The 45,686-nt window shown below is 72.1% G+C and carries 40 protein-coding genes; 23 read left to right on the forward strand and 17 right to left on the reverse strand.

Annotated features, from left to right (window positions below):
* Nucleotides 1-69 precede the first annotated feature (69 nt).
* Entirely contained in the window at nt 70-555 is a 486-nt protein-coding gene (locus tag ACWGR4_RS27875) for a hypothetical protein (protein WP_380011982.1), read from the reverse strand.
* 277 nt (nt 556-832) lie between these two features.
* On the opposite strand from ACWGR4_RS27875, the gene ACWGR4_RS27880 reads away from it, so the two are divergent.
* The gene (locus tag ACWGR4_RS27880) at nt 833-1,921 is read left to right on the forward strand and encodes a M4 family metallopeptidase (protein WP_452132404.1); all 1,089 of its coding nucleotides are present in this window, start codon (nt 833-835) and stop codon (nt 1,919-1,921) included.
* Between the two features lie 40 nt (nt 1,922-1,961).
* Here the strand turns inward: ACWGR4_RS27880 and ACWGR4_RS27885 are convergent, their stop codons facing one another.
* The 3 genes from ACWGR4_RS27885 to ACWGR4_RS27895 all read right to left on the reverse strand — a co-directional run bounded on the left by ACWGR4_RS27885 (nt 1,962) and on the right by ACWGR4_RS27895 (nt 4,999).
* The gene (locus ACWGR4_RS27885; RefSeq protein ID WP_452132403.1) at nt 1,962-2,564 is read right to left on the reverse strand and encodes a hypothetical protein; all 603 of its coding nucleotides are present in this window, start codon (nt 2,562-2,564) and stop codon (nt 1,962-1,964) included.
* 233 nt (nt 2,565-2,797) lie between these two features.
* Entirely contained in the window at nt 2,798-3,121 is a 324-nt protein-coding gene (locus ACWGR4_RS27890; protein WP_452132402.1) for a hypothetical protein, read from the reverse strand.
* Nucleotides 3,122-3,286: 165 nt separating this feature from the next.
* Nucleotides 3,287-4,999, reverse strand: coding sequence for an ATP-binding SpoIIE family protein phosphatase (locus ACWGR4_RS27895; RefSeq protein ID WP_380012453.1), 1,713 nt, complete (start codon nt 4,997-4,999; stop codon nt 3,287-3,289).
* A gap of 328 nt (nt 5,000-5,327) precedes the next feature.
* Here ACWGR4_RS27895 and ACWGR4_RS27900 point away from each other — a divergent pair, with 328 nt between their 5' ends.
* Nucleotides 5,328-6,146, forward strand: a complete 819-nt coding sequence (locus ACWGR4_RS27900) for a class I SAM-dependent methyltransferase (protein WP_380011994.1) — start codon at nt 5,328-5,330, stop codon at nt 6,144-6,146.
* A 76-nt stretch (nt 6,147-6,222) separates the two neighbouring features.
* Here ACWGR4_RS27900 and ACWGR4_RS27905 read toward each other — a convergent pair whose 3' ends face one another.
* Complete coding sequence (locus ACWGR4_RS27905) at nt 6,223-6,918, reverse strand: response regulator (protein WP_380011997.1); 696 nt, start codon at nt 6,916-6,918, stop codon at nt 6,223-6,225.
* Complete coding sequence (locus ACWGR4_RS27910; RefSeq protein WP_452132401.1) at nt 6,903-8,198, reverse strand: sensor histidine kinase; 1,296 nt, start codon at nt 8,196-8,198, stop codon at nt 6,903-6,905. Before ACWGR4_RS27910 ends, ACWGR4_RS27905 begins: the two co-directional genes overlap by 16 nt.
* Before the next feature lie 222 nt (nt 8,199-8,420).
* Between ACWGR4_RS27910 and ACWGR4_RS27915 the strand changes: the two genes are divergently transcribed.
* From ACWGR4_RS27915 to ACWGR4_RS27935, 5 genes are all read left to right on the forward strand, one after another.
* Nucleotides 8,421-9,113 (forward strand): ABC transporter ATP-binding protein, encoded by a 693-nt coding sequence (locus ACWGR4_RS27915; RefSeq protein WP_380012003.1) that lies wholly within the window; start codon nt 8,421-8,423, stop codon nt 9,111-9,113.
* A complete protein-coding gene (locus tag ACWGR4_RS27920; protein WP_452132400.1) occupies nt 9,110-11,560 on the forward strand; it encodes an FtsX-like permease family protein in 2,451 nt (816 codons plus the stop codon). Before ACWGR4_RS27915 ends, ACWGR4_RS27920 begins: the two co-directional genes overlap by 4 nt.
* Nucleotides 11,561-11,702: 142 nt before the next feature.
* Complete coding sequence (locus tag ACWGR4_RS27925) at nt 11,703-12,644, forward strand: hypothetical protein (protein ID WP_452132399.1); 942 nt, start codon at nt 11,703-11,705, stop codon at nt 12,642-12,644.
* Nucleotides 12,645-12,764: 120 nt separating this feature from the next.
* Nucleotides 12,765-13,160 (forward strand): hypothetical protein, encoded by a 396-nt coding sequence (locus ACWGR4_RS27930; protein WP_452132398.1) that lies wholly within the window; start codon nt 12,765-12,767, stop codon nt 13,158-13,160.
* Between the two features lie 506 nt (nt 13,161-13,666).
* Nucleotides 13,667-14,479, forward strand: a complete 813-nt coding sequence (locus ACWGR4_RS27935) for a tryptophan 2,3-dioxygenase (RefSeq protein ID WP_380012015.1) — start codon at nt 13,667-13,669, stop codon at nt 14,477-14,479.
* A 12-nt stretch (nt 14,480-14,491) separates the two neighbouring features.
* On the opposite strand, the gene ACWGR4_RS27940 is transcribed toward ACWGR4_RS27935, so the two are convergent.
* Nucleotides 14,492-15,559: a KR domain-containing protein gene (locus tag ACWGR4_RS27940; protein WP_452132397.1), complete on the reverse strand. Its 1,068-nt coding sequence runs from the start codon at nt 15,557-15,559 to the stop codon at nt 14,492-14,494.
* A 253-nt stretch (nt 15,560-15,812) separates the two neighbouring features.
* On the opposite strand from ACWGR4_RS27940, the gene ACWGR4_RS27945 reads away from it, so the two are divergent.
* Both ACWGR4_RS27945 and ACWGR4_RS27950 read left to right on the forward strand, forming a co-directional pair.
* Nucleotides 15,813-17,021 carry a cytochrome P450 gene (locus ACWGR4_RS27945; RefSeq protein ID WP_380012021.1) on the forward strand — a complete coding sequence of 403 codons (1,209 nt, stop codon included), beginning with the start codon at nt 15,813-15,815 and terminating at the stop codon, nt 17,019-17,021.
* A 395-nt stretch (nt 17,022-17,416) separates the two neighbouring features.
* Complete coding sequence (locus ACWGR4_RS27950; RefSeq protein ID WP_380012024.1) at nt 17,417-17,920, forward strand: GNAT family N-acetyltransferase; 504 nt, start codon at nt 17,417-17,419, stop codon at nt 17,918-17,920.
* Nucleotides 17,921-17,933: 13 nt separating this feature from the next.
* Here the strand turns inward: ACWGR4_RS27950 and ACWGR4_RS27955 are convergent, their stop codons facing one another.
* On the reverse strand, nt 17,934-18,767 hold the full coding sequence (locus ACWGR4_RS27955; protein ID WP_380012027.1) for a helix-turn-helix transcriptional regulator: 834 nt from the start codon (nt 18,765-18,767) through the stop codon (nt 17,934-17,936).
* Nucleotides 18,768-18,869: 102 nt separating this feature from the next.
* On the opposite strand from ACWGR4_RS27955, the gene ACWGR4_RS27960 reads away from it, so the two are divergent.
* The 6 genes from ACWGR4_RS27960 to ACWGR4_RS27985 all read left to right on the forward strand — a co-directional run bounded on the left by ACWGR4_RS27960 (nt 18,870) and on the right by ACWGR4_RS27985 (nt 23,359).
* A complete protein-coding gene (locus tag ACWGR4_RS27960; RefSeq protein WP_380012030.1) occupies nt 18,870-19,580 on the forward strand; it encodes an SDR family NAD(P)-dependent oxidoreductase in 711 nt (236 codons plus the stop codon).
* Between the two features lie 227 nt (nt 19,581-19,807).
* Nucleotides 19,808-19,990, forward strand: a complete 183-nt coding sequence (locus ACWGR4_RS27965) for a hypothetical protein (RefSeq protein ID WP_380012033.1) — start codon at nt 19,808-19,810, stop codon at nt 19,988-19,990.
* Nucleotides 19,987-20,892: a sigma factor gene (locus tag ACWGR4_RS27970; RefSeq protein WP_452132396.1), complete on the forward strand. Its 906-nt coding sequence runs from the start codon at nt 19,987-19,989 to the stop codon at nt 20,890-20,892. Before ACWGR4_RS27965 ends, ACWGR4_RS27970 begins: the two co-directional genes overlap by 4 nt.
* Complete coding sequence (locus ACWGR4_RS27975) at nt 20,889-21,539, forward strand: hypothetical protein (RefSeq protein WP_452132395.1); 651 nt, start codon at nt 20,889-20,891, stop codon at nt 21,537-21,539. The genes ACWGR4_RS27970 and ACWGR4_RS27975 overlap by 4 nt, the downstream gene beginning before the upstream one ends.
* A 143-nt stretch (nt 21,540-21,682) precedes the next feature.
* Nucleotides 21,683-22,666: a GlxA family transcriptional regulator gene (locus ACWGR4_RS27980; RefSeq protein ID WP_452132394.1), complete on the forward strand. Its 984-nt coding sequence runs from the start codon at nt 21,683-21,685 to the stop codon at nt 22,664-22,666.
* An 87-nt stretch (nt 22,667-22,753) separates the two neighbouring features.
* Entirely contained in the window at nt 22,754-23,359 is a 606-nt protein-coding gene (locus ACWGR4_RS27985; RefSeq protein ID WP_452132393.1) for an isochorismatase family protein, read from the forward strand.
* A 27-nt stretch (nt 23,360-23,386) separates the two neighbouring features.
* Here ACWGR4_RS27985 and ACWGR4_RS27990 read toward each other — a convergent pair whose 3' ends face one another.
* Both ACWGR4_RS27990 and ACWGR4_RS27995 read right to left on the reverse strand, forming a co-directional pair.
* The gene (locus tag ACWGR4_RS27990) at nt 23,387-24,091 is read right to left on the reverse strand and encodes a hypothetical protein (protein ID WP_452132392.1); all 705 of its coding nucleotides are present in this window, start codon (nt 24,089-24,091) and stop codon (nt 23,387-23,389) included.
* Nucleotides 24,092-24,250: 159 nt separating this feature from the next.
* Entirely contained in the window at nt 24,251-24,757 is a 507-nt protein-coding gene (locus ACWGR4_RS27995) for an Lrp/AsnC family transcriptional regulator (protein ID WP_452132391.1), read from the reverse strand.
* A gap of 90 nt (nt 24,758-24,847) precedes the next feature.
* On the opposite strand from ACWGR4_RS27995, the gene ACWGR4_RS28000 reads away from it, so the two are divergent.
* On the forward strand, nt 24,848-25,828 hold the full coding sequence (locus ACWGR4_RS28000) for an EamA family transporter (RefSeq protein WP_452132390.1): 981 nt from the start codon (nt 24,848-24,850) through the stop codon (nt 25,826-25,828).
* A gap of 156 nt (nt 25,829-25,984) precedes the next feature.
* A complete protein-coding gene (locus ACWGR4_RS28005) occupies nt 25,985-26,542 on the forward strand; it encodes a TetR/AcrR family transcriptional regulator (RefSeq protein ID WP_380012057.1) in 558 nt (185 codons plus the stop codon).
* A gap of 24 nt (nt 26,543-26,566) precedes the next feature.
* Here ACWGR4_RS28005 and ACWGR4_RS28010 read toward each other — a convergent pair whose 3' ends face one another.
* Complete coding sequence (locus ACWGR4_RS28010) at nt 26,567-27,592, reverse strand: hypothetical protein (RefSeq protein WP_452132389.1); 1,026 nt, start codon at nt 27,590-27,592, stop codon at nt 26,567-26,569.
* Nucleotides 27,593-28,124: 532 nt separating this feature from the next.
* Between ACWGR4_RS28010 and ACWGR4_RS28015 the strand changes: the two genes are divergently transcribed.
* Nucleotides 28,125-28,250: a hypothetical protein gene (locus ACWGR4_RS28015; protein WP_452133376.1), complete on the forward strand. Its 126-nt coding sequence runs from the start codon at nt 28,125-28,127 to the stop codon at nt 28,248-28,250.
* 174 nt (nt 28,251-28,424) lie between these two features.
* Nucleotides 28,425-29,231: a hypothetical protein gene (locus tag ACWGR4_RS28020; protein ID WP_452133377.1), complete on the forward strand. Its 807-nt coding sequence runs from the start codon at nt 28,425-28,427 to the stop codon at nt 29,229-29,231.
* Nucleotides 29,232-29,261: 30 nt separating this feature from the next.
* Here ACWGR4_RS28020 and ACWGR4_RS28025 read toward each other — a convergent pair whose 3' ends face one another.
* From ACWGR4_RS28025 to ACWGR4_RS28045, 5 genes are all read right to left on the reverse strand, one after another.
* Nucleotides 29,262-29,756 carry a hypothetical protein gene (locus ACWGR4_RS28025; protein WP_452133378.1) on the reverse strand — a complete coding sequence of 165 codons (495 nt, stop codon included), beginning with the start codon at nt 29,754-29,756 and terminating at the stop codon, nt 29,262-29,264.
* Nucleotides 29,757-29,871: 115 nt separating this feature from the next.
* Complete coding sequence (locus ACWGR4_RS28030) at nt 29,872-31,137, reverse strand: aspartate kinase (RefSeq protein ID WP_452133379.1); 1,266 nt, start codon at nt 31,135-31,137, stop codon at nt 29,872-29,874.
* A 79-nt stretch (nt 31,138-31,216) separates the two neighbouring features.
* Entirely contained in the window at nt 31,217-32,575 is a 1,359-nt protein-coding gene (locus ACWGR4_RS28035) for an aspartate aminotransferase family protein (RefSeq protein ID WP_380012072.1), read from the reverse strand.
* A 72-nt stretch (nt 32,576-32,647) separates the two neighbouring features.
* Nucleotides 32,648-36,715 (reverse strand): Pls/PosA family non-ribosomal peptide synthetase, encoded by a 4,068-nt coding sequence (locus ACWGR4_RS28040; RefSeq protein ID WP_452133380.1) that lies wholly within the window; start codon nt 36,713-36,715, stop codon nt 32,648-32,650.
* An 854-nt stretch (nt 36,716-37,569) separates the two neighbouring features.
* Nucleotides 37,570-37,788, reverse strand: a complete 219-nt coding sequence (locus ACWGR4_RS28045) for a hypothetical protein (protein WP_395795991.1) — start codon at nt 37,786-37,788, stop codon at nt 37,570-37,572.
* Nucleotides 37,789-37,926: 138 nt separating this feature from the next.
* Here ACWGR4_RS28045 and ACWGR4_RS28050 point away from each other — a divergent pair, with 138 nt between their 5' ends.
* The 3 genes from ACWGR4_RS28050 (at nt 37,927) to ACWGR4_RS28060 (ending at nt 42,708) form a co-directional block, all read left to right on the forward strand.
* A complete protein-coding gene (locus tag ACWGR4_RS28050; RefSeq protein ID WP_452133385.1) occupies nt 37,927-40,068 on the forward strand; it encodes an MMPL family transporter in 2,142 nt (713 codons plus the stop codon).
* A 104-nt stretch (nt 40,069-40,172) separates the two neighbouring features.
* Nucleotides 40,173-41,099, forward strand: a complete 927-nt coding sequence (locus ACWGR4_RS28055) for a slipin family protein (protein WP_452133381.1) — start codon at nt 40,173-40,175, stop codon at nt 41,097-41,099.
* 349 nt (nt 41,100-41,448) lie between these two features.
* Nucleotides 41,449-42,708: an aminotransferase-like domain-containing protein gene (locus tag ACWGR4_RS28060; protein ID WP_452133382.1), complete on the forward strand. Its 1,260-nt coding sequence runs from the start codon at nt 41,449-41,451 to the stop codon at nt 42,706-42,708.
* Here ACWGR4_RS28060 and ACWGR4_RS28065 read toward each other — a convergent pair.
* Nucleotides 42,660-43,178 (reverse strand): tetratricopeptide repeat protein, encoded by a 519-nt coding sequence (locus ACWGR4_RS28065; RefSeq protein WP_452133383.1) that lies wholly within the window; start codon nt 43,176-43,178, stop codon nt 42,660-42,662. The genes ACWGR4_RS28060 and ACWGR4_RS28065 overlap by 49 nt on opposite strands.
* Before the next feature lie 393 nt (nt 43,179-43,571).
* On the opposite strand from ACWGR4_RS28065, the gene gyrB reads away from it, so the two are divergent.
* Nucleotides 43,572-45,578 carry a DNA topoisomerase (ATP-hydrolyzing) subunit B gene (gene gyrB, locus ACWGR4_RS28070; protein WP_452133384.1) on the forward strand — a complete coding sequence of 669 codons (2,007 nt, stop codon included), beginning with the start codon at nt 43,572-43,574 and terminating at the stop codon, nt 45,576-45,578.
* The last annotated feature ends 108 nt before the right edge of the window (nt 45,579-45,686 follow it).

The raw sequence follows: 45,686 nt of genomic DNA on the forward strand, positions 1-45,686 counted from the left end.
GAAAACACGAATCCGGGGCCGGCACCCGCCTTTTCCGGTGATTGCGGCGCTACTCGGCCGGCCCGGGCGCTACTCGTCCGCTTCGATCCGCCCGGCCCACGTGCGCCGCAGGTCCGCGAGCGCGGCCTGCTCGGCGGGCGGGGCGCCGACGGCGCACAGGGTCCGTGCGTGCGCGTCGGCCAGGGCCAGATGCGCGGCGGTCGTGCGCCCGTTGGCCGCGGCGTCCTCCCGGGCCTGACGCAGCGCGGACGTGCCCAGGTCCAGCGCGACGGCGACGTCGTACTCCCGCGCGGCCTCCAGGATCGTCGCCCATCTCGCGAACACCGCGGGGAAGCCCGGCGGGATCCGCCCGGCGAAGTGCACGGCCTGCGCCACGAGTTCCCGGCGCCCCCGCTCCACGGCCTCGTCCCGCGGCTGCCCGGCGAGCCGCTCCCGGACGTTCGCCAATTCGAGGAGCATCAGGTCGAGCAACCGTTCGTGCTGCTCACGCAGGAGGTACGCGGACCGCGGATAGGCCGCCGTCCCGCGTCTCCGGCCCCGCCCGAACACCGCCACACACCCCACGTTGCCCCCTGTGACCGGTCGGCGACAAGCCGAATCGGAAGGGAGGTCCGAATCGGTCCGCGGACCCCGGCGGCATGATCCGAAATATGGTCGAACCGTGCCGTATCGAACCGCAATGGTCGGATCCGAAGCGCATGACCGGTACCGCGCGGCCCGCCACTCGCCGGAATGTGCCGATGCCCGCCGCCGGCGTTGACCACGCCCCGGCGGGGTGTGAGCGTGTCGTTCGCCCGCGTGACGAACCCGCCTTCCATCCCGGGGAGTTCGGATGCATCGCAGCACGCTGACCTTCGGCTCGTGCCTGGCCCTGCTGATCGCCCTGCTGCTCGGCACCGCGCAGACCTCGAACGCGGCCGGCCCCCGACCCGCCGTCGCCGGCGCATTGTCGGCCGGGACGGGACACGGCGCGTGGAACGGGCCCGACCCGCTCGCCATCGACACCACGCGTATCGGCTCCGCGTACACGCTGCGCGACCCGATCCGGACCAACCTGGCCTGTACGAAGTACAACGGCGGCGGCACTTTCACCAAGCCGGTCGACGACTGGGGCAACGGCGATCCGACCAACCTGGAGACCGCCTGTGTCGACGCCCTGTGGGCGGCGCAGCGGCAATTCGACATGTTCCGCGCCTGGCTGGGCCGCAACGGGCAGAACGGCCAGGGCGGCGCGTGGCCGCTGCGCGTGGGCCTGAACGACGTGGGCCTGCGCTGGAACCCGACCGCCGGCGCCATCGACATCGGGCACACCCCGAGCGGCAAGTGGGTGACCGAAATGGACCTGGTCGGGCGCGAGTACGGCCACGCCGTCGACCAGACCGCCCCCGGTTGGCCGTTCCGGGAACCGGGATTGGCCGAGGGCTTCGCCGACATCATGGGCACCCTGACCGAGGCGTACGCCAACGAGCCGCTGCCGTACGACGAGCCGGACTACGTGATCGGCGAGAAGATCGACCTGACCGGCAACGGACCGCTGCGCTACATGTACAACCCGTCGCTGGTAGGGGACCCGAACTGCTACAGCTCTGCCATCCCGAACACGGAGGAGCACGCGGCGGCCGGACCGCTCAACCACTGGTTCTATCTGCTCGCCGAGGGCAGCAACCCCGGCGGCGGCAAGCCGAAGAGCCCGACGTGCGACAACTCGACGGTCACCGGGGTCGGTATCCGGACGGCCGGCCAAATCGTCTACCAGGCCCTGCTCGGGCGTACGTCCAACACGAAGTACGCGCAGGAGCGCCGGCTCACCCTGAACGCGGCCTTGCGGTTGGACCCCACGTGCGCCCTCTTCGGCGCAACGCGGGCCGCGTGGAACGCGGTCGGCGTGCGCCCCACGACCGGCGAACCGGCATGTCCCTGAGCTGGGGCGGTCGCCGGCGCTCGGGTCGGAGCGGTCGGCCTCAGCCGGCGAGGTCCCAGACGGTGACCTCCATGCGTACCGGGGTCTCGCCGGCGGGTACGGAGGTCAGCTTGAAGTACGCGGTGCGGCCCTCGTCGGTCACGGCGCAGAAGCGGGAGCCCAGAGCCAGTTCGCCGCCCAGGTAGGAGCCGCGCTTGCGCACCGCCTCGGCGCAGTCGGCCGCCGTCGGGTCGGGGCTGCCGTCGGGGAGCGGGGCCAGGGTGGGGCTGGACCCCTCGGTGACCAGGTCGGGCTTGCCGAAGAGGAAACCGAAGACGAGGTCGGCGGCCTTGCCCGACGGGGTGACCAGCGGCGGGCTGGTGTCCAGGTCCACATAGCGGGACGAGGCGGTGGCGGTGACCGTGCCGGGGCCGAACAGCACCTTGGCCGGCCGGCTGGTCGGGCCGGGGGTGCCGGCCGGCGACTGCCCGGTCTGCCCACTCGGCGACGCCGCCGATCCGGATGTCCCGTTGCCCGGCGGCGTGTTCTGCCGCTCCGGCGCGGGGGCGGTGTTCGCGGACGGCGCCTTGGAGTCCCCGTCGGAGCCGGATCGGCTGACGGCGACGGTGACGACGATGCCGATCAACGGGATGGCGATGCCCACGACCCACCACGCCCACCTGGGCTGGGTCGGGTGCGGCGGCGGAGCGGGAGGGTAGGGCGGTGGGTATCCCGGATCCTGGTGCAAGTCGCCTCCGTGGAACGGTGTGGCCGTCGGGCGGGCGGTACTCTATCCAAGAGCCACCGCGCGCTCCAAGGATTTCAGCATGCCCCGGGACACCGACGGTATCCGGGTGCCGCCGGTGTCCCGGCGCGGATTCGGGTCGTCCTGGCGAACTATCGGTCGACCAGGGCGACATCGGCCTCCACGCAGGCCAACGCGTCGCGCAGCTCCGGCGACACGGTGCGGCAGTGCGAGCGCAGGCCGAGGAGGAAGGCGTGTCGGCACGCCGAGCCGATCGCCGCCGCACCCGCCGCGTCGAAGACCTCGGTGCCCGACAGATCGAACGCCAGCTCGACCACGTGGTCGGGCAGGGCGTTGATCTGCGACACGAGGTCCTTGCGCAGATGGTGGGCGACGGAAACATCGAGCACCCTGGGCGCGGTCACCCGCGCGTAGCCCTGGCGCACGTGACAGACGCAGTCCCGATCGTCGGTCATTCGGTTTTCCCCGATCACACGTCGACGGCCAACGCTCCCGCAGCGCGCCGGCCCTGTTCGTACGATCCCGCATGCCGGCGTTCCGCGTATGCACCGAAACGCAACCGAGACATGCGCGCCGCCGCCGGATCGGCGGCGGCGGTCCCGATCAGGGCCGACGGGCCGCTACGGGATGTCCTGTTCGGCCCAGACGATCTTGCCGGTGGGGGTGCGGCAGGAACCCCAGCCCCGGCACAACATGTTGATCAGTTGCAGGCCGCGCCCGCCCTCGTCGCTGAGCGACGAGTGCTGGATCTGCGGCAGGTCCGGGCCGGTGTCGGAGACCTCCACCACCAGGCGATCGTGCCGGAGCAGCCGCAGCCGGCCCGGGGCGTGGCCGTAGCGCAGCGCGTTGCCGACGAGTTCGCTGACCACGAGTTCGGTGACGTCGGAGAGGTCGCCGAGTTGCCACTCGTCGAGTCGGCCGCGCACCAACCGGCGGGCCAGGCCCGCCGCCGACCCGTCCGGGGGCAGGTCCCAGACGAACAAGTCGCCGCCCAGGAGCGGCGGTTGGGTCGCCGCGACCATCATCACGGCCTCGTCGAAGCGGGCTCCCGCGCCGGGCGTGGGATCGCCGAGCGCGCCGGCGTCCAACTCGTCGGGACCGAGCCGGGCGGCCCGGTTGCGCAGCCGGGCCAGCTGTACGTCGATGTCCTCGGTTCGCGACTTGACCAGCCCGTCGGTGTAGAGCACGAGTCGGCTGCCCGGCGGAACGGTCAGGCGCAGCGGGTCGTACGGGATGACGCCGGCGCCGATGGGCGCGCCGATCGGCACGTCCACGAACGACGCCTTGCCGTCGGCATCGACCAGCAGCGGCGGCGGATGCCCGGCGCTGACCAGGGTGTACGCGCCCTCGGCCGGGTCGTAGACGGCGCACAGACACGTCGCGACCTGGTCGTCCTCCAGGTCGCGGGCGGCGAGGTCGAGGCGGGCGAGCATCCGTTCCGGGGTCAGGTCCAGCGCCATCAACGTGCGGGCGACCGCGCGCAGTACGCCGGTGGTGGCCGCCGCCGCCATGCCGTGGCTCATCACGTCGCCCACCACCAGGGCGGTCCGGCCGCCCGGCAGCGGGGCCACGTCGTACCAGTCGCCGCCGACGCCGAGCGGGTCGGCGGTCGGGATGTAGCGGGAGTTCACCCCGAGGCCCGGGGTGCGGGGGGTGACTCGGGGGAGCAGGTTGCGCTGGAGCCTGGCCACGTGTTCGCGTTCGCGGTCGTACAGCCGGGCGTTGTCCATGTCGATGGCGGCCTTGGAGGCGAGCTGCATCGCCAGCGCGAGGTCCGCCTGGGAGAAGCCGGGCCGATCGCCCGCGCGGATGAAGTCGGCCGAACCCAACTGCACGCCGCGTGCGATCAGCGGCACCATCATGTAGCTGTGCACGCCCGCCTGCCGGAGCTTGGCCGCGGCGCTGGGGGTGGGCGCGATCTCGTCGAAGTCCTCCGGCCCGAAGGCGCTGATCAGTAACGGCCGACCGTCGGCCAGTGCCCGGGTGAAGCGTGAGTCCCGCTCGGGGGGAGAGGTGGAGAGTTCGCCGATCTCGTCCGGCTCCAGGTCGGCGAGTCGGTCGATGTGCGCCACCGACATCGCCCGCCGGGCCGGTCTGCCGAGGCCGCTGGGGCGTCGACCCTCGTCGCCCTGGAGTACGGACTCCAGCAGATCGACGGCGGCGGCGTCGGCCAAACGGGGGACGGTGAAGTCGGCCAGTTCCTGTGCGGTGGTCTTCAGGTCGAGCGTGGTGCCGATCCGTAGGCCCGCCTCGTTGAGCCAACTGAGCTGATCGCGGGTGGCGCGGGTGCGGGAGGCGAGGCTCCGTGCCTTCGCCGCTCCGCGTCGCCGCACGTGCTTCCGGCCGTGACCGCCATCCACTCTCCCGCTCACCCGCACCTCTTTCCCTCGGCACCGGACCGTCGCACGCGACTCGGCCGCCCGTCGTGTCCCGACACCCACTCTTCGAGCGGGCCGGCGGGCCGACATGTGGGATGCGACTGTACCGGCGCGGGGTTGCGATTGCATCGAATCGATCGAGGTCGACAGAACCGAGCGAGACGGCGCGATCTGCCCTTGTCCTACCCGCCCGAACCGCTCCCGATGCGAGGCGTGTGGGGGCCGGCGGCGGGCGGGTGTATATCGGTTGAGGGGGTGGGAGGGGGCCGGCTAGTTTGACCGGATGAGTGAAGATTCGGTGGTCGAGGACTGGCGGGCGGTCAATCGGGCCAGCTGGGATGAGCGGGTCCCGATCCATACGGCCAGTCGGTTCTACGACGTGGAGGGGTTCGTCGCGGGCAAGGACCCGCTGCGGGACTTCGAGACGGCCGAGGTCGGGGACGTGGCCGGCAAGAGCCTGCTCCACCTGCAATGCCACTTCGGGCTCGACACGCTGTCGTGGGCCCGGCGCGGGGCGACCGTCACCGGGCTCGACTTCTCCGCGCCGGCGGTGGCCGCGGCCGGCGAGATCGCCGCGCGGATCGGCGCCGACACGGCCCGGTTCGTCACCTCCGACGTCTACGACGCGCCGACCGCGCTCGGCGGACGCACCTTCGACATCGTCTACACCGGGCTCGGCGCGCTGTGCTGGCTGCCGGATCTGGAGCGCTGGGCCCGCACTGCGGCGGCGCTGGTCGCCCCGGGCGGCTTTCTCTACCTGGCCGAGTTCCACCCGTTCGCCGATGTGCTGGCCGAGGACGGCCGCACGGTCGAATTGGACTACTTCCGGCGCGACGGCACCGTCTGGGAAGAGCCGGGCACCTACGCCGACATGAGCGCCGAGACCAGCGCCAACGTCACGGTCGAGTGGCAACACGGCATCGGCGAGGTGGTCAGCGCGCTGACCGCGACGGGCCTGCGCCTGGAATTCCTGCACGAACACGACCACACCCTGTTCGCCCGCTTCCCCGACCTCGAGGAACGATCCGGCATCTACCGCTACCCGGCGGACCGGCCGAGGGTCCCGCTGATGTACTCCCTGCGCGCCGGCAAACCGGCTTAGGGTCTGTCGGAACCGCCTTTCCCCACAGGCGATTTCCGGCCGGAAGCGGCTGCGATGGTCGCGCCGGCGGGGCGGGTCAAGGGCTCGATCCCGGGGAGATCAGGCCGGATTCGTAGGCCAGGACGACCGCCTGGACGCGGTCGCGAAGGTCCAGTTTATTGAGGATTCGGCCGATGTGGGTTTTGACCGTGGTCGGGCTCAGGGTGAGGCGGTCGGCCAGTTCGGCGTTGCTGAGGCCGGTGGCGAGCAGGCGCAGGACTTCGAGTTCGCGCGGAGTGAGGTCGGACAGGTCGCGATGCAGCCCGGCGGGGGGTTCGTCGCGGTGGGCGAAACGTTCGATCAGCCGGCGGGTGATGGTGGGGGCGAGCAGGGCGTCGCCGGAGCGCACCAGGCGCACCGCCGCGACCAGGTGTTCGGGGGTGACGTCCTTGAGCAGGAAGCCGCTCGCGCCGGCGGTGAGCGCGGCGTAGACGTAGTGGTCGAGGTCGTACGTGGTCAGGATGATCACCCGGGTGCCGTCGGAGCCGTCCGGGCGCTCGGCGAGGATGCGGCGGGTGGCCTCGATGCCGTCCATGCGCGGCATGCGGATGTCCATCAGCACCACGTCGGGGCGGGTACGTCGGACCGCGGCCACCGCGTCGGCGCCGTCGGCCACCTCGGCCGCGACCTCGATGCCGTCCGCGCTCAGGATCATCCCGAACCCGGTGCGCACCAGGGCCTGATCGTCGGCGATCACCGCGCGCAGCGGCGCCCCGCTCACGCCGTTCGCCACGGGATGTGCGCCCGGATCCGGTAGCCGCCGGTCAGCGTCGGCCCGGCGGTCAACTCGCCGGCGTAGACCGCCAGCCGTTCGCGCAGCCCGAGCAGACCCCGCCCGCTGCCGCCGCCGACCGGTGTCGGCCCGGCGGGCGCGACGCCGGTGTCGGTGACCTCGATCTCCAGCCGCTCACCGGTGTAGCCGATCGTCACGTGCGCGTCGGCGCCGGGCGCGTGCTTGATCGTGTTGGTCAGTGCCTCCTGGACCACGCGGTAGGCGGTCAGGTCGACCCCCGCCGGCAGCGGCTGGGGCGGCAGCGACACGGCCAGGCGTACGGGTGTCCCGGCCGCGCGGACCCGTTCGATCAGCGCGTCGAGCCGGTCCAGGCCGGGCTGTGGTTCGAGTTCGTCGGGGCGTTCGGTGTCGGGGGCGGCGAGCAGCCCCATCACGTGGCGCAGTTCGGCCATCGCGGCGCGCCCGCCGGCCTCGACCGCCAACAGCGCCGCCTTCGATCGTTCCGGCGCCGCGTCCATCACCGTGCGGGCCGCCCCCGCCTGGATCACCATCACGCTCACATTGTGGGTCACCACGTCGTGCAACTCGGCGGCGATCCGGGATCGTTCCTCCTCGACCGCCCGGCGGGTGGCCTCGGCCTGGGCACGTTCGAGGTCGGCGTATCGTTGCCGACCGGCCGCCAGTTGCCGCTGCCAGAACAACACCAGACCGGCCAGGCCGCCCGCGATCAGGATCACCACCCCCGGGCTGGACCAGCCGGGCAACATCGGCGGGGTGTCCCGGAAGGCGGCGCCGGCCAGCACGGCGGCCAGGCCCAGGCCGACCACCGCGCGACCCCGGTAGCGGCTGTGCACCACCGCGCTGTAGGCGCCCAGCACGCAGGTGGTCACGTTGATCCAGGACGCGTGGTCCTCGCCGATGCCCACCGTCGCGCCGAGGATCACGCCGAAGGCGACCAGCGGATACCGGCGGCGAACCGCCAGCGGCAACGCGGACAACACGACCAACGGCCAGGCCCCCGAGTCGAGTCCGTCCTCCTTCGGCGGCGGGAGCCAGAGCTCGGGCGGCCTCGGTGGCATCGGCTGGTCGCCCATCGGACCGACCGGCCCCGGCCCGGCGTCCGGATAGCGCACCGCGACCACCAGCGCGACGAAGGTCAGTACCACCGCGAGCAGCACATCCGCGTACCGCGCCCGCCGCGACAGCGGCGCCGGCTCGGCGTCCGGGCGCAGCACGACCCCCAGTTGCCCGCGCCATCGGCGCCAATCGTCCCTGAACACCGGCCCATTGTGCGACCCGCCCGCCGGCCGCCGCATCCCCCCGCACGACCGGTGCCCCGGGCCGAGCGGCGTACGTCGCAGGGATGACCCCGCCCGCGGGTCCTTCCCGGGAAGGGCCGGATGTCGGCGCGGCGGCCGACGCGCCGCGAGCACCCGCGCGCCTAGCGTCGCCGAGGCCGGCAGACACGCAACCCCTCACAACGCCAAGGATGGACGAATCCCATGACCCCTGTGATCGAACTCGCGGGCGTGGCCAAGCGCTACGACAGCGGCGGAGCGCCCGCGCTCGGCCCGCTCGACCTCGGCGTGGCCCGCGGCGAGGCGCTTGCGGTGACCGGCCCCTCCGGCAGCGGCAAGTCCACGCTGCTCAACCTGATCGCCGGCCTCGACCGACCGAGCGAGGGCACGGTCACCGTGGCCGGGCAGCGCATCGACGGGCTGAGCGAGCACGCGCTGGCCCGCTTCCGCCGTGAGCACATCGGCATGGTCTTCCAGTTCTTCAACCTGCTCGACGACCTCACCGTCGCCGACAACATCCAGCTCCCCGCGCAGTTGACCGGAACCGGCCGACGCAAGGCGGCGGAGCGGGCCGGAGAGTTGATGGAGGTGCTGGGCATCGGGAAACACGCCCGCGCCTACCCGGGTCGGCTCTCCGGCGGAGAGCGGCAGCGGGTCGCGGTGGCCCGGGCGCTGATCAACCGCCCCGCACTGCTCCTGGCCGACGAGCCGACCGGCGCGCTGGACAGCGCCTCCGGCGCGGACGTCCGGGAATTGCTCACCGAGTTGCACCGCGACGGGCAGACCATCGTGCTCGTCACCCACGATCCGGCGCTGGCGCGGGCCTGCGCGAGCCGGTCGATCCACCTCGTCGACGGGCACCTGGCGCTCGACCCGCGCGCGGAGGCGGTCCGATGATCGGGCTCGGCGGCGCGCTCGGCCGGGTGGTCCGCTCCGGGGTGTCCAGGCGTCGGGTACAGACCGTGGTGATCGCGTTGGCCACGATGATGGCCGTGGCCTCGGCGGTGGTCGCCGGATCGCTCGTGGTCGCCGCGAACGCGCCCTTCGACCACGCCTTCGCCCACCAGCACGGGGCGCACCTGAGCGCCCAGTTCGACCCGGACAAGGTCGGCGCGGCGGACCTGGCGGCCACCGGGCACCTGGCCGGCGTCACCGCGAGCGCGGGACCGTACCCGACCGCGACCATGCACCCCACCGACGGTCGCGGCGGACACTTCCCGGCGCTCACCGTGGCCGGTCGCGCCGGCCCGCACGCGGCCGTGGACGACCTCGACCTCACCTCGGGCCGCTGGGCGGAGAAACCGGGCGAGATCGTGCTGTCCACCGAGTTCGCCGGCCCCGAGATGCCGCCCGGCTTCACGCTGGCCGGCTCCGACGTCCCCGGCGCGCCAGTGCTGACCGTGGTGGGCATCGCCCGATCGGTGAGTCGTACCGCCGGCGCCTGGGTCGTTCCGGACCAGGTCGGCGCGCTCGCATCCACGAACGAGCCGGCGGGGCTGCAGATGCTCTACCGCTTCGCCGCCGCCGGGACGGACGGCAAGGTCGCCGACCGCCGGGCCGAGATCGTGTCGGCCGTACCGGCGGGGGCGTTCCTCGGCGCCCGGTCCCACCTGGACACCAAGCGCGCCGCCGACCGCAACGCCGCGCCGACCATCCCGTTCCTGACCGCCTTCGGCGTGCTCGGCATCGCCATGTCGGTGATCATCGTCGGGAGTGTGGTCAGCGGCGCGGTCGGCACCGGGCTGCGCCGGATCGGCATCCTCAAGGCGATCGGCTTCACCCCGCGCGAGGTGGTGCGGGCCTATGTGGCCCAGGCGTTGGTGCCGGCCGCCGTCGGCATCGGGCTCGGCGTGGTGCTCGGGAACCTGATGGCGCTGCCGCTTCTGGCGGACACCGAACAGGTCTACGGCGACGCCTCGTTGTCGGTGGCCTGGTGGGTGGACGTGCTGGTCGCGGTCGGCGCGCTCGTCGTGGTCGGGGTCGCCGCGCTGGTGCCGGCGCTGCGGGCGGGTCGACTGCGTACGGTCGAGGCCATCGCGGTCGGTCGGGCGCCACGCACGGGGCGGGGGCGGTGGGCGTACCGGGCGACGGGGCGGCTGCCGCTGCCCCGGGCGGTGACGTACGGTCTCGCGAGCCCGTTCGCGCATCCCGTGCGGACCCTCGCGATGGTGCTCGCGGTGGTGTTCGGCACCGTCGCGGCGACATTCGCCGTGGGTCTGACCGCGTCGCTGAACGCGGTCGGGGACGCGCACGACCCGGAGAGCCGGGCGGCGGTCACGGTGCTCGTCGGCGCTGCGGGCGGACCGGCGATGAGCGCGGGCCCGGCGGGTGGAAACGCCCCCGCCGGCGGCGCGGGACCGGGCGGCGGCAACGCTCCGGCCCCGGGCGGGAGCGCCGGCAACGCCCCCGCCGGAGGCGGTCCTTCCACCCCCGCCGACGCGGCCCGGATCCGGGCCGCCGTGGCGGCGGCGCCCGGCACCGCCACGAGCTACGGCGTGGGACACGCCGACGTCACCGTGACCGGCATCCCCGGCTCGGTCCGGGCCGCGCTGTACCAGGGCGACTCGCGGCCCGGCGGCTACCCGATGATCGCCGGGCACTGGCTCGACGGCCCGGGGCAGGTCGTGGTGCCCACCCGGTTCCTGGCCCGCACCGGCACCCGGATCGGCGACACGATCCGGGTCACCCACGAGGGCGACGTCCAGGCCCTGCGGATCGTCGGCGAGGCCTTCGACACCTCGGACGACGGCACCCGGATCCACGCCGACATGGCCTCCTTCGCCTCGGCGCGCCCCGACGTATACCTCGTCGGCCTGAAGCCCGGTGTGGACCGCGACCGCTACGCCGGCGATCTCGCCCGCGTGGTGGAGCCGTTGGGCGGCGCGGTGCTCGGCGACGCGTCCTCGGGCGGGGACGGCCTGATCCTGGTCCTGGACGCGATGGCCGCGCTGCTCACCCTGATGCTGGTCGCCGTGGCGGGGCTGGGTGTGCTCAACTCGGTCGTGCTCGACACCCGGGAGCGGGTGCACGACCTCGGCGTGTGCAAGGCGCTCGGGATGACCCCCCGACAGACGGTGGGCCTCGTGCTTGCCTCGGTGGTCGGAATCGGGGTGGCCGGCGGCCTGATCGGTGTCCCGGTCGGCTACGCGCTGCACGGCTACGTGGTGCCCAGGATGGGCCACGCCGCCGGCACGAACCTGCCGCCGAGCGTGCTCGACGTGTACGACCTCCCCGAGTTGGCCCTCCTGGGCCTGGCGGGCGTCGCCATCGCGGCCCTCGGCGCGCTCCTTCCGGCGACCTGGGCGGCCCGAACCCGCACGGCCACGGCGCTGCGCACCGAGTAGGGCGGCGACACGTATCGGCGCGGCGGACCGCCCGCCCGATCCGCCCTGCCCCGGTGCCGAGTTCGGGGCCGGGCGGGCCGGTCTCGCGGGCGGGCGGGTCGGTAGGCTGCGTGTGGGGGGTTTGCGAACTTGGGGGCGGGTCATGACGGGGCGGAACGAGCCGGACTGGGATGCGTTTCTCGCGCGCGAGGTCGCGCGGGCGAACGACGCGGCCGGCCGAGCGGGTGGGGACTTTCCCGGCGCGGGAGCGAGCGCGGGTGCGGGCGGAGGCGGTGACCGCGGCGGGACCGGCGCGCGCCGGGGCGGGACACGATCCGGTGCGCGACCGCCCGGGCACGTGTCCCCCGGATGGCTCGCCGCGTCGGTCGTGGGCTCGGTGATCCTGTCGGTGGGCGTGTACGGCCTGGTCCGCCCGGCCGACAGCGGGCCCAACACGGCGGACGTGTCGGTGGTCTCCACCGCGCGGCCGACCCTGGTGATCCGACCGGTCACCCCGACTGCGGGTATCCCCGCGAGTCCTCCCGCGGGGGGCGGCGCGAGCACGCCGCTCCAGGTGGGCCGGGCCGAGGCCGCGCCGCCGGTGCCCGAGACGAGGGCGTTCCCCGAGGCGCGGGTACGCCTGCCGTCCGGGGCCGAGTTCCAGCGGGTCGACGTGCATGTGCCCCGGACCTGCGCCGAGATGTTCGCGCCCGACTTGGCCGCCACGGTCGCCCGGGGCGCGGGCTGTACGCGCCTGGCCGCCGCGCTGTACACCGACGCCGACCGGCGGATGCGGATCAGTGTCGCGGTGGTCACCATGAACCGCGCCGAGGACGCCGCCGCCCTGTTCGCCCTGACGGGCACGGATCCGATCCGCTACCAGGTCGTCGCGCTCGACCCGCCGGCCGGATCGACCCTGAAGCCGGTACCGCCGGGCGGTACCGGCGACTTCGGTCGCCTCATGGCGGTACGTTCCCTGGTCGTGTCGTCGGCCGAGTGGAGCGACGGTCGGACCGACGGCGCCAAGGAACTCAGGAGCGCGGCGGGCGAGTTGCTCAAGTACGTGCAGACCCGCGTGGCCGACTACGAGGAGCACGTGGGCTGATCGCGGAGGGGCGACCGGGAGCGAATCCGGTCAGCTTTCGCATACCCCCGTCGGCACGGCGGGATGCCCCGGCCGACCCCCGGGTGCCGGTCGTCCCATCCGTCTGGAACCATGCCCCGCGTGACCCCGGAGAGCCCACCGCCCCCGCCCGACCACCTCCCGGAATCCTTCTGGGAGCGCGTCGAGGACGTGTGCCGGGACCCCGAGCACGTCGACGCCGCCCTGCGCGCCGTGGACCCGGCCGACCTCGTCCGCTTCCACCGCGAATTCCTGGACGCCGTGGTCGAGTTGCTCGACGACCCGTTCACCCCGTACCTGCCGGACTCGGAGGACGGCGCCGAGGACGTCGCGCACTGGGTGGTGAGCCGGGGCCGGGCGTACTACCACTCCCTGTGGGCGAATCCCGAGACCTTCCCGGCCTGGCAACCCGAACTGCCCGGGGTGCATGTCGGGCAGATCGCGAGCGTCTACCACGACCTCACCGGCGAGTCGCTCGACTGGGATTGGGAGGACTGAGTCCCCCCGCCCGTCCTACCTGCTCTATCCGCCCCTCCCGTCCCGTCCCGTCCCGTCCCGTCCCGTCCCGTCCCGGCCCGGCCATCGTGGCCGGATCTCACCGCAGGCTCCCTCGGGTGTCCGCGAAATGCCACCGAGTCCGTACCGGAACGCCTGGTTTCGGGGCCTTGGCGCCCCGGTTCCCGGCGAACGTCCAGGCGCTGCCGCACACCCACGAGCGGGTGGTCCGGCTGCTGCGGTGAGGCCGTGACACCGCGAGTACGGCGGGTGCGGGGACGGCGCTCGGGCAGCCCCCGCACCCCGGCCTCGCGGCCCGCCTCGCACCCCCATCAGGCCGGGTTTACGAACATAAGCACGACCCCGCACAACGTGTTGTGATCATGACATCCGACCCGCGCGTTTCCGTGTGTCGGCCATTCCTGAAAGGCCGCGACCGGCACAAGATGGTGCCCGTCGTCTCCGAGGCCATCGGAACGGTTGACAGCCCGCGAGGAGAGGACGCGCCGATGAGCGACGCGCCGGACAGCACGGACACCGCAGACGCCGCGGACACCGCAGACATCACGTACGGCAGCTATCTGCGGCTGGACACCCTGCTGTCGTGCCAGCAGCCGGCCACCGACGCGCACGACGAGATGTTGTTCGTCGTCATCCACCAGGTCTACGAGCTGTGGTTCAAGCAGATCCTGCACGAGGTGGCACTGCTCCAGCGACACCTGGAGACCGGGAACAGCGCGGGCGCGCTGCATACGGCGCGTCGGGTGGCCAAGATCCTGAAGACCGTGGTCGGCCAGCTCGACATCCTGGAGACCATGACGCCCCGCCAGTTCGCGTCCTTCCGGGACGCGCTCGGCACCTCCAGCGGGTTCCAGTCGGCCCAGTTCCGCGAGCTCGAAGCGGTGCTCGGGCGCCGCGAGTTCGGCGGCTACGACCTGGACCTGGACGACCGGCTCAAGGCCGCCGCGCACCGCCCGTCCCTGTTCGACTCGCTGCTGCGCCACCTCGCCGCCCTCGGCTACGCGGTGCCCGCGCGGGTCCTGGACCGCGATCCGAGCCTGGCGTGGCGGGCCGACCCGGACGTGCAGGCGAGCCTGGAGGCGGTCTACCGCGACGAGACCGGACACGCCGCGCAGGTGTGCGAGGCGCTCGTCGACATCGACGAGGGCCTGCAGGAATGGCGCTACCGGCACATGAAGATGGTCGAGCGCACCATCGGCGCCAAGCTCGGCACGGGCGGCTCGTCCGGCGCGGCCTATCTGCGCTCCACCCTGTTCAACCCGGTCTTCCCGGACCTGTGGGAGGTCAGGTCGAAGGCCTGAGCCGGGCCGCGATCAGGCCCCGGCCAGGACTGCGTCCAGCCGTGCCGCGCGTGCCGGGATCTCGTCGACGGCGATCGGCTCGGCCAGGTCCGGCGCGATGGCCGCGACCGCGCGGTGTGCGGCGGCGGTGAGCCGGACCGTGCCGTCGGCGTCGATCCGGTCGATGCCGTCGCCGGCGGCGAGGCGCTCGTTGAAGGCGATCGCGTCGGCCTCGGCCAGGCCCGCCGGCAGGTCCAGGGACACGACGCCGTCGACGATCCGGACCGGGTAGCCGCCGGGCAGGCCCGCCGGCGCCGCGGTGGAGTGGCGCAGCGCGGCGGCGCCCGGCAACAGCGCCTCCAGGACCGGGAGCACGGCGGCGCCGGTGACCACGTTGTGCCGCAGGCCGGGCGCGATCGGCGGCGCCTGGTAGGCGAGGGCGTCGTCGCGCCGGCCGTCCTCGCCGAGATGCACCCGGCAGTTCAGGTCCGGGTCGGCGGGGCGCCGCGCGGCCATCACGCCGAGCACCTGCGCGTGGTGGGCGAGGACGCGGATCAGCGGCAGCGGCCGATCGGGGTTCGCGGCCCGCAGCGCGGCCCGCACCCGCAGGTGGACCATCGCGGCGTTGCCCAGGCCGACGGTGGGAGCCAGGCCGAGGCGGGCCAGCACCGGGCCGGTCACATCCGGGAAGGACAGGTTCGCCACCGGGCCGGTGTACCCGGCGGCGCGGGCGGCGCGCATGACGGACAGGATCAGCGGCAGCTGGTACGGCAGCCGCAGGCCGAGACCGGCGGCGACGATCGCCTCGGCGGCGGGATCGGTACGGCCGGCGAGCGCCCAGGGGCTGCGCAGCGACGCGCAGTGCACGATCAGATCGGGGCGGAGCTTGTCGATCAGCCCGGCGACCTCCTCCGACCGGGACGCGTCGAGCCGGACCGCCTCGACGAGGCAGTCGCGGGAACTGGCCACCGTCACCGCCGCCGCGTCGCCCGTGGTCGAGCGGCCGGCCAGCACCAGCCGCCGCCCGGGACCGCCCGCGGCCAAACCGTCGGCGACCCGCTCGCCCATGTCCCCCACGCCGATGATCAAAATCGTGGTCATCGGCCGATCGTAGGGGCCGGATCGGCCCGCCGTAAGGCCAATGCAGGCCACGTCCCCGGGCCCGGCGCCGGCGGCATCGCACCGCACCCGGAACCGGCGTCGGAACCGGCGTCGGGACCGGACCGGGACCTGTGCGGGACCTGCGCGGGACCCCAGCCCCACGCGTTCGGGACGCCCGTGCGCCCACCGTGGAGGGCACATGTCGCCGGTATCTCCGGCGAACGACGCGCCCCCGTGGACTGGGAGAGAAACGATGACCACCGACGAGCAGGTATGGGCATGCCCGTTCCGGCACGACGAGGCCCTGGAGCCCGATCCGACGATGGCCCGGATGCGCACCGAGGCGCCGGTCGCCCGGGTCCGCATGCCCTACGGCGAGGGGCGCTGCTGGCTGGTCACCCGGCACGCGGACGTCCGCCTGGTCACCTCGGACCGCCGGTTCAGCCGGGCGGCGCTGGTGGGTACCGACTTCCCCCGAATCACCCCCGCGCCGATCGCCCAGTCCGAGGCGATCAACCTGATGGACCCGCCCATCCTCAACCGGGTTCGCCGGCTGGTGGTCAAGGCGTTCAGCAACGCGCAGGTGGAGAAGCTGCGGCCGTGGACGCAGCGTGTGGTGGACGAACTGCTCACCGGGATCACCGAGCACGGTGCACCGGCCGACCTGATGGAACTGCTCGCCGGGCAACTGCCGTTGCGCACGATCAGTGAACTGCTCGGCATTCCGGAGGCGGACCGACCCGGGATCCGCCGGCACGCCATGGCGATGATGTCGATGAACGTCGCCGATCGGACCTCGGCCGCCGCGGCAAAGGCGGGCTTGCGCGCGTACTTCACCGCACTGTGCGCCGCGCGGCGCCACGACCCGGGCGACGACCTGATCAGCGCGCTGGCCACCGCACGGATCGACGACGAAATGTTGGACGAGAGCGAACTTACGGTTCTGGCCATGTTGTTGATGGTCTCCGGACACGACACGCTCACCTACGACATCGGCAACATCGTCTACACGCTGCTGACCCATCCGACGCACCTCGCCGAACTGCGCGCCCATCCCGACCGGTTGCCCAAGGCCGTGGAGGAGTTGTTGCGCTTCATCCCCTTCCGTCAGGGCGTCGGCATCCCGCGCGTGGCCCTGGAAGACGTGGACTTCGACGGCGTCACGGTGCGTGCCGGTGACACGGTGCATGTGTCGTATCTGACCGCCAACCGCGACGAGGCGGTGTACGAGCGGCCCGACGAACTCGACTTCGACCGGGACAAGCCGGCCTCGCACATGGCCTTCGGGCACGGCACCCACCACTGCCTGGGCGCACACCTGGCCCGGATGGAAATGGAGGTCTGCATCGGCTCGCTGCTGGCCGCGTTCCCCGATCTGCGATTGGCCGTACCGGCCGAGCAGGTGCGGTGGAACACGGTGTCCATCTGGCGCTTCCCGCTCACCCTCCCGGTCGCCTGGTGACCGCGCGCCCGGGGCGACCTCGACGGGGTCACCCGGGCTTCGCCCCGGTCTTGCGCCGGCTCGACCGCTGGATCGGCGCCGTCAGCCGACGTCGAGCAGGCCCTGGCGATGCAGCCACCTCGCGACGGCGGCAACACCGGCCGATCCCCGGTCGCGGCCCCCGGGAACGCGTCCGGCCACCCTTCGGCGAGGTCGCCGGCCACCGACAGGACGACCGGGGCGTGCGGTCGCCGGCACGGACCGCCACCCCTCGGGCACCCAGCGTCCCAGGCCCGATCCGGTGCACAACCAGCCATTCGGTAGCAGGTCACCGGAACGGCCCAACGGGGATCACCCGTTGGAGCGACCGACCAGGAGACGGCCTCGGCGTCCGAGAGCCTCGATAGCCTGTCGCAATGGGCAAGAGTTTGATGTATCTGGAGATGACCGCGCCCGACGAGCTGCGGCCGTCACGGCCCGTCGAGGCACTGGGACTGCGGCGGGTGGAGCCCTCGCCCGAGGTGTACGCGCTCCAGGCGCGGATCGGCGCGCCCTACGGCTGGCGCAGCACGGAGCGAACCGAGCATGACTGGGCCGAACTTCGCGCCGCCCACCCGCTGCGCGAATCCTGGCTGATCACCCATCGGGGGGAGAGCGCCGGCATCGGCAACCTCGAACCGCAACCCGGCGGCGTGGTCGAGGTGGTCACCTTCGGCCTGCTCCCCGAATACGTCGGCAAGGGCCTGGGCGGCTGGGCCCTGACCCTGGTGCTCCGTCAGGCGTGGGCCACCCCGCCGCTCCCGGATGCCGCCTCGGTGTGTCGGGTCTGGCTGCACACCTCGTCCGAGGACCACGCCAACGCCCTGAAGAACTACCGCAGTCGGGGTCTGCGCCTGTACGGCGTGGAAGCACACGCGTAGGCCCTGTCCAGCCCTACCCGGTAAGCGACTGGGTGCCCAACACGCCGAGGAGGGCGAGGCGTTCGGCGTCCGGGGTGTCGGGCTCGGCGGTGTAGACGATGACGCGCAGATCGCTGCCGGCCGCGTGCAGGACGTCGCAGTCCAGGGTCAGCGTGCCCACCTGGGGGTGGTCGACGACCTTGCAGGTCACCCCCTCCTGCGGTACCACGCCGGGCGACTCCCACAACGCGGTGAACCGCTCGCTCCTCGCGCGCAGTTCCGCGATCAGTCGGCGCAGTCGTCGGTCCTCGGGATACCGGTTCGCCGTCGCCCGCAACTGGGAGACCTGAATCTCCTCCAACGCGCGCCGGGACTCCGGGGTGTGCCGGACCCGGCTCTCGGAGCCGAGGAACGCGCGCCACACCGCGTTGCGCTCGTCGCCGTGCTGCTCACCCATCAGCGCCGTGTACATCGGATTGGCCAGGAGCAGGGTCCACGCCGCGTCGCTCACCGCGACGGGGGTCCCGGTCAGCCGGTCCAGCATGCGCTGGATGCCCGGCGTGAGGTAGGCGGGTACGGTACCGCGCCCGGGCGGAACCAACCCGGCGACATGGAACAGGTGCTCGCGCTCGGCGCGGGAGACCCGCAGTGCCCGGCCCAGTGCCTCGACGACCTGCTCCGACGGATTGCTCGCCCGGCCCTGTTCGAGGCGGGTCACGTAGTCGACCGATATCCCGGCCAGCAGCGCCAGTTCCTCGCGGCGCAGCCCCGCCGCGCGCCGGTGCCCGCCCAGGGGCAGCCCGGCCGCCTCCGGGGAGACCCGGTCGCGCCAGCGTCGTACCGTGCGGCCGAATTCGGTGGTCGTCATGCACACCACTGTGCACCCGTCGACCCGGATGTGCCTGGTACCGGCAGTCCCAGGAAGGCGGGACGCCTGGCTGTCGCCGGACGCCGGCCGAAGGGTGGGGGCATGACAACGACATTGATCACCGGAGCCAACAAGGGTCTCGGCTTCGAGACCGCCCGCCGACTCGTCGCCGCGGGCCACACCGTCCTGCTCGCCGCCCGGGACGCGGAACGCGGTCGCCGGGCCGCCGAGGAACTGGGCGTGCGGGCGATCCGACTGGACGTCACCGACGACGTGTCCGTGCGGTCCGCGGCGGCGGAGGTGGCGGCGGCCGGCGGGCTCGACGTCCTGGTCAACAACGCGGGCATCCAGCGGGAGATGGATGCCAGGGGTGTGGTGAGCGGCCCGGGGAAGTTGTCCGTCGACGCGTTGCGCGCCACGTTCGAGACCAACGTCTTCGGCACGGTACGGGTCACCGACGCGTTCCTGCCGCTCCTCGAGGCGTCCGCCGCGCCCGTGGTGGTCAACGTGAGCAGCGGCCTGGCCTCGCTGACCCGGGTCACCGAGGCGGGCACGCCGACGCACGCCTATCCGGGCGTGGCGTATCCGGCCTCGAAGGCCGCGGTCAACATGATCACCGTGCAGTACGCGAAGGCCTTCCCGCGGCTGCGGATCAACGCGGTGGAGCCCGGCTTCACCAAGACCGACCTGAACGCGCACACCGGGTTCCAGACCGTCGGGGAGGGCGCCGAGGTCATCGTCCGAATGGCGTGCCTGGGCCCCGACGGCCCGACCGGCGGCTACTTCGACGCCGACGGCACACTCCCGTGGTGACCGGCCCCGGCGCGGCGCCCGCCGTATCGGGCGTTCGGCCTGGTGGGGCGACAACGTGTAGTCGTTCGGGCGCGCTGCGCGAGATTTTGCGGTTTCGGCTTGGACGGCGGGTGGTCCGCCGGCGAGATAGGGGGTGAGAGGCCTTCGGGTCTCGTGGACACCGTCGGGCGCAACGTGCAACGCGCCCGGCGGTGTTCGCGCCGGACTTCACGGAAGGAACCGCTGCCTTGAACAACATCTTCGGTCCCGAGGCCAGACAACTGTGGCTGGTCATAGGCGTGTTGGTCGTCGTCGTGCGCGCGCCGCTCGGTGCCCTGATGCGTGGTTTCGCGCCCCCCGAGCCGCACCGCCACTGCGGCCACGGATATCGCAGCACACACTCCGCCCGCGGAAAGGGCGGCGGACGATGACCGAACCCCGACACCCCGAGCAGGCCCAAGCCGTGGACGTGGACCTGGTGGACCTCCTGCGCAACGACTTCGTCGCCTTTTGCCACAGCCACCAACTCACGCTCACCCGCTTCGCCTACGACCACCTGGGCTCGCGCCCGGAGGCCGAGGACATCGTCGCCGACGTGCTGCTCGCCCTGTTCCAGCGCTGGGACGACGTGCTGCGCGAGCCCGCGCCGCCCGTCAAGCGCGCGTTCCGGATGCTCACCGACGCCCTGGAGGATCGCCGGCTGCGGCGCGACCTGGTCCGGGACACCGTGGACCGCCGGCGCCCCGCCCCCGGCGGTCCGGTGATCGACGCGCCCGCGGACTTCGTCCGGTTCTGCCGGGAGCACCAACAGACCCTGATCGACCACGCCTGGAAGAGCCTGGGCTGCGCGCACGACGCGGACGAGGCGGTCGCCGACGTGCTGCTCGCGCTGTCCAGGCGCTGGGCGGAGATCGTGCGCCACCCCAGCCCGCCGCTCGCGCTCGCCTTCGGGATCCTGCGCCGCCGGGTGGTGGACATCCGTCGGCGGCGCGGGCGCACCCCCGAGGTGCTGTTCGACTTCACCGCGCCGGGCGCCCCCGACGTGGCCTCGACCGGCAACGGCGACCCGGCCGCGGTGTTGCCCCACCTGGACATCCTGGATCGCACGATCGCCGCAATGCCGGTCAAGCGGGCCACCTGCGCCCGCCTGCACCTGGTCATGCAACTGCCGCTCCAGGACGTCGCCGACTACCTGGGGGTGACCATCTCCACAGTCCGCAGCCATGTACACGCGGCCCGCAAACAACTCGCCACGGCGCTGGAGCGGGCCCGCCACGTTCATCCCGAACCCACCCCGTCGTCCCCATCGCACCCTCGGGAACCGAATACATGAACCACCACAATTCCCTCGACCACGCCCTCCAACAGCGCCGGCGCGACATGGACGCGGCCTTCGCCGACTACGACGCCGGCGCCGCGACCCGCCGGCTGGCCGACCGCATCGTCCAAGAGCAGCTGCTGGCCGCCCTGGTCCGGCCGGGCACCATCGGTCCCCAACGCGGCACCGGTTTCGCGGACGCGCACGCGGCGCAGAACGCGGCGGCGGCGGACCTGGAACAGCTGTGCCAGGCCGTGGTGGCCCGGCCGACCACCGGTCCCCTCCTCGGCGACTTCGTCCACGAACGCGAGGCCGACGGGGCGCTGGTGTTCGGGTGTCTGCTGTATCTGACCGGGCGGCCCGCGCCGGCGGCGTTCTGGTGGCGGTACGCGGCCGGCGCCGACGACGTCGAGGCGATGCGCCTGTTGACCCTGCATCACCGGATCGAGGGCGAACCGCAGGACGCCCACCACTGGGCGGGCCGGCTGCACGCGGCCAGGCCCACGCCGGCTCCCGCCGTGACCGAGGAGGCGGGCGACCCGGAGGCGTATGTCGCGCGGGTGGAGCCGGGCATCGAGGAGGTCGACGACCCCGACCTCGGCGAGATCTGTAGACCCAACGACCGCTTCCCCCGCCTCCTGGCCGCCGCCGGCCACGGATGACCGTCACGTGGCGGGCGCGCTCCGGACCTCCCGGACGCGCCCCGCCACGTTCGTGTGGGCCGATGCGGCAGCGCCGCGTCGATGGCCGAATGTGACAGATACCCGTCATTGCGGCCATCGGGTGTGGGTACCACGATGGACGCATGTCCACTCCACACCGCGTCGTGATCGCGGTCTTCCCCGATGTCGACCTGCTCGACGTCACCGGCCCGGCCGAGGTCTTCGCCCTGGCCAACCGGGAGACCGCCGGCGCGGCGGGCTACGTGGTTCGCCTGGCGGGCCCCGAGGCCGGCCCGGTCGGCACGTCGGCCGGCGTACGGATCCTCGCGGACGTGGCCTTCGCCGACGTGGGGGCCGCGGTGGACACGCTGCTCGTCCCCGGCGCGGTGGCGATGGGCCCGGACGGTCCGGTGGCCCTGGTCGACGACGCCGTCGTGGCATGGGTCGCGGCCACCGCGCCGCACGCCCGCCGGGTCGCGTCGGTCTGTGTGGGCGCGCACGTGCTCGCCGCCGCCGGGCTCCTGGACGGGCGGCGGGCGACCACACACTGGTCGACCGCCGCGCAACTGGCCGCCGACCACCCCGAGGTGCGGGTCGACGCCGACCCGATCTTCGTGCGCTCCGGTCGGATCTGGACCGGGGCGGGGATCAGCGCCTGCATGGACCTGGCACTGGCCCTGGTGGCCGAGGACCACGGCGAGGACCTTGCCCTCGCGGTGGCCCGGCAACTGGTCGTCTACCTGCGTCGGCAGGGCGGGCAGAGCCAGTTCAGCGTGCCGCTGAGCCGACCCGCGACCGGCCGGCGGGACATCGACGAACTGCGCGTGTACATCACCGAACACCTGGACCACGACCTGTCCACATCGGCCCTGGCCGGGCGGATGTGCCTGAGCGAGCGTCAGTTCGCCCGGGTCTTCCGACAGGAGACCGGCACCGGCGCGGCGGCCTACGTGGAGGCCGCGCGGGTCGAGGCGGCCCGCCGCGTCCTGGAGAGCACCGACGAACCGCTGGAGGCGGTCGCCGCGGCCACCGGATTCGGCTCCGTGGAAACCCTGCACCGGGCCTTTCGCAAACAACTCACCACCACCCCGGCCGGCTACCGCCGCCGCTTCCGCACGGTGTACTGACCCCGGCGTGCGAACCCGCGTGGCCCGGCGGCTTCGCCCTGCCCGAAAACCATGCAACCGGCTTCAAACGAAAGGTACTTCCGACTCATGCGCTCCTCCGCGACCCTGCGCGAGGTCATCGGCCTCGACAACACGCCGCCCCGCCTCGGCGGCGCGTGCACCCTGATCATGATCGACTTCCAGAACACCTACCGCACCGGCGTGATGGCCCTCGACGGCGTGGAACCGGCCCTGGCCGCCGGGGCCCGGCTGCTCGCCGCGGCCCGTGCGGCGGGTACGCCCGTCGTGCACGTCGTCAACGACGGCGGAGCGGGCACCCCGTACGACATCCGCGCCGAGATCGGCGCGATCAGCGGCGAAGTGGCGCCGGCCGACGGCGAATCGGTCGTGGTCAAGCAGGTCCCCGACGCCTTCCACGACACCGACCTGGAGCGCACGCTCCGCGACCTGGGTGCCGGCCCCGACCTGATCCTGGCGGGCTTCATGACCCACATGTGCGTCACCTTCACCGCACAGGGCGCCTTCAACCTCGGCTACCGCCCCACCGTCGTCGCCGAAGCCACCGCCACCCGGGCCCTGCCCACCCTCGACGGCGCCGTCACCCCCGCCGAAACCCTCCAGTCGGCAAGCCTGACCACCATCGCCGACCTCTTCGGCCTCGTGGTACCGACGGTCGCGCACCTGGTCGACTGATCCGGCGGAGTGGCGGGTCCGGGCCGGTCAGCGGCGGCTTGTCCGGGACTGGGGTTCGAGTTTGCGGATTCTGGCGAGGCGGGCCGTGTCGTCGTGGTCGCCGCGGTAGCTGTACGGGCCGGTGAGCGGGGGTTGGTGCAGCGGGTCGGTGAGGGCGACCAGGAAGGGTAACTCCTCCTGGCGGTCCACCGGTTCCTCGAACTCCACGTGTCGGCCCGCCACCACGACGACCGGTCCGGATCGGCGGCACCTGGTGTAGTCGATCAGGCCGGACAGGTCCTCGATGGAGGGCACCCCCTTCGCCCCGGACGGCAGGTGTCCGCGTCGGTACGCCTGCCGTTCCCGGGCGGACGCGTCGGCGTATTCCGGCACCCGGACGCTCCAGTAGGCGTGGATCGCCGCCCACAACACCGACTCGGGCGCGGTGACCACTCCGTCGGTCCAACTGCGCCGGCCACCGACCGCGAAACTCAGGAAGCCGCTGTCCCAGTTGTTCGGCTTGATCTCGGCGATGCCCCGCGCGCCGGAGTCGTCGAAGCCGAGGAGGTGGTGCGGGACGTCGATGTAGAGGGCGAGGCCCTTGTTGACCATGGAACGCTCATGTTTTTGTCCGTCGGCGGTGAAATATTTCCGTTGCCGGTCCGCGACGTCCTGGCAGCCGGCCACCGCCCGCGCATAGTTCGCCGACGTGTCCGAGCGCTGGGTCCACTCGCCGTACAGCTGAATGATCACGCGTGACTCCTCACCCCACCGTGATAACCGACGGAAGTCAGCCAATCACTATCCGCAAAGGGTGCGCAGGTGTGTTTTGCGCCAAGCTCCCCGCGAAGAACACGCCGAAGGCCCCCGCACTCCGGTGTGCGGGGGGCGTGCGGTTTGCCGGCGTGACCGCTACGCGCGGGTGTCCGACACCGCCTCGTCGGCCGCCTCGACCGTGGGTTCGGCGGACAGCAGCGGGCGTTCGAAGACGGTGCGCAGCACGATGGTGGTGCCCGTGCCGCGGATGACCGGGATCGCGCGGATCCGGTCGAGAGTGTCGGCGAGCGCGGCGGTGGACGCCACCCGGACCTTGATCCAGAAGCAGTCCTCGCCCGCCACCTCGTGCGCCTCCAGGACGGCGGGCTCGCGGTGGATCGCCGCCTCGACCTGATCGCGCGCCGCCCGCCCCGCGTCGAAACGCAGCGCGATGAACGCGGCCGTGCCGGCGTCGACCTGCGCCGGGGCCAACTCCGCGTGATAGCCGGTGATCACCCCGTCGCGCTCCAGCCGTTGGATGCGCTCGCGCACGGCGGGTTCGGACAGATCCACCGATTTGGCCAGGGCGCGCACGGTGCGCCGGCCGTCCGCGCTCAGCGCGCGAAGGAGCGCCCGGTCGATCTCGTCGAGCTGCCGCGTCATGGAAAAGCCCCTTGTTCCGGCGATCGTGTCTGACCTACTCTAAAAAAGGTTAGCAGCCATGATCCCCTAATTTAATGAGGTGTGCTGGTCGTGTTGTCTCCTCAAAAGAGGGATCGGCTGTTGCCGTGGGTCGCCCTCGTGACCGTGTGGATCCTGTGGGGCTCGACCTATCTGGGCATCCGCTACGCGGTCGAGACGATCCCGCCGCTGCTTTCGGCCGGGACCAGGTTCCTGGTCGCGGGACTGTTGATGTTCGCGGTGGTCGGCCCGCGACACGCACGCGGCGAGCAGCGGCCCACCTGGCCGCACCTGCGCTCGGCGGCGATCATCGGCGGGCTGCTCCTGGTCGGCGGCAACGGGCTGTTGAGCCTGGGCGAACAACACCTCGACTCGGGTTTCGCCGCGCTGGTCGTGGCGACGGTGCCGGTGTGGATGGTGCTGATCAACGCGCTGGCCACCCGGACCCGGGTGTCGGGCGCGATCCTGCTCGCGCTGCTCCTCGGCACGATCGGCATCGGCGTCCTGGTCGGCGGCCCGGGCGGCGACGTGCACATCGGCGGCGTGGTCATGGTCTTGATCGCGTGCGTGTTGTGGGCCGGCGGCTCGGTGTACGCGCGCACCGCGCCGCTGCCTCGGCATCCGCTGGTGGTGACCTCGTTGGAGATGATCACGGCCGGGGTGATGTTGTTCGTCCTGGCCTCGCTGCGCGGCGAGTTCGGGCAACTGGACGTGGCCGGCATCTCGACCGCCTCGTGGCTGGGGCTGGCCTGGCTGGTGTTCGCCGGGTCGATCGTCGCATTCAGCGCGTACATGTACGTCAACAGCGTGCTCCCCAACGACACCGTGGCGACCTACGCATACGTCAATCCGGTGGTGGCGGTGCTGCTGGGCGCGGCGATCGCGGGTGAGTCGGTGGGCCCGAACGTCTACCTCGGCGGCGCGATCATCGTCGCGTCGGTGGTCCTGATCGTCGCCACGCGTCCGCGCCCGGCCAAGCCGGTCGAGCAGTCGGTCGAAGCGTCCGCCCGCGTCGCGGACGTCGGCTCGCCGGAGGACGCCCGCCGCGGGTGACGACCCCGAACCCGCCCGCCGGAGCCCTCGACGCGCCGGGGCCGGGGGCGCACGATGCCCGGCGCTGTTCATACGATGCCGTATGGACGCAGGTCGGCACCCACGAGTACGACACCGTACGGCGGGGCGTGACGCGAGAACGAGAGGAACCACATCGTGGGCGTGACCCGTACACCGCGCGGCAGATGGGTCGAGGAGGGGTTGCGCGCGCTGGCCGCCGGCGGTCCCGAGGCGGTCCGGATCGAGCCGCTGGCGCAGGCACTGGGCGTCAGCAAGGGCGGGTTCTACGGGTACTTCGGCAACCGGGGCGCACTGCTTGCCGAGATGCTCGACACGTGGGAGCGCGCGGTCACCGAGGACGTGATCGAGCGGGTCGAGGCCGGCGGGGGCGACGCCAGGGCCCGACTGGATCGACTGTTCGAGCTCGCGTCCACGAGCGAGGGGCCGGTCCTGGGTACCGCCGCCGACCTGGCGGTCCGGGACTGGGCCCGGCGCGACGAGGCGGTCGCGGAACGGTTGCGCCGGGTGGACAACCGGCGCATGGACTACCTGCGTTCGTTGTTCGCGACGTTCTGCGCCGACCCGGGCGACGTCGAGGTGCGCTGCCTGCTCGCCTTCTCGCTGCGGATCGGCATGCACTTCGTCGCCGCCGACCAAGGTCCGTACAGTCGCGCGGAGGTGCTGCTGCTGACTCGGAAGTGGCTTTTGAGATAGCCGACTTCGGGGTCGGGTCCGCCGTCAGTTCGGCCGGCGGGTGCTCTGGTGCGGGATCCGCGGCGGGTGTGCGGCGACGTGGTCGGCGAGTTGTTCGGCCAGGCGCAGGGTGCGCAGGCGGGCCAGGCATTGACGCGCCCACACGGTGACCGCGACGGAGCCGGCCAGGACGACGGTGAGCCGGTCGCAGCGGTGTCCCGCGAGCAGGTGTACGAGGGCGACGACGGTACAGGCGAGCACGGGTACACTCGCGGCCAGCACGGCGGTCGCGGCCCGGCGGCGGGGTGTGCTCGCGGTCGCGGCCATGCCGCCCGGGCGGGTACAGGGCCCGCACACGATCATCACCATGCCCACGACCCGGGTGGCGGTCGACAGGCGGCTCACCCGGTCGCCCGCGTCGGACACGAGGACCTCGATGCCGCCGAGGCCGATCACCGCCACGGCCACCAGTGTCACCAGGGCCGCGCCGCCGCGCCGCCCCCGGGGCGGCGCGCCGTAGAGCAGCGGGGCCAGGCACACCCACACCACGTCGACGCACAACCAGCCCACCGGGACCCAGACGGTCGACGCGGGCCCGTGCCGAGGGTCGCCGGCGGCGCAGTGCAGCGCGGTCATCCGACCCAGGGTGAGGACGGACGCGACCGGCAACCACGCGTCCAGGGCGGTGCGCAGTCGCGGTGCGCGACCGCCCGTGACGCGCACGACCTCGGTCAACAGGCGGACCGCGGCGGCGAGTACGACGGCGAGGGTGATCGCGAGGAAGGCGAGCAGGGGCCACGGGGAGAGGGGCCGCCCGGTCGGTTGCGGGACGGCCTGGAGGGCGCCCGCGCCGATGGTGAGCGTGCCGAACGCGATCGCGCGCGAGCGGTTCGGTCCGTGTGCCGTGCGCAGCAGGACGCCGAACGCCAGACCGGCGGCGAGCAGGACCGGGAGGCCGGATCCCGAGCGACCGCCGATGCCGATCCCGACGACGGCGAGCGCGATCAGGCCGGGCTCCGGTGCCGCGGCCGCCCTGGCGATCGACTGGAGGCGCTGTCGACCCGCCCTCATCGGCACCCGCCGTCGTCCGGGCCGGGGGAGGGGTGGCGGCGGCGGACGGGGCGCGGCGGCGGCAGGTCGGGCTCGGCGCGCGGGGGTTCGGGGTTCGACGGGTGTCGGGTTCGCTGCGTGGCGGTCTCCTGATTCGGGCGGTGGCCGGGATCCGGCGTCGGAGCGGACAACGAGGAGCCCGCGATCGATACACGCCGGTTACTGTACGTTCACCCGATCGACACGCAGTGCCACTCCTTCGAGTGACCTTGGGAACGGGGCAGGGCGCGCCGCCCCGGCGCCCCGATCGATCAGCCACGACAATGAGCGGCTTGCCGCGCAACCCGTGCCTCCCGCGCACCCGCGCACCCGCGCATCCCTCGGCAACCTGCGGCCCGTGCACCCGACGAGCGGTGCGGGCGCACGTCGCCCGCACCGCTCGTCGCGAGGCCGAGTTCCCCCGATACCCGTGGAACCGAACTCGGCCCCGTTCGGTCGACGTCAGCCTCCACCGCGTGGTGGCGACGGCGGAACGGCCCCGAGCGTTCGGAACATGTTCGGGACACGCCCCGTAGGCGTTCCGGACGCCGGGGAGTGGACCGGGTGCGGCTGTCGGCGCGCCGCCGTGTGCGCGCTGCACGAGATCCACAGCCACCCCGAACTCCCCTGGACCGTGTAGTAGTTGGCCACCCGATCCGCGGTTTCGCGGGCCATGTCCGCCAAGGCGTTCAAACGCGCATACGGCATCCCGCGGGGCCGCTCCGGCGGCACGTGTCGATGCCCTGACCGGCGTCGGCGGAAGTCGACCGATGATGGTGTCGGAATGTGTCGCGGGTCCGTACCATGGCGCGGCATGACGGGGGTCGGGGATTCGAAGCGGCAGCAGGGCAATCTTGTACTGCTGGTGGCGGCAATGCTGTTCGCGGTGATCGTGCTGCCCCGCGTACTGGAGGACGACAAGGGCGCCGGGGGCGCGCCGGCGGCGTTGACCGCCGCGACGAAGCGGGCGCCGACGGCGGGGCTGCCGACCGGGCTGCCCACGGGGTTCCCGACCGTGCGCGGGCTGCCGGCGGATCCCCGGCAGACGCCCGGGCGGACGCCGAGCGGGAGCGATTCCCGGCCCGGCGGCTCGGTGCCGACCCCCGTGCGCGACCCGCGCGCGGACGCGTTCGCGGCGGTGGCCCGCAACGGGACCTGCCTGAACGCGTGGCAGACCGGGACGGAGCGCGGCAGCGGTTGGAACACCGACATCCCGCGTGCGGTGGACTGCGACTCGGACAGCGCGTTCGTGCGCGTGGCCGGAGTGAACGCCACGAACTGCCCGATCAGCGACCCCGGGGTGACCAGTTGGCGCTACCGCGACGTCGAACTGTGCCTGGAAAGGCAGTTCCGCAAGGGCCAGTGCTTCCTGGTCTCCCGCTCGGGCGGGACCGAGAACTCCCCGCGCTACTCCGCCAACCTGTTCACCTGGATCGACTGCGACGCGGCGCGCATCCCGGCGAGCTTCGATTCACTCCTGGCCGTCACCGGCGTCTACCGGGCCCCGGCCGAAGTCCACGCCGGTGCGTGTGCCAGGGTGGCCAACGACCGTACTTACTACTGGTATTGGGTCGCCCACAACGACACCACGCTGGTCTGCGCGACCTATCCGAATCGCTGACGGACGCGTCGAACCCCCGTCCGCACCAAGTCATTTGCGGGTCGCGGTGTGCATCACTCCGAAGCCGATCCCGAGCGCGGGCAGCACGATCGGCCCGGACGCGAACAGGTAGTACGTGCCGACGGCGACGGCCAACGCGCAGTAGGCGGCGGACACATAGGACAGGGTTTTCTGCAGTTCCGGCGATCCGTGCCGGTTGAGGCGTACGACCAGGGCACAACACACCGCCGCCCACAACGCCGCCCGCTCCTGTCCGAACGACGCCGTCTCGAACAGGTCCGCCGCCGTCTTGTGCAACCCGTTGTCGGCCATCGACGCGGCCGCCCGGGCGAGCGCTTGAACCCGGTCCGGCGGCGCGGCCCCCGGCCGCAGACCGTCGATCAACGACCGCCAGTATTCGGACAGGAGCAACACGGCCAACCCGAGGCCGTGAAACACCTTGGCCGTTCCGTCCGCAGACCCCAACCGCCCCTGGGTGGGCGTCTGTTCGACCCCGGCATCTCCCGAACCCCCGTCAGTCGCCATCTGCGCAGCGTAGCGAACGACGAACGGGCGCGAGGCCGGGATTTTCCAGGTGGAACCGACGGCCGCCGGCGCCGGAACACACTCCCGGCGCCGGCGGTCTGCGGTGGGCCGACGATCAGCGGCCCGAACCCGCGTGGACCAGGGCCTCCTCCGTCGTGTCGAGGTCGAACGCGGTGTGCAGCGCGCGCACCGCGTCGACCACCTGGGCGGTGCGGCACAGGACGGAGATCCGGATCTCCGACGTCGACATGATCTCGATGTTGACGCCCACGGCCGCCAGCGTCTCGCAGAAGGTCGCGGTGACCCCCGGACCGGCCCGCATGCCGGTGCCGATCAGCGAGACCTTGCCGACGTCGGCGTCCTGGCTCACCCCCTCGAAGCCGAGTTCGGCGCGTATCGCATCGAGTGCGGCCAGCGCGGCGGCCACGCCCTGTTCGGGCAGGACGAACGTCAGATCGGCGCGGGCGTCGTCCGCTCGTGCCGCGTTCCGCACCACCATGTCGATCTCGCCCCCGGCGTCGGCGACCGCGCGGACCAGTCGGCCCACCGCCCCCGCGCCGTCCGGGACCCCGTGCACGGTGACCTTCGCGCCGGACAGGTCGTGCGCGACGCCGGTGATTCGCGACGGTTCCGCGCCGGCGTCGTCGGGCGCGCCGGACACGGTGGTTCCGGGCTTGTCCCCGTACGAGGACCGGACCTGGATCGGTACGCCCCAGCGACGGGCGTACTCGACCGAGCGCAGGGCCAGCACCCGACTCCCCGACGCCGCCATCTCCTGCATGGCGTCGTAGGTGATGTGGTCGAGCAGCCGCGCGCTCGGCACGATCCGGGGATCCGCGCTGTACACGCCGTCCACGTCCGTGTAGATCTCGCAGACGTCGGCCTTGAGCGCGGCGGCCAGCGCGATGGCCGTGGTGTCGGAACCGCCGCGGCCCAGCGTGGTGATGTCGTCGGTGTCCCGGCTCAGGCCCTGGAATCCGGCGACCAACACGATGCAGCCCCGGTCGAGTTCGCGCCGCACCCGATGCGGTACCACCTCGACGATCTGCGCTCTGCCGTATTCGGCGGTGGTGAATACGCCCGCCTGTGGGCCGGACAACGAACACGCCCGCGCACCCAGGTCGCGGATCGCCATCGCGGCCAGCGCGTTGGAGATGCGCTCGCCCGAGGTGAACAACATGTCCAGCTCGCGCGGGTGCGGGAAGGGCGAGATCTTCCGTGCCAGGTCGAGCAGTTCGTCGGTGGTGTCGCCCATGGCGGACAACACCACGACGACGTCGTGACCCTCGTGACGCGTGGCTACCACGCGTTCGGCGACCTGCTTGACGCGCTCGATGCTGTGCACCGAGGAGCCGCCGTATTTCTGCACGATGAGAACCATGGAGTGAGGTCTCCTCGAGGCCGCCCCGGACGGGCGGCCGGTCGGCGCCGGGTCGGCCGGTGGCCCGGTGCGGATGGGCCTACGGGTGACCGGCTTCGACGGCGTCGACCAGGATCGTGCACGCGGTGTCCACGACCTCGGCGGTGACGTTGAGCGGCGGGAGGATCCGCACCACGCAGTCCTCGCGTCCGCCGCGCTCGACGATCAGCCCCCGGCGCAGCGCCCGGGCCTGGATCGCGCGGGCGAAGTCCGCGGCGGGCAGCCCGGTTTCCGGGTCCGCGATCTCGATGCCCCACATCAGGCCCCGGCCGCGCACCTCGCGTACCCAGGGGTCGGCCATCAGTGGCGTGAGCCGGTCGGCGATCTGCGCGCCGCGCCGACGCACGTTGCCCAGGATGTCGTCGCGCCGCACGATGCGCACGGCCTCGACCCCGGCGGCGAAGGCGAGTTGGTTGCCCCGGAAGGTGCCGATGTGCGCGCCGGCCGCCCAGCCGTCGAGCGCGTCGTCGTACAGGATCACCGCGATCGGGGTGCCGATGCCGCTGAGCGCCTTGGAGGCGACCACGACGTCCGGTTCGATCCCGTACTGCTCGAACGCGAACCAGGTTCCGGTGCGCCCGCAGCCGGTCTGCACCTCGTCGACGATCAACGGGATTCGCAACTCCCGAGTGAGCGCCCGCAGTCGGCGGACGAAGTCGGCGGTCGCGGGCACCACGCCGCCCTCGCCCTGCACGAGTTCGAGGAGCACCGCGGCGGGCAGCGGGATGCCGGCGTTGCCGTCGGTGAGCGAACGCTCCAGGTAGGCCACGCAGTTTGTGGTGCACGTGTCGGGGCTCAGGGCCAGCGGGCACCGGCCGCAGTAGGAGAACGGGAAGAAGTGGGTGCCGGGCACGCCGTTGGGGACGGGCCGCTTCGCCGAGACCAGACCGGTCAGCGCCATGGCGGCGTGTGTGCTGCCGTGGAAGCCGCCCTGGAACGTGACGACGTCGCCGCGACCGGTGGCGATCTTGCAGAGCTTGATCGCCGCCTCGATGGCGTTGGCCCCGGTGGGGCCGCAGAAGTGCACCTTCGTACGCTCGCGCATCCCGGCGGGCAGCATGGACAGCTGGGCCTCCAGGAACGCGTCCTTGACCGGCGTCGGGAAATCCAACCCGTGGGTGAGCACACCCAGTTGCGCGGTGACGGAGCGGACCAGCTCGGGGTGGTTGTGGCCCAGGGAAAGCACACCGGCGCCGGCGAGGAAGTCGATGAAGACGTTGCCGTCGACATCGCGCACGAAGCTGCCGGCGGCCTCGGCCAGCGCGATGGGCAGATTACGCGGATATGTACGGGCGTTGGACTCGCGCCGGGCTTGGCGCGCGAGCAGTTCGGCGGAGCGCGGACCGGGTAGGTCGCACGCCACGTGGGGCTCGGTCATGGTGACCTGGGCAAGCGTCATGGGGATCTCTCCGATGGGGACTACGGGACATGGGGGATGGGGGACGGGAATGGGGACGAGGACCGGGGTGTCTCACCCGGGGCGGGCCGGGATGCCGCGCCACCGGGTCTCGTCGGGCAGGTGTTCGCCCTTCATCACCAGGGACAGTGCGTCGAGCGAGGCGCCCGCGCCGACCCGTGCGTCGTAGAGCACGACGGACCGGGTGCCGACCGAGGCACCCGCGCCGATCCGGACCTCGGACATCTTCATCACGCGGTCCTCGAACAGGTGGGTCTGCAGCGACGTCACCTCCGCCACCGCCGCGTCGTCGCCCACCTCGACCAGGTCGAACTCGGTCAGATACGTGGTGCCGAGCCAGACCCGCCGGCCGATCCGGGCGCCGAACAGCCGCAACACCGGGCCCATCAGGGGGGTGCCGGTGAGAAGGTTGAGCAGGCTCGGTACGACCAGGTTCTCGTACAGCCCGGTGATCAGCTCCGTGCGGCGCACCCAGATGCTCCACAACGGTTCGACCCTGGCCCGATAGCGGCCGATGACCAGCCACTTCAGCACCGCCGCGACCAGCGTGGAGCCGACCCCGACGGCCAGGAACAGGGCCGGACCGAGCAGGAACAGCACCCACGGCGAGCACACCCCGGCGAGCCGGACGGCCGCGTACAGACTGCCGAGCGCGCCCAGCGCGGCGATCGTGGCGGGCAGCGTCACCCGGAAGTACTCGATCGCCAACCGGGCCGCGATCAGCCCCCGGCTGGGGTCGTACGTCAACTTCGCCGGGAACTCCCGGCTCTCCTCGCGACGGGGCAAAAAGATCGCGGGCGAACCGAGCCAGGTGGTCTCGGGGTCGATCGGCCGGGTCGGCGCGAGCGAGTGCACGCCGAGCAGGCTGTTCTCGCCGAGCCGGCACGCGCCGGGAACGAGCGCGCCGTTGCCGACGAAACTGCGCGCGCCGATCTCGGCCGGGGCGAGCGCGACCTGCCCGTGATGGAACACGGCCGGGCCGACCACGCTGACGTCCGCCACGAAGCTGCGCTCGCCGATGATCAGCATCTCGGGGTCGACGAAGCTGACCGTGGCCACCTCGGACCAGCGCCCGGTTCGGGCACCGAGCAGGCGCAGGAACGGGACGAGGTACAACGTCGAGTAGAGCGCGTGGGTCAGCGTCAGACTGGCCGTCATCATGCCGTCGCCGATCCACTTGCGCATGCCCAGGCCGCTGCGTTCGGGATGGATGCCGACCCGGGAGCGCGGCAGCACCACCCGCTTGACCACCAGCACCAGCACACATGTGAACAGCACCACCAGCGGCCCGGCCGGGAGCGTGGCGGCGATCGCCCAGCCGAAGCCGTACCGCCAGGCGACGACCCCCACGAGCGCGCCCGCGGCACCGGCGACCAACAGCGGTACCAGGGCGAGCAGTACGGCGCCGGCGCCGAATCCGATCAGAACCCGCAGCGGCCAGGCTCGGCCGTCGTCCTCGGCCGCCATCGCGTCGAGCAGGGCCGGCGCCCCCTCCTGGCGGGTGACGGGTGAGCCGGCCCAGTGCTCGTCGGCGGGCAACACGTGGTCCGCCGGAACCAACGACTGCTCGCCGACCGAGGTGCGGTCGCCGATCACCGCGCCCGCGAGCACGACGCTGTTGGTCCCGACGAAGCAGCCGGCGCCGATGCGGACCGGCGCCAGCCGCAACCACCCGTGCTCGACCACGTACGGCTGGAGGCGTGCGCCGTAGCCGATGCTCGTCCCGTCGCCGATCTCCACGAACGCGGGCAGCCCGAGCACCGCCGACACATGGCAGCCGCGGCCGACCCGGGCGCCGACCAGCCGCAACCAGGGTGCCAGGAGCGGGGATCCGGTCAAGAACGCGAGCGGACTGAAGGCGAGCATCCGGCCGTACAGCCAAAACCGCAGGTAGGTCACGCCCCACAGCGGATACCACCCGGGGCGTACGCCGAGCATCAACAACCGCGCGGCGAACAGCGTGACGAGCAGGCTCGCGACGATCCATCCCACCTCCAGGGCGATGAACCCGGGCAGGTACAGGTGGGTGAGGCGGTCGAGCAGGCCGCCGGGCGCGGGCTCGTGGATCGGCAGGTCCCAGGCCAGGAACACCCGGTACAGCAGCACGACCGCGGGCAGGCCCAGGGCGAGCAGCCACGCGTACAGCGCGACGAACTGCGCGACACCGCAGGCGAATACCCGCCGGCTGCCGTGCCGCAGCGGCGCCGGCGCGGGGATGGCGGGTTGCCGCGCGACACCGGCCGCCCGCTCCTCGGCCGCCGCCTCGGCCTCGACGTGCCGGGCCAGGCCGCGAATGGTGGGGTGGGCGTACAGGTCGCCCATCGCCACGCCGCGCAACTCCGCTTCCCGGCGCAGCCGGGAGATCAGCCGGGCCGCCGCCATGGAGTGGCCGCCGAGGTCGCAGAAGAAGTCGTCCTCGACGGAGATCTCCGCGCCGCCGAGCACGTCCGCCCAGGCCCGGGCCAGGTGCCGCTCCAGCGCCGTCTCGGGCGCGACGTGGGCACCGGTGCGCCGGTTCAGCGGCGCGGAGGCCGGCGCGGGCAGCGCGGCGCGGTCGACCTTGTCCGCGGCCAGCAACGGGAATTCGGGCAGTACCTCGACGTAGGACGGGATCATGTACGCGGGCAACCTGCTCTGCAGGGCCACCCGCAACCGGGCCCGCAAGGCGTCACAGGCGGGGGCCGACGCCCCGTCGCCGCCGCCGACGAGTGTCACGTAGCCGACCAGGTCCTGCACGACGCCGTCCCGCTCCAGCGGGGTCACCACCGCGTTCTCGATCGCGGGGTCCTCGCGCAGCACCTCCTCGATCTCGGCCGCCTCGATGCGATAGCCGCGGATCTTGAGCTGGGTGTCGACCCGGCCGAGGTATTCGATCTCGCCCGTCGCGGTGAACCGGCCGAGGTCGCCGGTGCGGTAGATCCTCGGCACATCGGCGCGTTCGGCCTCGATCGGGTTGGTCACGAACCGCTCGGCGGTCAGGTCGGGGCGATTGACGTAGCCGACCGCCACACCCGGACCGCCGACGCAGATCTCCCCGCCCGCGCCCTCGTCGACGGGGCGCAGCTGCTCGTCGAGGATGTAGACCCGGTAGGTCGGCAGCGGTACGCCGATCGTCACCGGCCGGTTCGGGCCCAGTTCGCCACAGGTCGCGGTGACGGTGGTCTCGGTGGGTCCGTACGCGTTGAGGATGCGCCGATCCGGTCGCGACCAGCGCCGGACCAGGTCCGGCGGGCAGGCCTCGCCGCTGACCAACAGGCTGCGCAGGAGTGGGAATTCGCCCTCGATGGTGGTCAGCAGGGTGGGTACGCAGCACAGCACCGTGATCCGGTGCTCCAGCAGGAAGTCGCTCAGCCCCTGGCCGACCCGACCACCGTCGGTGGGACCGGAGATCAGGGTCGCCCCGGCGATCCAGGCCGGCCAGATCTCCTCGACCGAGAAGTCGAACGCGATCGAGAGCCCTTGATAGACCCGGTCCCGGGCGCTCACCCGATAGATCGGGGTGACCACGTGCAGGAAGTTGGCGATGCTCGCGTGCGATACGGCCACGCCCTTGGGGCGGCCCGTGGTCCCGGAGGTGTAGATCACGTAGGACCACGAGCCCGGGTCGATCCGGACGTCGGGCCGATCGTCCGGTTGTCGGGCCAAGTCGTGTGCCGCGACGTCGAGTTCGAGCAGCGGGCAGGTCGCCTCCGCGGTGCGCCCGCGCATCTCGGACGTACTGACCAGATCGCACAGGTCGGCGTCCCGGGCGATGAAGGCGACCCGTTCGGCCGGGAACGACGGGTCGAGGGGGACGTAGGCGGCGCCCGACTTGATCACGCCGAGCAGGGCGACGTAGGCATCGAGCGAACGTTCGAGGAGGATTCCGACGGTGCGGCCCGGAGCGGCGCCGCGGTCCCGAAGCAGATTCGCCAAGCGGTTGGCTCTGCGGTCCAGCTCCGCGTAACTCAACGAGGTGTTCTCGCAGACGACGGCGACCGCCTCGGGATTGCGATCGCAGGACCGCTCGAAGAAATGGGGAAGTACACGGATCGGCGACTTGTCGAGAGTGGCCGTCGGGGGTGAGGCCCCCGGGGTCACGACCGAGTTCACCGGTCCTGGAGTGGTTCTCATACGGGTCATGACTCGTCCTCGTCGGGGATTTATGTAAACCCGGTTGAATAATGAGATTCCATCGAACATGCCTGAAGATCGACATACACGACAGGTATGGAGGACCGCTGCGACACCGCCCGCGCGTGACCGGCGCTACGGGGAAGGGCGCGACTTGCAGGCGCCATCGGTGCAGGTGAAGACGTATTCAAGGACCAGGAAGCACCCGCCGAAACGGCCCGAGACGAGCCGACGCGGCCGTTTCGCGCGGTGGATTCCGGCGAACGGCCGGAGAGCCGAAGAACGCCGTGGCGGCGCCTTGGGTTCGGCTCTCTGTGCAATTCGAAGTCGTGATCATTCTTGACCGGGAAGATCACGGTCGTGCCGCCTATTGCGACCCGTGCCGGGCCGGAGATTTGCCCGATAGCGCATGGAAGGCGAAATGAAAACTAGGTTCGCGAGCCGTCTCCGGAACAGGTGAATACGAGCCAACGTGAGATGGCCCATTGCGACGCGTGAGGTTTACCACGGGTAACCGGAGGCCGGTCCCGCACTCCGCCGCGACGCCGCCCGGTGGGACACCTGGAGGCGGAACGGAGGCGGAACGGAGTCGGGCATGGGTGGGGGAGGTATGCGCTCGACGGCCGGCCGGCGCCACGCGCGGGCGCCCGAGTAAATGTTACCCACCGGAAATATGCGGCTACACAGTGTCGTGATGGTGTCGACGCAGGGGCGACATCGAGCCGACGGCGGGTCGGCGAAAGTCGTCCATGGGCTTCGAGAAGCTCCGACGGCGCGTAAAGACTCGCTTACGGTTGGTTCTCGGTTGCCTCTTGACGCACCGGGAACGGCCGTGGTCGATCATGCGGTCGGCCGTGGATGGATCAACCGCCGTCGTGCGTGGGCCACTCGTCGCCGCCCTCCCAGGCGACCTGGTCGCGGTCGGCGGGGTCGAGGCCCAGTTCGGCGGCGAGGGCGTCGAGTTCGCCCCGGTCGTGCAGTCGACGGTAGGTGCCGTCGGCGAGCATGACCAGCCGATATGTGTCACCGGGACGGTACGCCTCGACGACGAGGTCGAAGCGGCCGTGTGCCTTGTCGCTCATGTCGTCCAGGGTCGCGCACGCGAGTGCGATCGGCCGGCGCCGGCGCCGGCGGGGGCGGGATCCGCCGGCCGATGCCATCCTGGGGAGAGTGCACCTCGGGCGACACCACATCACGTTCGAGCGGTGGAGGTGTGGGGGATGGGTGGTGCGGGCAGAGCCGCGCGGCTGGTCTGCGGACGGCGTGCCAAGTGGATCATCCTTGTGCTCTGGATCGTGGTCCTCGTCGCGGCCGCTTCGGCCGCGAGCAAGCTGACCGACGCGGAGAAGAACGACGCCTCCGCGTGGTTGCCCGGCAACGCCGAGTCGACCAGGGTCGTCGACGAATCGAAGGCGTTCCTGCCGCAAAACGTCACCGCCGTCGTGGTGTTCGCGCGCGACTCCGGCCTGACCCCGACCGACGACGCGACCATCGCCGCCGACGCCGAGCACCTGCGCACCCTGACCGCCCACGGCATCGTCGGCTCCCAGGTACAGGGTCCCCTGCCCGACCGCCTCGCCGCCCCGCGCGCGAAGGTGATCCTGGTTCCGATCACCTTCGGTGACAACGGCTGGAACAGCATCGCCAAGGCGGTGGATCAGATCCGGCCGATCGTGACGGACCACCCCGACGACGGCCTGGAAGCGCACATCACCGGCCCCGGCGGCGTCGCCGCCGACAGCAGCGACGCGTTCCAGGGCATCGACGGAACCCTGCTGTTCGCCGCCCTCGGCGTGGTCGTGGTGATCCTCCTGTGCACTTACCGCAGTCCGACGCTGCTCCTGGTCCCGGTGGTCTGCGTGGTAGGCGCGCTGTTCGCCGCACAGGCGGTGATCTACGTACTGGCCCGACACGCCTCGCTCGTGGTCAACGCGCAGAGCGCGGGCATCCTGACCGTGCTGGTCTTCGGCGCCGGCACCGATTACGCGTTGCTCCTCGTCGCCCGCTACCGGGAGGAACTGCGTCGGCACGAGGATCGACACGAGGCGATGGCGCTGGCCCTGCACCGGGCCGGACCCGCCGTGATCGCCAGCGCCTCCACCGTGATCGTCGGCATGTTGTGCCTGCTCGCCGCCGAGATGAACTCCACCAACGGCCTGGGACCGGTGGCCGCGATCGGCGTGGCGGTGGCGCTGCTCGCGATGTTGACCCTGTTCCCGGCGGTATTGCTGATCACCGGGCGGTGGATCTTTTGGCCCGCCGTCCCGCACCTGGGCTCGCCCGAGCCGACCGAGACCGGACTGTGGGCCCGGACAGGCCGCCGCATCGCCCGCCGCCCACGCACCGTGTGGATCACCACCGTCGCCATCCTGGCCGCGCTGTCCTTCGGCCTGATCTCGCTGAACGCCTCTGGCCTGACCACCGCCGAGAGCTTCACCGGCACCCCCGACTCGGTGGTCGGCCAGAAGGTCCAGGCCCGCTACTTCCCCGCCGGCACCGGACAACCGCTCCAGGTGGTCGCGAACACCGCGTCGCTGGACGCGGTCCGCGCCTCGCTCGCCGCCGTCCCCGGAGTGGTCGCCGACAGCGTCACCATGCCACCGGGCGTACCGGCCGAGCGCGACGGACGCTCGTACGTGGAGGCGACGCTGACCGACGCCGCCGACAGCGGCGCGGCCCGGGACACGGTCGACGCCGCGCGCTCCGCGGTGCACGCGGTGCCGCGCGCCGACGCCCTCGTCGGCGGCGGCACAGCGGCCCAACTCGACAGCAACCGGGCCTCGGTCCGGGACGAGAAGGTGCTGATCCCGGTCATCCTGGCCGTCGTACTGATCATCCTGGCGCTGCTGCTGCGGGCCGTGGTGGCGCCGGTGGTGCTGATCGCGACGGTGGTGTTGTCGTTCGCCGCGGCGCTCGGGATCAGCGCGCTGGTGTTTCGCCACGTGTTCGACTTCGCGGCCGAGGACACCTCGTTCGCGCTGCTCGTGTTCGTCTTCCTGGTCGCCCTGGGCATCGACTACAACATCTTCCTGAGCACCCGGGTACGCGAGGAGAGCATACGCACGGACACCCGCACCGGTGCGCTGACCGGTCTGGCCGCGACCGGCGGGGTGATCACCTCGGCCGGCCTCGTGCTCGCGGGCACGTTCGCCGCGTTGGCCACGCTGCCGATCGTCGGATTCGCCGAGATCGGCTTCGCGGTCGCGCTGGGTGTCCTGCTCGACACCCTGGTGGTGCGGTCGGTGGTGGTCACGGCGCTGACGCTCGACCTGCGGCACCGGATGTGGTGGCCGAGCGCGCTGTGGCGACGCGAGGCGGAGGCGGCGGATCGGGCCGCGGCCGGGAGCGGCGACGGGCGGTAGCCGAGGGCCTTCGGTGGGCCGGGGCCGGAGTTACAGTGGGGGAGCAGGGAGTGCTCGGGGACGCCCGCATGCTCGGGACAGTCGTTTCGGCACCGGAGTCGGCCATGACCGTGGCGCTCGTGATCATCATTCTCGTCTGCGGCATCGTCGCGCTGGTCGGGCTGCTCGCCGCGACCGGGCTGCGCGTGATCCGCCAATACGAACGCGGCGTGGTCTTCCGCCTCGGCCGCGTGCAGGAGCCGATCCGTACGGCCGGGCTGACCCGGATCGTGCCGGTCGTGGACCGTTTGCGGAAGATCAACACCCAGATCGTGACCATGCCGATTCCCGCCCAGGACGGCATCACCCGGGACAACGTCACCGTCCGGGTCGACGCCGTCGTGTACTTCCGGGTGAACGATCCGGTCAAGGCGACGGTCGAGGTACAGGACTACGAGTTCGCGGTGTCGCAGGTCGCGCAGACGTCGTTGCGCTCGATCATCGGCAAGAGCGACCTGGACGACCTGCTGTCCAATCGTGAGGCGCTGAATCAGGGGCTGGCGCTGATGATCGACTCGCCCGCGGTGGGCTGGGGCGTGGAGATCGACCGGGTGGAGATCAAGGACGTGGCACTGCCCGAGTCGATGAAGCGCTCGATGTCGAGGCAGGCCGAGGCGGAGCGTGAGCGGCGCTCGCGGATCATCACCGCCGACGGCGAGTTCCAGGCGTCGCGCAAGCTGGCCTCGGCGGCGACGGTGATGTCGAGCAGTCCGGCGGCACTGCAACTGCGCCTGCTCCAGACCATCGTCGAGGTGGCGGCCGAGAAGAACTCGACCGTCGTACTGCCGTTCCCGGTGGAACTGTTGCGGTTCCTGGAGAACGCGACCGCCGAATCGGCGCCGGGCTCGGGCGCGACGGCGGCGGGCGCGCCGGAGGAGACGGGTGCCGCGACGGGCGCGACCGGCGCGAACGGTACGCCGGCGTGGTTGCGGGAGGGGCACGCGCGACCACCGGTGTCGACGCATCCGCATCACCTGAAGAACCGGCGGTGACGGCCGCGAAGGCTGTGGCGACCCGCCTGCCTCGATGCTCGCCGGCTGCTTCGTAGGCTGGGGGACGCGAGGGGGTCCCGGTCGGTCGTTCGTCTGCGGGAGGTGGGGCGTGTCGGTGGAGCGGTCGGTGGGGGTCGGTGGGCTCGATCTGCATCTTGATGTCGTGCGTGCGGACGGTGGGGTCGGGCGGGCGTTGGAAGCGGCGTTGCGGGAGGCGGTGCGGTCCGGGCGGTTGCCGGCGGGCACGCGGTTGCCGGGTAGCCGCAGTCCGGCCGCCGATCTCGGGGTGGCGCGGGGGACCGTGGTCGGGGTGTACGGGTAACTGGCCGCCGAGGGCTGGTTGGTGGCGGTGACCGGCTCGGCGACCAGGGTGGTCGCGGTCGCGGTCGGGCGGGGCGGCGAAACCGTGTCGGCGACGGTGCCCCCGCGTGGTGGGCCGATGTTCGACCTGCGGCCGGGGTTGCCCGATCTCACCTCCTTTCCGCGTGATCGGTGGGCGGCGAGTGTGCGCCGGGTCGTGGCGGAGTTGGACGCGCGAGTGCCGGGTCAGCCCGAGCCGGGCGGCGTGCCGGAGTTGCGGGCCACGATCGCGGACTACGTCGCCCGCACCCGGGGTGTGCGGGCGACGCCGGACGCGGTGGTGATCACGACCGGCTTCGGGCACGCACTGGCCGTCGTGGGGCGGGCGTTGGCCGCCTCGGGTGCGCGGTGCGCGGCGACCGAGGAGCCCGGTCTGGCCCGACACCGGGATCTCCTGCGCGCGGCCGGCGTCGTCCCGATCCCGCCGGCCGTCGACGGGCACGGCGCCGATCCCGACGAACTGCCGTCGGATGTAAGGGCCGTGCTGCTCACGCCCGCGCATCGGCATCCGCTGGGCGTGGTGCTCTCGGCCCGGCGGCGCGCGGCGTTCGTCGCATGGGCGCGGCGCTGCCGCGGATACATCGTGGAGGACGACTACGACGGCGAGTTCCGCTATCGGGGCCGCCCCGTCGGCGCGCTCCAGGCGCTCGATCCGGACCGGGTCGTCCTCGCCGGCGCCGCGAGCAAGACGCCGGCCCCGGGGGTGCGGATCGGTTGGCTGGTCGTCCCGGCCACGCTGCGCGACGCCGTGCTGCGGGCGGTGGTCGAGACCGGCGCGGCGCCGTCCGCGATCGAGCAACTGGCCCTGGCCGACCTGATTCGGCGGGGCGACCACGACCGGCACGTCCGGCGCGTCCGACTCGGCTACGCGCGCCGCCGGGCCGACCTCGCGGAGTGTGTGGCGGCCGTGACCGACACGCCCCTGAGCGGCATCGCGGCCGGCCTGCACGCACTGCTCACGCTGCCCTCGGCCGACCACGAGCGCCGGGTGATCGCCGCGGCGGCCCGGTTCGGCCTGCGCCTGCACGGCCTGCACGACCAGGGCTATTGGCACGACCCGGACCCGACCCGGCCGGCGGCGCTCGTGATCGGCTACGCGACCCCGCCGGGGCACGCGTGGCGGCGGGCGCTGGAGGCGTTGGCCGGGGCCCTGCGCACCGGGCTCGACGCGCGTCGGCGTCCGGCCGATGCGGGCGACGCTCAGCCGGCCGTCGTGGGTTCCGCGTTCTCGACCAGGGCGCGGGCGTAGTTGGTGACCGAGCGGGTGTAGCGGGGCAGGTGCGGCGCCAGCGCGCCCAGGGCCAGGCCGACCGCTTCGCGTTCGCGCCCGGAGTCGACCAGGGACAGGGCCAGGAACGCGGCCAGCGCGTCGTCGAGGTGGTCGGATCCGGCCTCCCGCTCGGCAGTCAACAGCGCGACGCTTTCGGCGAGTTCGCCGAGGTTGCGCAGCGTGCCGGCGAACTGGATCGTGGCGGGGCGCCGCATGTCCTCGGGCAGCCCGAGGGCGAACGCGCGCCGATAGTGCGGCGCCGCCTCGGCCTCGTAGCCGGTCGAGTCGTACGCCGACCCCATCCAGTAGGCCGCGACCGCGTCGTCGTCGGGCCGCTCGTCGACCAGCGCCCGAACGGCGGCCACGAAGTCGTCCGGCTGATGCGCGTCGAAGTCGGCCCATAGATCGTCCATGCGCCGCGTCCAGGTGTCGGTGCCGTTGTCGCCCATGTGTGCAAAGCCTCCGCGGAATCGGGACGGGTGGTGTCTCACCGCGGCCGAGCCGCGGTGAGGACGATCCTGCCGTGTGTCGGGCCGGATGGTCGGCGTGGGGTCGACCCGTGTCGAGGCGAAGTGCTGTATGGCGATCTAACGGCCTGGAAGGCTGGTTTGGGTAGGGGGAGTTGGCTCATTGGATTTCAGGCGCTCAGAAAGGCGTATAGAAGCCCTGAAGATCTGGTGTTCAGGTCCACGTTGGGTATGCTGGACTAGTTCCCGAGGTGAGGAAACTCCCGCGCCTCGGGGCTTGTTCGGCCTGTCCGGGGCCGGTGTATCACCCGACGACACGACCGCTCCCGCCATCGCGGCGGGAGCGTGATTCGTGATGCCAGAAAAGAGAGCCTTGTGACTGATTCCGGCAGCCTTTCCGCCGTCGCGTCGTCCGACGGCGGCGGGAGGCAGGGCCCGGCGTACGACGCCGGCGCGATCACCGTGTTGGACGGGCTGGACGCGGTGCGCCGCCGGCCGGGGATGTACATCGGCTCGACCGGCGAGCGCGGGCTGCATCACATGGTGCAGGAGATCGTGGACAACTCCGTCGACGAGGCCCTCGCCGGTGTCGCGGATCGCATCGATGTCACGCTCCTGGGCGACGGCGCCGTGCGGGTGGTGGACAACGGGCGCGGGATTCCGGTCGGGCTGCACCCGGAGAAGGGGCTACCGGCCGTCGAACTGGTGCTGACCGTGCTGCACGCGGGCGGCAAGTTCGGGGGTGGCGGCTACGCGGTCTCCGGCGGGTTGCACGGTGTCGGGTTGTCCGTGGTCAACGCGCTGTCCACGCACCTGTCGGTGGAGATTCGCGCCGACGGCCGGCGGTGGACCCAGGACTACCGCCGGGGTGTGCCCGTCACCGAACTGGTCCGGCACGAGGCCGTCTCCGACACCGGCACCTCGCTGACCTTCCGGGCCGACCCGGACGTGTTCGAGAGCACCGAGTACTCGTTCGAGACCCTGGCCCGTCGCCTCCAGGAGATGGCCTTCCTCACCAGGGGCCTGACCCTGACGCTGACCGACGCACGCCACGGCGCACGCACGCCCGGCGCCGACGAGCCGGCCCGGTCCGTCGAGTACCGCTATCAGGGCGGCATCGTCGACTTCGTCACCCACCTCAACGCCGGCAAGGGCGAGCCGGTGCACCCGTCGGTCGTCTCCATCCGGGCCGAGGACGCGGCGCAGTCGGTGTCCGTCGAGGTCGCGATGCAGTGGAACTCCCGGTTCAGCGAGGGGGTGTACTCCTATGCCAACGCCATCCACACCCGCGAGGGCGGCATGCACGAGGAGGGTTTCCGCGCCGCGCTGACCGGTGTGGTCAACCGCTACGCGCGCGAGCGACGGTTGTTGCGGGACAAGGACGAGAACCTGCCCGGCGAGGACATCCGCGAGGGGCTGACCGCGATCGTCTCGGTCAAGCTGGGCGAACCGCAGTTCGAGGGCCAGACCAAGACCAGGCTGGGCAACACCGAGGCGCGCACGTACGTACACAAGGCCGTGCACGAACAGTTGACCGATTGGTTCGCCCGAAACCCGGTCGACGCGACGGAGATCGTCCGCAAGGCGGTCCAGGCCCGGACCGCCCGGCTCGCCGCGCGCAAGGCCCGTGATCTCACCCGCCGCAAGAGCCTGGTGGAATCCATCGCCCTGCCCGGCAAGCTCGCCGACTGCCGGTCCACCGATCCGGCCGCCTGCGAGATCTTCATCGTCGAGGGCGATTCCGCCGGTGGTTCGGCCAAGTCCGGCCGCAATCCCGAATATCAGGCGATCCTGCCGATCCGGGGCAAGATCCTCAACGTCGAGAAGGCCCGCGTCGACAAGATCCTGGACAACCAGGAGATCCAGGCCCTCATTTCGGCCTTCGGCACCGGCGTGCACGACGACTTCGACATCGACCGGCTGCGCTACCACCGGATCATTTTGATGGCCGACGCCGACGTCGACGGTCGGCACATCAACACCCTGCTCCTGACCTTCCTCTTCCGCTTCATGCGACCGCTGATCGAGGCCGGCCACGTCTACCTCTCCCGCCCGCCGCTGTACAAGATCACCTGGAGCCGGGGCGACATCGAGTACGCCTACGCCGATCGGGAACGCGACATGCTCGTCGAACGCGGCCGACGCGAGGGCAGGCGGCTGCGCGAGGAGAGCATCCAGCGTTTCAAGGGGCTCGGCGAGATGAACGCGGAGGAGTTGCGGGTGACGACCATGGACCGCGACCACCGGGTGCTCGGTCGCATCACGCTGGAGGACGGAGCCCAGGCCGACGCACTGTTCTCGATCCTGATGGGCGAGGACGTCGAGGCGCGGCGCGGGTTCATCCAACGCAACGCCGCCGACGTGCGGTTCCTGGACATCTGACGCGGGGGAGTCGGGGGGGGCGCGCGGGGGGGGGGGGAACGGGCGGGCGGCCCCCACCCGCCGCCGGGCGAAACCACAGCGGGCGAGTTAAAGCCCAATGAAGCCCCC

This window comes from Embleya sp. NPDC055664 (assembly GCF_053618075.1).

Coding starts and splice junctions, on each gene's coding strand:
- ACWGR4_RS28015 (WP_452133376.1), top strand. CDS start 28,125: ATGTTCGGGACACGCCCCGTAGGCGTTCCGGACGCCGGGGAGTGGACC.
- ACWGR4_RS28055 (WP_452133381.1), top strand. CDS start 40,173: ATGACCGTGGCGCTCGTGATCATCATTCTCGTCTGCGGCATCGTCGCG.
- ACWGR4_RS27980 (WP_452132394.1), top strand. CDS start 21,683: ATGTCCACTCCACACCGCGTCGTGATCGCGGTCTTCCCCGATGTCGAC.
- ACWGR4_RS27950 (WP_380012024.1), top strand. CDS start 17,417: ATGGGCAAGAGTTTGATGTATCTGGAGATGACCGCGCCCGACGAGCTG.
- ACWGR4_RS27900 (WP_380011994.1), top strand. CDS start 5,328: ATGAGTGAAGATTCGGTGGTCGAGGACTGGCGGGCGGTCAATCGGGCC.
- ACWGR4_RS27945 (WP_380012021.1), top strand. CDS start 15,813: ATGACCACCGACGAGCAGGTATGGGCATGCCCGTTCCGGCACGACGAG.
- ACWGR4_RS27925 (WP_452132399.1), top strand. CDS start 11,703: ATGACGGGGCGGAACGAGCCGGACTGGGATGCGTTTCTCGCGCGCGAG.
- ACWGR4_RS28025 (WP_452133378.1), bottom strand. CDS start 29,756: ATGGCGACTGACGGGGGTTCGGGAGATGCCGGGGTCGAACAGACGCCC.
- ACWGR4_RS28045 (WP_395795991.1), bottom strand. CDS start 37,788: ATGAGCGACAAGGCACACGGCCGCTTCGACCTCGTCGTCGAGGCGTAC.
- ACWGR4_RS28020 (WP_452133377.1), top strand. CDS start 28,425: ATGACGGGGGTCGGGGATTCGAAGCGGCAGCAGGGCAATCTTGTACTG.
- ACWGR4_RS27915 (WP_380012003.1), top strand. CDS start 8,421: ATGACCCCTGTGATCGAACTCGCGGGCGTGGCCAAGCGCTACGACAGC.
- ACWGR4_RS27890 (WP_452132402.1), bottom strand. CDS start 3,121: ATGACCGACGATCGGGACTGCGTCTGTCACGTGCGCCAGGGCTACGCG.
- ACWGR4_RS28065 (WP_452133383.1), bottom strand. CDS start 43,178: ATGGGCGACAACGGCACCGACACCTGGACGCGGCGCATGGACGATCTA.
- ACWGR4_RS28035 (WP_380012072.1), bottom strand. CDS start 32,575: ATGACGCTTGCCCAGGTCACCATGACCGAGCCCCACGTGGCGTGCGAC.
- ACWGR4_RS27955 (WP_380012027.1), bottom strand. CDS start 18,767: ATGACGACCACCGAATTCGGCCGCACGGTACGACGCTGGCGCGACCGG.
- ACWGR4_RS27985 (WP_452132393.1), top strand. CDS start 22,754: ATGCGCTCCTCCGCGACCCTGCGCGAGGTCATCGGCCTCGACAACACG.
- ACWGR4_RS27975 (WP_452132395.1), top strand. CDS start 20,889: ATGAACCACCACAATTCCCTCGACCACGCCCTCCAACAGCGCCGGCGC.
- ACWGR4_RS27920 (WP_452132400.1), top strand. CDS start 9,110: ATGATCGGGCTCGGCGGCGCGCTCGGCCGGGTGGTCCGCTCCGGGGTG.
- ACWGR4_RS28030 (WP_452133379.1), bottom strand. CDS start 31,137: ATGGTTCTCATCGTGCAGAAATACGGCGGCTCCTCGGTGCACAGCATC.
- ACWGR4_RS27940 (WP_452132397.1), bottom strand. CDS start 15,559: ATGACCACGATTTTGATCATCGGCGTGGGGGACATGGGCGAGCGGGTC.
- ACWGR4_RS27960 (WP_380012030.1), top strand. CDS start 18,870: ATGACAACGACATTGATCACCGGAGCCAACAAGGGTCTCGGCTTCGAG.
- ACWGR4_RS28010 (WP_452132389.1), bottom strand. CDS start 27,592: ATGAGGGCGGGTCGACAGCGCCTCCAGTCGATCGCCAGGGCGGCCGCG.
- ACWGR4_RS27935 (WP_380012015.1), top strand. CDS start 13,667: ATGAGCGACGCGCCGGACAGCACGGACACCGCAGACGCCGCGGACACC.
- ACWGR4_RS28040 (WP_452133380.1), bottom strand. CDS start 36,715: ATGACCCGTATGAGAACCACTCCAGGACCGGTGAACTCGGTCGTGACC.
- ACWGR4_RS27995 (WP_452132391.1), bottom strand. CDS start 24,757: ATGACGCGGCAGCTCGACGAGATCGACCGGGCGCTCCTTCGCGCGCTG.
- ACWGR4_RS27880 (WP_452132404.1), top strand. CDS start 833: ATGCATCGCAGCACGCTGACCTTCGGCTCGTGCCTGGCCCTGCTGATC.
- ACWGR4_RS28050 (WP_452133385.1), top strand. CDS start 37,927: ATGGGTGGTGCGGGCAGAGCCGCGCGGCTGGTCTGCGGACGGCGTGCC.
- ACWGR4_RS27970 (WP_452132396.1), top strand. CDS start 19,987: ATGACCGAACCCCGACACCCCGAGCAGGCCCAAGCCGTGGACGTGGAC.